This window comes from Bradyrhizobium sp. RDM12 (assembly GCF_051917485.1).
Classification (GTDB): domain Bacteria; phylum Pseudomonadota; class Alphaproteobacteria; order Rhizobiales; family Xanthobacteraceae; genus Bradyrhizobium.
In genome coordinates, this window is record NZ_CM133064.1 from 6,761,676 (window position 1) to 6,818,532 (window position 56,857).

44 protein-coding genes and 9 pseudogenes (2 of these 53 only partly in view) are annotated in these 56,857 nt (G+C 63.7%); 27 read left to right on the forward strand and 26 right to left on the reverse strand.

Annotated elements, in window-relative coordinates; genetic code table 11:
* Positions 1-564, forward strand: the 3' portion of a protein-coding gene (locus tag ACTGJ9_RS33000; protein WP_456674453.1) for a glycosyltransferase family 4 protein. 507 nt of this gene lie to the left of the window's left edge; 564 of the gene's 1,071 nt are visible here — the last part of the coding sequence; the start codon falls outside the window, past its left edge; its stop codon occupies positions 562-564.
* Between the two features lie 176 nt (positions 565-740).
* Here the strand turns inward: ACTGJ9_RS33000 and ACTGJ9_RS33005 are convergent, their stop codons facing one another.
* The 4 genes and pseudogenes from ACTGJ9_RS33005 to ACTGJ9_RS33020 all read right to left on the reverse strand — a co-directional run bounded on the left by ACTGJ9_RS33005 (position 741) and on the right by ACTGJ9_RS33020 (position 7,043).
* A complete protein-coding gene (locus ACTGJ9_RS33005; protein WP_456674454.1) occupies positions 741-2,672 on the reverse strand; it encodes an alkyl/aryl-sulfatase in 1,932 nt (643 codons plus the stop codon).
* Positions 2,673-2,855: 183 nt separating this feature from the next.
* Positions 2,856-4,967, reverse strand: coding sequence for a TRAP transporter large permease (locus tag ACTGJ9_RS33010; RefSeq protein WP_456678705.1), 2,112 nt, complete (start codon positions 4,965-4,967; stop codon positions 2,856-2,858).
* 89 nt (positions 4,968-5,056) lie between these two features.
* Positions 5,057-6,074 (reverse strand): annotated as a pseudogene (locus ACTGJ9_RS33015) (DctP family TRAP transporter solute-binding subunit).
* Between the two features lie 198 nt (positions 6,075-6,272).
* On the reverse strand, positions 6,273-7,043 hold the full coding sequence (locus ACTGJ9_RS33020) for a methyltransferase domain-containing protein (protein WP_456674455.1): 771 nt from the start codon (positions 7,041-7,043) through the stop codon (positions 6,273-6,275).
* A gap of 145 nt (positions 7,044-7,188) precedes the next feature.
* Between ACTGJ9_RS33020 and ACTGJ9_RS33025 the strand changes: the two genes are divergently transcribed.
* Entirely contained in the window at positions 7,189-7,932 is a 744-nt protein-coding gene (locus ACTGJ9_RS33025; RefSeq protein WP_456674456.1) for an SDR family NAD(P)-dependent oxidoreductase, read from the forward strand.
* Positions 7,933-8,087: 155 nt separating this feature from the next.
* The gene (gene arr / locus ACTGJ9_RS33030) at positions 8,088-8,501 is read left to right on the forward strand and encodes an NAD(+)--rifampin ADP-ribosyltransferase (protein WP_456674457.1); all 414 of its coding nucleotides are present in this window, start codon (positions 8,088-8,090) and stop codon (positions 8,499-8,501) included.
* Here the strand turns inward: arr and ACTGJ9_RS33035 are convergent.
* Positions 8,498-8,650 (reverse strand): annotated as a pseudogene (locus ACTGJ9_RS33035) (helix-turn-helix domain-containing protein); the annotation flags it as partial. The gene arr and the pseudogene ACTGJ9_RS33035 overlap by 4 nt on opposite strands.
* A 228-nt stretch (positions 8,651-8,878) precedes the next feature.
* A complete protein-coding gene (locus ACTGJ9_RS33040) occupies positions 8,879-9,043 on the reverse strand; it encodes a hypothetical protein (RefSeq protein WP_456674458.1) in 165 nt (54 codons plus the stop codon).
* A gap of 393 nt (positions 9,044-9,436) precedes the next feature.
* Here ACTGJ9_RS33040 and ACTGJ9_RS33045 point away from each other — a divergent pair, with 393 nt between their 5' ends.
* Positions 9,437-10,825, forward strand: a complete 1,389-nt coding sequence (locus ACTGJ9_RS33045; RefSeq protein WP_456674459.1) for an MFS transporter — start codon at positions 9,437-9,439, stop codon at positions 10,823-10,825.
* A gap of 7 nt (positions 10,826-10,832) precedes the next feature.
* On the opposite strand, the gene ACTGJ9_RS33050 is transcribed toward ACTGJ9_RS33045, so the two are convergent.
* The 3 genes from ACTGJ9_RS33050 to ACTGJ9_RS33060 form a co-directional block, all read right to left on the reverse strand.
* A complete protein-coding gene (locus tag ACTGJ9_RS33050) occupies positions 10,833-12,167 on the reverse strand; it encodes a hypothetical protein (protein WP_456674460.1) in 1,335 nt (444 codons plus the stop codon).
* Complete coding sequence (locus tag ACTGJ9_RS33055; protein WP_456674461.1) at positions 12,134-13,027, reverse strand: hypothetical protein; 894 nt, start codon at positions 13,025-13,027, stop codon at positions 12,134-12,136. Before ACTGJ9_RS33055 ends, ACTGJ9_RS33050 begins: the two co-directional genes overlap by 34 nt.
* 171 nt (positions 13,028-13,198) lie before the next feature.
* Positions 13,199-14,818: a B12-binding domain-containing radical SAM protein gene (locus ACTGJ9_RS33060; RefSeq protein ID WP_456674462.1), complete on the reverse strand. Its 1,620-nt coding sequence runs from the start codon at positions 14,816-14,818 to the stop codon at positions 13,199-13,201.
* Between the two features lie 258 nt (positions 14,819-15,076).
* Here ACTGJ9_RS33060 and ACTGJ9_RS33065 point away from each other — a divergent pair, with 258 nt between their 5' ends.
* The 10 genes and pseudogenes from ACTGJ9_RS33065 (at position 15,077) to ACTGJ9_RS33110 (ending at position 24,222) form a co-directional block, all read left to right on the forward strand.
* Positions 15,077-15,526, forward strand: coding sequence for a (2Fe-2S)-binding protein (locus ACTGJ9_RS33065; RefSeq protein WP_456674463.1), 450 nt, complete (start codon positions 15,077-15,079; stop codon positions 15,524-15,526).
* Positions 15,527-15,537: 11 nt separating this feature from the next.
* A complete protein-coding gene (locus tag ACTGJ9_RS33070) occupies positions 15,538-17,724 on the forward strand; it encodes a molybdopterin cofactor-binding domain-containing protein (RefSeq protein ID WP_456674464.1) in 2,187 nt (728 codons plus the stop codon).
* Between the two features lie 42 nt (positions 17,725-17,766).
* Positions 17,767-19,050 carry an FCSD flavin-binding domain-containing protein gene (locus tag ACTGJ9_RS33075; RefSeq protein WP_456678706.1) on the forward strand — a complete coding sequence of 428 codons (1,284 nt, stop codon included), beginning with the start codon at positions 17,767-17,769 and terminating at the stop codon, positions 19,048-19,050.
* Positions 19,043-19,492, forward strand: a complete 450-nt coding sequence (gene soxX / locus ACTGJ9_RS33080; RefSeq protein ID WP_456674465.1) for a sulfur oxidation c-type cytochrome SoxX — start codon at positions 19,043-19,045, stop codon at positions 19,490-19,492. The genes ACTGJ9_RS33075 and soxX overlap by 8 nt, the downstream gene beginning before the upstream one ends.
* Positions 19,493-19,500: 8 nt before the next feature.
* Complete coding sequence (locus ACTGJ9_RS33085) at positions 19,501-19,959, forward strand: SoxY-related AACIE arm protein (protein WP_456674466.1); 459 nt, start codon at positions 19,501-19,503, stop codon at positions 19,957-19,959.
* The gene (gene soxZ, locus ACTGJ9_RS33090; protein ID WP_456674467.1) at positions 19,959-20,276 is read left to right on the forward strand and encodes a thiosulfate oxidation carrier complex protein SoxZ; all 318 of its coding nucleotides are present in this window, start codon (positions 19,959-19,961) and stop codon (positions 20,274-20,276) included. The genes ACTGJ9_RS33085 and soxZ overlap by 1 nt, the downstream gene beginning before the upstream one ends.
* 151 nt (positions 20,277-20,427) lie before the next feature.
* Positions 20,428-21,050, forward strand: a pseudogene (gene soxA / locus ACTGJ9_RS33095) (sulfur oxidation c-type cytochrome SoxA).
* 75 nt (positions 21,051-21,125) lie between these two features.
* Positions 21,126-22,451: an ABC transporter substrate-binding protein gene (locus ACTGJ9_RS33100; protein ID WP_456674468.1), complete on the forward strand. Its 1,326-nt coding sequence runs from the start codon at positions 21,126-21,128 to the stop codon at positions 22,449-22,451.
* The gene (locus tag ACTGJ9_RS33105) at positions 22,448-23,386 is read left to right on the forward strand and encodes a carbohydrate ABC transporter permease (protein ID WP_456674469.1); all 939 of its coding nucleotides are present in this window, start codon (positions 22,448-22,450) and stop codon (positions 23,384-23,386) included. The genes ACTGJ9_RS33100 and ACTGJ9_RS33105 overlap by 4 nt, the downstream gene beginning before the upstream one ends.
* The gene (locus ACTGJ9_RS33110) at positions 23,383-24,222 is read left to right on the forward strand and encodes a carbohydrate ABC transporter permease (protein WP_456674470.1); all 840 of its coding nucleotides are present in this window, start codon (positions 23,383-23,385) and stop codon (positions 24,220-24,222) included. The genes ACTGJ9_RS33105 and ACTGJ9_RS33110 overlap by 4 nt, the downstream gene beginning before the upstream one ends.
* A 25-nt stretch (positions 24,223-24,247) precedes the next feature.
* Here ACTGJ9_RS33110 and ACTGJ9_RS33115 read toward each other — a convergent pair whose 3' ends face one another.
* Positions 24,248-25,252, reverse strand: a complete 1,005-nt coding sequence (locus tag ACTGJ9_RS33115; RefSeq protein WP_456674471.1) for an NADP-dependent oxidoreductase — start codon at positions 25,250-25,252, stop codon at positions 24,248-24,250.
* A gap of 63 nt (positions 25,253-25,315) precedes the next feature.
* Positions 25,316-26,170 (reverse strand): annotated as a pseudogene (locus ACTGJ9_RS33120) (oxidoreductase).
* A gap of 115 nt (positions 26,171-26,285) precedes the next feature.
* On the opposite strand from ACTGJ9_RS33120, the gene ACTGJ9_RS33125 reads away from it, so the two are divergent.
* Positions 26,286-26,837 carry a TetR/AcrR family transcriptional regulator gene (locus ACTGJ9_RS33125; protein ID WP_456674472.1) on the forward strand — a complete coding sequence of 184 codons (552 nt, stop codon included), beginning with the start codon at positions 26,286-26,288 and terminating at the stop codon, positions 26,835-26,837.
* Between the two features lie 217 nt (positions 26,838-27,054).
* Here the strand turns inward: ACTGJ9_RS33125 and ACTGJ9_RS33130 are convergent.
* Both ACTGJ9_RS33130 and ACTGJ9_RS33135 read right to left on the reverse strand, forming a co-directional pair.
* Positions 27,055-27,840: pseudogene (locus ACTGJ9_RS33130) on the reverse strand (hypothetical protein); the annotation flags it as partial.
* A gap of 4 nt (positions 27,841-27,844) precedes the next feature.
* Positions 27,845-28,549, reverse strand: coding sequence for a cysteine hydrolase family protein (locus tag ACTGJ9_RS33135; RefSeq protein WP_456674473.1), 705 nt, complete (start codon positions 28,547-28,549; stop codon positions 27,845-27,847).
* Between the two features lie 623 nt (positions 28,550-29,172).
* Here ACTGJ9_RS33135 and ACTGJ9_RS33140 point away from each other — a divergent pair.
* The gene (locus ACTGJ9_RS33140; RefSeq protein WP_456674474.1) at positions 29,173-32,655 is read left to right on the forward strand and encodes an indolepyruvate ferredoxin oxidoreductase family protein; all 3,483 of its coding nucleotides are present in this window, start codon (positions 29,173-29,175) and stop codon (positions 32,653-32,655) included.
* 130 nt (positions 32,656-32,785) lie between these two features.
* Here ACTGJ9_RS33140 and ACTGJ9_RS33145 read toward each other — a convergent pair whose 3' ends face one another.
* The 4 genes from ACTGJ9_RS33145 to ACTGJ9_RS33160 all read right to left on the reverse strand — a co-directional run bounded on the left by ACTGJ9_RS33145 (position 32,786) and on the right by ACTGJ9_RS33160 (position 37,741).
* Positions 32,786-34,516 (reverse strand): FAD-dependent oxidoreductase, encoded by a 1,731-nt coding sequence (locus ACTGJ9_RS33145; protein WP_456674475.1) that lies wholly within the window; start codon positions 34,514-34,516, stop codon positions 32,786-32,788.
* 58 nt (positions 34,517-34,574) lie between these two features.
* On the reverse strand, positions 34,575-35,594 hold the full coding sequence (locus ACTGJ9_RS33150) for a S1C family serine protease (RefSeq protein WP_456674476.1): 1,020 nt from the start codon (positions 35,592-35,594) through the stop codon (positions 34,575-34,577).
* A 91-nt stretch (positions 35,595-35,685) separates the two neighbouring features.
* On the reverse strand, positions 35,686-36,135 hold the full coding sequence (locus ACTGJ9_RS33155) for a hypothetical protein (protein ID WP_456674477.1): 450 nt from the start codon (positions 36,133-36,135) through the stop codon (positions 35,686-35,688).
* A gap of 7 nt (positions 36,136-36,142) precedes the next feature.
* Entirely contained in the window at positions 36,143-37,741 is a 1,599-nt protein-coding gene (locus ACTGJ9_RS33160; protein WP_456674478.1) for a GMC family oxidoreductase, read from the reverse strand.
* A 202-nt stretch (positions 37,742-37,943) separates the two neighbouring features.
* Between ACTGJ9_RS33160 and ACTGJ9_RS33165 the strand changes: the two are divergent.
* Positions 37,944-38,733 (forward strand): annotated as a pseudogene (locus ACTGJ9_RS33165) (thermonuclease family protein).
* Positions 38,734-38,948: 215 nt separating this feature from the next.
* On the opposite strand, the gene cyoD reads toward ACTGJ9_RS33165, so the two are convergent.
* The 4 genes and pseudogenes from cyoD to ACTGJ9_RS33185 form a co-directional block, all read right to left on the reverse strand.
* Entirely contained in the window at positions 38,949-39,338 is a 390-nt protein-coding gene (gene cyoD, locus ACTGJ9_RS33170) for a cytochrome o ubiquinol oxidase subunit IV (RefSeq protein WP_456674479.1), read from the reverse strand.
* A complete protein-coding gene (locus ACTGJ9_RS33175; RefSeq protein ID WP_456674480.1) occupies positions 39,335-39,976 on the reverse strand; it encodes a cytochrome (ubi)quinol oxidase subunit III in 642 nt (213 codons plus the stop codon). Before ACTGJ9_RS33175 ends, cyoD begins: the two co-directional genes overlap by 4 nt.
* Positions 39,976-41,974, reverse strand: a pseudogene (gene cyoB / locus ACTGJ9_RS33180) (cytochrome o ubiquinol oxidase subunit I). The gene ACTGJ9_RS33175 and the pseudogene cyoB overlap by 1 nt, the downstream one beginning before the upstream one ends.
* A complete protein-coding gene (locus tag ACTGJ9_RS33185) occupies positions 41,964-42,797 on the reverse strand; it encodes a cytochrome ubiquinol oxidase subunit II (RefSeq protein ID WP_456674481.1) in 834 nt (277 codons plus the stop codon). Before ACTGJ9_RS33185 ends, cyoB begins: the two are co-directional and overlap by 11 nt.
* Before the next feature lie 230 nt (positions 42,798-43,027).
* Here ACTGJ9_RS33185 and ACTGJ9_RS33190 point away from each other — a divergent pair, with 230 nt between their 5' ends.
* From ACTGJ9_RS33190 to ACTGJ9_RS33200, 3 genes and pseudogenes are all read left to right on the forward strand, one after another.
* Positions 43,028-43,840: an SDR family NAD(P)-dependent oxidoreductase gene (locus ACTGJ9_RS33190; RefSeq protein WP_456674482.1), complete on the forward strand. Its 813-nt coding sequence runs from the start codon at positions 43,028-43,030 to the stop codon at positions 43,838-43,840.
* Positions 43,841-43,856: 16 nt separating this feature from the next.
* On the forward strand, positions 43,857-44,411 hold the full coding sequence (locus tag ACTGJ9_RS33195) for a carboxymuconolactone decarboxylase family protein (RefSeq protein ID WP_456674483.1): 555 nt from the start codon (positions 43,857-43,859) through the stop codon (positions 44,409-44,411).
* 1 nt (position 44,412) lies between these two features.
* Positions 44,413-45,212: pseudogene (locus ACTGJ9_RS33200) on the forward strand (SDR family NAD(P)-dependent oxidoreductase).
* Between the two features lie 172 nt (positions 45,213-45,384).
* On the opposite strand, the gene ACTGJ9_RS33205 reads toward ACTGJ9_RS33200, so the two are convergent.
* Positions 45,385-46,689, reverse strand: coding sequence for a PQQ-dependent sugar dehydrogenase (locus tag ACTGJ9_RS33205; RefSeq protein ID WP_456678707.1), 1,305 nt, complete (start codon positions 46,687-46,689; stop codon positions 45,385-45,387).
* Between the two features lie 206 nt (positions 46,690-46,895).
* Between ACTGJ9_RS33205 and ACTGJ9_RS33210 the strand changes: the two are divergent.
* A pseudogene (locus ACTGJ9_RS33210) lies at positions 46,896-48,088 on the forward strand (urate hydroxylase PuuD).
* Here the strand turns inward: ACTGJ9_RS33210 and ACTGJ9_RS33215 are convergent.
* A complete protein-coding gene (locus ACTGJ9_RS33215; RefSeq protein ID WP_456674484.1) occupies positions 48,069-48,272 on the reverse strand; it encodes a hypothetical protein in 204 nt (67 codons plus the stop codon). The pseudogene ACTGJ9_RS33210 and the gene ACTGJ9_RS33215 overlap by 20 nt on opposite strands.
* On the opposite strand from ACTGJ9_RS33215, the gene ACTGJ9_RS33220 reads away from it, so the two are divergent.
* From ACTGJ9_RS33220 to ACTGJ9_RS33230, 3 genes are all read left to right on the forward strand, one after another.
* Positions 48,240-49,097, forward strand: a complete 858-nt coding sequence (locus tag ACTGJ9_RS33220; RefSeq protein WP_456674485.1) for a VOC family protein — start codon at positions 48,240-48,242, stop codon at positions 49,095-49,097. The two genes, ACTGJ9_RS33215 and ACTGJ9_RS33220, sit on opposite strands and share 33 nt — an antisense overlap.
* 78 nt (positions 49,098-49,175) lie before the next feature.
* Entirely contained in the window at positions 49,176-49,451 is a 276-nt protein-coding gene (locus ACTGJ9_RS33225; RefSeq protein ID WP_456674486.1) for a hypothetical protein, read from the forward strand.
* Between the two features lie 215 nt (positions 49,452-49,666).
* Complete coding sequence (locus tag ACTGJ9_RS33230) at positions 49,667-50,623, forward strand: lytic transglycosylase domain-containing protein (RefSeq protein ID WP_456674487.1); 957 nt, start codon at positions 49,667-49,669, stop codon at positions 50,621-50,623.
* A 1-nt stretch (position 50,624) separates the two neighbouring features.
* Here the strand turns inward: ACTGJ9_RS33230 and ACTGJ9_RS33235 are convergent, their stop codons facing one another.
* Genes ACTGJ9_RS33235 through ACTGJ9_RS33245 form a run of 3 tightly spaced genes read right to left on the reverse strand, consistent with a single transcriptional unit; the run spans position 50,625 to position 53,567 of the window.
* Positions 50,625-51,008 (reverse strand): cupin domain-containing protein, encoded by a 384-nt coding sequence (locus ACTGJ9_RS33235; RefSeq protein ID WP_092185744.1) that lies wholly within the window; start codon positions 51,006-51,008, stop codon positions 50,625-50,627.
* Between the two features lie 10 nt (positions 51,009-51,018).
* Positions 51,019-51,723, reverse strand: coding sequence for an SDR family oxidoreductase (locus ACTGJ9_RS33240; RefSeq protein WP_456674488.1), 705 nt, complete (start codon positions 51,721-51,723; stop codon positions 51,019-51,021).
* A 44-nt stretch (positions 51,724-51,767) separates the two neighbouring features.
* On the reverse strand, positions 51,768-53,567 hold the full coding sequence (locus ACTGJ9_RS33245; protein ID WP_456674489.1) for a thiamine pyrophosphate-binding protein: 1,800 nt from the start codon (positions 53,565-53,567) through the stop codon (positions 51,768-51,770).
* Between the two features lie 227 nt (positions 53,568-53,794).
* On the opposite strand from ACTGJ9_RS33245, the gene ACTGJ9_RS33250 reads away from it, so the two are divergent.
* From ACTGJ9_RS33250 to ACTGJ9_RS33260, 3 genes are all read left to right on the forward strand, one after another.
* Positions 53,795-54,706, forward strand: a complete 912-nt coding sequence (locus tag ACTGJ9_RS33250) for an IclR family transcriptional regulator (RefSeq protein ID WP_456674490.1) — start codon at positions 53,795-53,797, stop codon at positions 54,704-54,706.
* A gap of 142 nt (positions 54,707-54,848) precedes the next feature.
* Positions 54,849-56,093 (forward strand): ABC transporter substrate-binding protein, encoded by a 1,245-nt coding sequence (locus ACTGJ9_RS33255; protein WP_456674491.1) that lies wholly within the window; start codon positions 54,849-54,851, stop codon positions 56,091-56,093.
* Between the two features lie 82 nt (positions 56,094-56,175).
* Positions 56,176-56,857, forward strand: the 5' portion of a protein-coding gene (locus tag ACTGJ9_RS33260) for a branched-chain amino acid ABC transporter permease (RefSeq protein ID WP_456674492.1). 194 nt of this gene lie beyond the right edge of the window; only the first 682 of its 876 coding nucleotides appear in the window; the start codon lies at positions 56,176-56,178; its stop codon lies beyond the right edge, outside the window.

Genomic DNA, 56,857 nt, shown 5'->3' on the forward strand with positions numbered 1-56,857 from the left:
CCGGCGAAGCAGGAATATCTCGCCGTGCTCGGCCGCATCGCGCCGGAGAAAGGCGTCGACCGCGCCATCAAGATCGCGATGCACTGCGGCATTCCGCTGAAGATCGCAGCCAAGGTCGATCGCGCCGACCAGGACTATTACGACGAGCTGATCAAGCCGATGATCGTGAACAACCCGCTGGTGGATTTCATCGGCGAGATCAGCGATCACGAAAAGTCGGACTTCTTGAGCGGCGCGCTCGGCCTGCTGCTGCCGATCGACTGGCCGGAACCGTTCGGCCTGGTGATGATCGAGGCCATGGCCTGCGGCACGCCGGTGGTCGCCTTCAACCGCGGTTCGGTCGCGGAGATCATTGATGAAGGCCTCACCGGCTTCATCGTCGAGGACGTCCTCAGCGCCGCCGGCGTTGTCAACCGCCTCGCGCAACTCGACCGCAACGCCATCCGCAAGCAGTTCGAAAAGCGTTTTACCGCGCGGCGGATGGCGCTGGACTATCTCGCGGCGTATCGCAGCCTGACCGAAGCAGAAGCGCCGCGGATCAAGCTGGTGAGCAGCGCCGAGTAGCAGGCACGCTGTCGCCTCAACACGAACTGTCATGCCCCGGCCTGACCGGGGCATCCAGTACGCCGCGGCGATAGTTGATTCATACTACTCCTGCTGCGGAGTACTGGATCGCCCGGTCAAGCCGGACGATGACGATGCGTGTGCGGCAACGACAGCAAGAACCTGTCAGCACCGCCCTACACCACCACCGTCCGCTTCGGTTCGACAATCTCGAACATCCGCGGGAATTCGTCCATCAGGCCCATCAGTTCGGCGAGCCGCATCGGGTTGCCTGACAGCTTGACCTTGCCGGCGGCGATGGCCTCCGGAAAACTCGTCAGCTTCGCGATCACCTCATCCAGCGTCGCGCGCGCCAGCGTGAAGCTGGCATCGGCATTGTCGGCCTGCACGCCTTCCGTATAAGTCAGCGCGCAGTTCTCCAGATTGAGCGCAAACGTCTCGCCGGTATCGGAAAAGCTCCAGTTCAGCACGATGTGCTTGCCGTCCGCCTTCGGGCCATTGAGGCGGACGCCGAGCACGTCCCAGAGCTGCCCGGTGCGCAGCGCTGCCAGCGTCTCGCGCGGCATCGGTGGACGTGGCGCCGTCTTCGGCATGCCGTGACGCAATTCCTGGGCGCCGAACAGATAGGCGTTGCGCCAGGTCGAACTCTCGGCGGCGTAGCCGAGTTGCTCCAGCGTGTCGGCCAGCAATGCGCGCGCGGCCTGATTGTCCGGCTCCGCGAAGACGAGATGGCCGAGCGTCTGCGCCACGAAGCGGAATTCGCCCTTGTCAAAATCCGCGCGCGCCCGCGTCAGGATCGCGTCGGCGCCGCCCATGTACTCGACGTATTTCTTCCCCGATTCCACCGGCGGCAGCGGATCGAGATTGACCGGGTTGGCGTCGTACCAGCCCAGATATTTCTGGTAGATCGCTTTCACATTGTGCCTGATGTGACCGTAATAGCCGCGGCCGTGCCAGGCGCCCTCCAGGCTCTTCGGCAGCTGGATCGTCTCGGCGATCTCGGCCGCGTTCAGCCCGTGGTTCATCAGGCGGATGGTCTGGTCATGTGCGAATTTGTAGAGGTCGCGCTGCTCGCGCATCATGGTGTCGATGCGCTCACGGCCCCACACCGGCCAGTGATGCTGTCCGCACATCGCCTCGGCCTTGCCGCCCCACAGATGCAGCGCCTCGTTGAGGTATTTCGACCAGGCCAGCGCATCGCGCACGTCGGCGCCGCGGAACGGCAGCAGATTGTGAAAATTATGCGTGCAGTTCTCGGCCAGGTTCAGAAGCTTGTAGCGCGGGATGAAGAAATGCATCTCGGCCGGCGCTTCGCTGTTCGGCGCCATCTGGAATTCGAACTCGACGCCATCGATGACGCGCCTGTCACCGGTCGCCATGATCAGATCGGTCGGACGCAGCAGCGCCACCGCGCCCGCCGCCATGGTCTTGCCGAGGCCGCAGTCGACCTGCCCTCGTACCCCCTTGGCCAGGAACGGACCGAACTGGTATTGCGCCCGGCGCAGCATCGCCGGTCCCGCAATGATGTTCTCGGAGACGGCGTGCTCCATGAACAAATTCGGCGCGATGATGAGCACGCGCCCCGTCGCCAGCGCATCCTCCTCCAGCACGCCGCGCGCGCCACCCCAATGGTCGGTATGCGTGTGGGTGAAGATCACGGCCGCGACCGGCCGCTTGCCACGATGCCTGAAGTAGAGATCGAGCGCGGCGCGCGCGCCCTCGATCGACGTCAGGGTGTCCACCACGATGACACCGCTGTCGCCCTCGATCAGCGTCATGTTGGCGATGTCGAGGCCACGCACCTGGTAGATTCCGGGCACGACCTCGAACAGGCCGTGCTGCATGTTGAGCCGCGACTGCCGCCACAGGCTGGGATTGACCGTCGGTGGCGCCTCATCGGTGGACAGAAAGCCGTAGGGTTCGAGGCTCCAGACCGTCCGCCCCTGCGGATTTGTGACCTTCGCGTGCTCGATCGTGCCGAGGAAGCCGCGCGCAGCGTCGTCGAAATCCCGCGTGTCGGAAAACGGCAGCGCATTCAGCATCGCCGTTTGCTGCGCAATCACGGATGGCGTCGCGTCCTTCGGCTCGTTGCTGGAAATCTCGGTCATCTGCATCCTCCCGGCCTGCCGCGCGGCATCTAACCGCATTTTGCGGTCGATTGCCATCTTGGGGAGGGCGATGTCACGAGCGCAGGCGCCTCTTCCCTTCTCCCCTTGTGGGAGAAGGTGGCGCGAAGCGCCGGATGAGGGGTTCTTGCTGCTCGCAAAACTGTTCGTAAGGATAGATACCCCTCACCCGGCTTCGCTTGCGCGAAGCCACCCTCTCCCACAGGGGAGAGGGTGCACCGTCTGCGCGGCTTGCGCCTCAGTGCATCCGAGCACCCGCGGCAGCCACAGCGTCAGATCGGGCCAATAGGTCACGATGACGAGGAAGCCGAGCATGGTCAGCAGCCACGGCATCACCGCGCCCGCCAGATCGGTGATGCGCATTCGCGCGATCATCGATGCGACGTAGAGGTTCAAGCCGACAGGCGGATGGCAGAGGCCGACCTCCATGTTGACGTCCATGACGATGCCGAAATGGACGAGGTCGATGCCGAGCTTCTTGGCGGCCGGCGCCAGGATCGGCGCCATGATCAGGATGATCGAGTTCGGCTCCATGAAATTGCCGGCGAGAAGCAACAGCACGTTGACGACCAGCAGGAAACCGACCCAGCCGAGGTTCTGCGCGGCAATCCAGTCGGCCAGGGTCGCCGGCAGGTTCTCGTTGGAGAGCACGAAGGAGAACAGCACCGCGTTGGTGACGATATAGAGCAGCATCGCGCTGGTGTTGGCGGCGCGCAGCAGCACCCGCGGCACGTCGGCCATCTTGATGGCTTTGTAGACGAATACGGCGATGATGAAGGAATAAACCGCCGCCATGGCGGCCGCTTCGGTGGCGGTGAACAGGCCGCTATAGATGCCGCCGATGATGATGACGACGAGCATCAGGCCCCAGATGCTCTCGCGGAAGGCGTGGAGGGTCTCGCCCCAGGTCGCCTTCTTCATCCGGGGATAGTCGCGCTTGCGTGCGAGCCACCAGGTGACGATGCAGAGCATCGTCGTCAGCAACATGCCGGGCAGCAGACCGGCGACGAACAGCGCGCCGATCGAGGTGTTGGTCGAGACCGCATAGACGATCTTCGGGATCGAGGGCAGCATCAATATGCCGAGCGAGCCGGCGACGGTGATGATGCCGGCGCCGAAGCGCATGGGATAGCCATGGCGGACCATCTCGGGCAGCACGATGGCGCCGATCGCGGCGACGGTCGCCACGCTCGAGCCGCACACCAGCGCGAACATCGCGCAGGCGACGATGCCGGCGAGCCCCAGTCCGCCATGCCAATGGCCGATCAACGAGGTCGCGAAATTGATCATGCGGCGCGCGACGCCGCCATGGGTCAGGAAATTTCCGGCGAGGATGAAGAACGGGATCGCCATGATCTCGAAGCCTTCGATGCCCGTGAAGAGCTTCATCGAGACGGCTTCGATCGGCACTGTCGTCAGCGTGAACAGGAACGTCATCACGGTGAGGCCGAGCGCGATCGAGACCGGAATGCCTGTCAGCATCAGCGCGATCAGCAACGCGAACACAGTCGCCGCGCGCAACCAGTGCGGCAGCACGATGAAGCCGGTCTTCTCGCCAAGGCAGAGCGCGAAGATCAGGATCGGCGCCATGATCAGGATCACGCCGAGCGGCGAGACTTTTCGGGAAGCCGCCCTCGTTGCGGCGCCGGCGGGCTGCGGATGCAGCGCCGGCGAGATGTCGGTTTCCACGCCCTCGACACGGGTCTCGTCATGATGCGGCAACTCGCCGGTCCAGCAATAGAACCAGGAGACCTGGAGGAAGCGGAAGCACATCAACCCGGAGCCGAGCGGGATCGCCAGGTAGACGAACCACATCGGCGCTTCCAGATCGTTGGATTGCTGGCCGGTCTTGAACATCTCGGTGACGAACGAGGCGCCGAAGGCGGCGATCATGCCGGTGAACAGTGCGCCGCAGAGCAGCGAGAACAGGATCACGTGCTTGCGCGAATGCTCGGGCAGGCGGTTGACGAGCAGATCGACGCCGACATGGATGCCGGTGCGCACGCCATAGGCCGCGCCGAACTTCGCCATCCAGATGAACATGTAGATGCAGAGTTCCTGCGCCCAGGACAGATCGAGCTCGGACAGGAAGGTGAACACCGCCATCGACAGCGACGCGAGCCAGGTCATCCCGTGCGCGGCCGCCCATCGCGAGAACACGATCGATTCGCCCGCGCCATAACGGTGCACGACGGCGATGAAGATCAGGCCGGTTGCAGCCGCAATGAGCGTCGCGATCAACCATTCTTCGAGATGATTGAGCCCCTGGTTCAGCACGCGAAGCAAATCAAAGTCCCCCTATCGATGCGAAACGGTCGGGAGTGCATACACTCCCGACCGTTGGTCTTACTTTCCCGGAAAACGCGTCAGTTCATCTTGACGTCGAGTTCCTTGGCGAGGAGATCGAGCACGTCCTGCCCGACCCGGCCTTTAGCCCATTTGTAAGTCGGCTGCATCGCCTCCTGCCAGGACTTGCGATCGGCGTCTGTGAGATAGTGCAGCGTGGTCTTGCCCGTCTTCTTGATCTCGGCCAGCGCGTCCTCGTTCTCCTGGCGCGCGATCGAGTTGGTGTAGTCGGTCGCCTCCGCCATCGCCTTGTCGAGCTGAGCGCGGATATCGGGCGGCAGGCCGGACCAGAATTTTGAATTCACGATCACGGCGTATTGCAGATGGGCGTGATAGGACACGGTGATGTCCTTCTGCACCTCGTAGAATTTCTGCGTCAGATAGTTCGATGCCGTATTCTCGCAGCCGTCGACCACGCCGGTCTGCAAGGCCTGATAGACTTCCGAGAATGCCATGATCTGTGGGATCGAACCCATCAGGCGGAAATACTGGTCCGCGATCTTCGATCCGGAGATGCGGAATTTCAGCCCCTTGAAATCTTCCGGCTTCGTCAGCGGACGATTCGACGACACCATGTGGAAGCCGTTGTCCCAATAGGCGAGACCGGTGATGCCCTTGGCCTCCAGCTTCTGGAACAGCCATTTGCCGACCGTGCCCTTCATCGCGTTGGAATAGGTCTCGTCGTCCTTGAACAGCCAGGGCAGGTCGAGCGCCTCGAATTCCTTGATGCCGAGCGGCGCGAATTTCGCGGTCGATGGTGCGAGCATCTGCACCGAGCCGAGCTGCAGCGCCTCGATCTCCTCCTTGTCCTTGTAGAGCGAGGAGTTCGGATAGACTTCGATCTTGACCTTGCCGTCGGTGTACTTCTCGGCGAGCTCCTTGAACTTGAGCGCGCCCTTCCCCTTCGGGGTGTCGTTGGCGACGACGTGGCTGAACTTGATGATGATCGGGCTCTGGGCCTGGGCAAGCCGAGTCCGAAGACAAGACAGGGGCCAAAGCGAACGCGGCCGCAGCGACCGCAAAGAGCAGTTTGCGCATGAAGAACCTCCCCAACAACCTCGGAAACCGGGTGTTTTTTGTTTTACGGTTTCAGTAGTGGCAGCAATCCGTACCCCGAACAACTAGACCTAAGCCCAATTTGCCGCAGCGAAGCTATCTTGACGGCGGCCGCATGCGCAACCCGGCGCCCGCTCCGGTCCCCGGCGGCGAGCGCTTATGTCGCATCGCCGAAGGGCATTAACCCTTGCGCTGGGCGACCATGAACAGCCGCCGGAACGGGAATAGCGTCTGCCCCGCTTCGTTCTTGGGATAGGCCTTCGCCACTCGCATCCCATAGGCCGCTTCGAACGCGGCCTTCTCGTCGCCCTCGAGCACATCGAGATAGCGCGTCAGCCAGGTGCCCTTGGTCCATTCCTTCACGGGATTGTCGCCTTCGAGAACCTGGAGATATTCGGTCTCCCAGATGTCGATGTTTTGCGACAGCGGCGCGAGCACATCGTGATAGAAGGCCGCCGCCTCCACCGGCGGCGGCGTCACGAGGTGCTCGACCGTTGACCGCCAGGGCCCATTCAGGGCGGTCTCGCCGATCAGCACGTGCGACGGCGCCAGGAAGTTGCGCGGCATTTGCACTGCAAGCATGCCGCCGGGCGCAACCTTCTCCATGACCGACGGGAAGAGAGCCGCATGATTGGGCAGCCAGTGCAGTGCGGCATTGGAATAGACGACGTCATATTGCCTGGCGGGGCGCCAATGACCGAGGTCCTCATGTGACCATTCCACGTCGGGCGCGGCTTTGCGCCCCGCAGCGACCATCTCGGCCGAGCCCTCGACGCCGGTCACCGCCGCGGACGGCCAGCGCTCCCTGATCAGCTTGGTGACATTGCCGGCGCCGGCACCGAGGTCAGCGACCTCGCGCGGACCGAAATCCGGAATCCGCATCAACAGGTCCACCGCGGGCCGAAGCCGGTGGCCGGAAAATTTCAGATATTGCTGCGGATCCCAAACCATAACCTGCGCCTTTTCTTTTTCGTATTTCCTTCGTGGTCGCCCTTGGTTACCACTGCTCGTCCCGGTCGGGCAAATCGCCGCAGCCGGGACGGGGCAGGACACGAACGGCAAACGAACGACAAAAGCAAACAAGAGAGCTGTGACCATGGACCTCGGGTTGAAATCGAAAACCGCTGTCGTCACCGGAGCGAGCATCGGCATCGGCCGCGCCATCGCCAAGGGCCTGGCGGCCGAAGGCGTGCGCGTCGTCGGCGTCGCGCGCCGGACCGACCTGCTCGCCGAGCTCGTGAAGGAAGTCGGCGGAAGCCTGATCACGCCATTCGAGCAGGACGTGATGGCCAAGGACGCGGCGGAGAAGATCGCAGCCTTCGCGCTGAAGGAGCTCGGCCATGTCGACATCCTCATCAACAATGCCGGCGGCAGCCGCCCCCTGCCGGTCGATGCGCCCGACAGTCAATGGGACGAGGCGATCGCGCTGAATTTCACCAGCTACCGCCGCATCGCGCATGCGTTGCTGCCGCAGATGATCGAGCGCAAATGGGGCCGCATCGTCAACATCACCGGCAAGTCCGAGCCCGAAGGGCTCAACGCCGCCTTCGCGGCGAAGGCTGCCGTGCACGCCTGGGCCAAGGGCCTGTCGCGCGAGATCGGCGAGCACGGCATCACCATCAACTGCATCCCGCCCGGCCGCATCATGAGCGAGCAGATCCGCCGCAACTATCCGCCGGATTACCGCGAGCGTTTTGCCGAGGAAGAGATTCCGGTCGGCTACTGGGGCGAGCCGGAAGACCTCGCGGCGCTCGCGGTGTTCTTGGCCTCGCCGGTCGCGCGCTACATCACGGGGACGGTGATCCCGGTGGATGGCGGCTTGAGACGGTATCAGTTCTAAGCCTTGCCATCGCGGCATCCGCATCGTCATTGCGAGCGCAGCGAAGCAATCCAGAGTCTTTCCGCAGGTCGCAGTCTGGATTGCTTCGCTGCGCTCGCAACGACGGAATGCATGTCCCGCATCCCTGCCGCTGTACCGAATTCCAGGATCGCCTGATGTCATCTGCCGCAACCATGTTCGCGCAATCGTTCTTCCACGGCACGCGCGCCGAATTGAAGCCCGGCGATCTCATTGTCGTCGGCCATCAATCCAACTTCACCGACGTCAGACCGCTGTCCTGGGTCTATTTCGCGGCCACGCTGGATGCAGCGATCTGGGGCGCCGAGCTCGCCGCAGGCACGGCACCAGGACGCATTTATGTCGTGGAGCCGACCGGACCGATCATGGACGATCCGAACGTGACGGATAAGAAATTTCCGGGCAATCCGACGCTATCCTATCGCTCCCGCGATCCGCTGCGGGTGATTGCCGAAGTGACGCGGTGGCAAGGCCATGCGCCCGAACGGCTGCAGCAGATGAAAGACAATGTCGCCCGCCTGAAGGGGGACGGCGGCAACATCATCGACTAGAGCGGCGAACTCGAACGCAGATCAGCTGTCCCGGCCTGCGTTCCCAGCGCATCGCGCCGCCATGCACCCGGGCTCACGCCTGTCATCGCGGAGAAAACCCGCGTGAAATGACTCTGGTTGGCAAAGCCGGCCGAAATCGCAACGTCGGCGCGACCGGCAAGACAATTTTTCCAGAACGCACCCGGTGTGTCGTTACGGTCGCTTGGCCCTCCGGTCGAACGCACTCAGCATGGCAAGCGTCACGGCGGTGATGCCGGTCTAGATGGTCGGCTTCGGGCACCGGTGCAAACAGCGGGAATGGTTGCCGGGAAGCGGCGTTCCGCTCTTGTTGGCCGCCGCCCATGCATCCGGCTCATACACGTCGATATTGAGCATCATCAACGGCACGCCGGACCGCCGAATTCGGAGATGGTCGGACCGTCGCCGTTCTTGTAGAGCGCGACCAGCCCGGTCCTGCCGACCTTATCGAGCTCCGCTCGCGCCGGTGGCGCGACCATGCCGACCAACGTAAGAGCGGCGAGCAAGGACTTTGCAAACTGCATGGTCTGACCTCCCTGCGTTTTTTCGCTCACCCAGCCGGGCCGTCGCCATGATGACATCGTGCCGGTGTTTTGCCCGACGTGTCAACTTCGGCGGAGCGCCGAAGGTCGGTCCGGAGCAGAATGAAAAATCCGTTGTCCGGGCCTTCTACTGTGCATGGGGTTGTTTTCGACTTTCTGGTTCGAGCCCCGACAGAAAAAACAAGAAGGCGCGTGCCGCTCCAGCCGCAGATCAAACTGGAAGCGCTCGGAGGCCGTGCCCAACACGGCGCGCAGGCTCATCGCCTGACCTTCGCGCATACAATGCATGCAAGCATATGTCTGTGGAAGCAGCCTCGCGCGTAGTACATGCCACAACGACCATTCGAGCCCCGCTGTCGGAGAACGCGCAAGGCAATGACAATCACGTTACCTGCCGCTGCGCGCGCGCCCGATCGTCCCGTTGCCGATGGCCTGCCGGCCGCGCAGCGCCGCTGGGCGATTGCCGCGATCTTCACCGCGCTGGCGATGGCCTCGCTCGACACCGCGATCGCCAACATCGCGCTGCCCGCCATCGCCACCGATCTGCATGTCAGCCCGGAGCAGTCGGTCTGGGTGGTCAACGTCTACCAGATCGCGCTGGTGGCGACACTGCTGCCACTCGGCGCGCTGGGCGAGATCGTCGGGCACCAGCGCATCTATCTCGGCGGCCTCGTGCTGTTCACCATCGCCTCGCTGTTCTGCGCCGTCGCCTGGTCGCTGGATAGCCTGCTGGTCGCGCGCACGCTGCAAGGCCTGGGTGCGAGCGGCATCATGAGCGTCAACACCGCGCTGGTCCGCTTCGTCTATCCCGGCCGGATGCAGGGCCGCGGCTTCGGCCACAACGCGCTGGTGGTCGCCACCGCCTTCACGTTCGGGCCCTCGATTGCATCTGCGATCCTTGCGGTCGGTCCGTGGCCGTGGCTGTTCGCCGTCAACATCCCGTTCGGCCTCGTCGCAATCGGCATCGGCTTTGCGATGCTGCCGAAGACGCCGCGCGCCGATCATGGCTTTGATTTCATCGGCGCGCTTCTCGCCGCCATCTGCCTCGGCCTGTTCATCACCGGCATCGGCAGCGCCGCGCATAATCTGTCACCGGTCATCGTCGCCATCGAGCTGGTCACGGCGCTCGCGCTGGGATTCATCCTGACGCGCCGCCACGCCGACCATCCCGCGCCGATGCTGCCGATCGACCTGTTCAGCCGGCCGATGTTCGCGCTGTCGGCGGCGACCGCTGTCTGCTCCTTCGCGGTGCAGGGCCTCGCCTTCGTCTCGCTGCCGTTCTATTTCGAGGACGTGCTCGGCCGCTCGCAGGTCGAGACAGGCTTCTTCATGACGCCGTGGCCGCTGGTGGTCGGCATCATGGCGCCGATCGCGGGACGCCTCTCCGATCGCCACCCGGTCGGCCTGTTGGGCGGCATCGGCCTGATCCTGCTCGGCCTCGGCATGGCGCTGCTCGCGCTGCTTCCGGCGAACCCAGGCATTCCCGACATCGTCTGGCGGATCATGATCTGCGGCATGGGCTTCGGCTTCTTCCAGGCGCCGAACATGAAGGCGATCATGGGAAGTGCGCCACCACACCGCGGCGGTAGCGCCTCAGGCATCGTCGCCACCGCGCGTTTGACGGGACAGACGACCGGCGCGGCGCTCGCCGCGGCCTGCTTTGCGCTCGCCGGTCACAACGGCGCCACCGTCGCACTGGCGTTAGGTGCAGGCTTTGCCGCACTCGGCAGCGTGATGAGCTTCTTGCGGCTGGCGGTGAAGTAGGCCGGCCCTATTGCGCCTTCTGGGCGATCGGCCGACTCACGATCGCTGCCGTGTCGAGCGGCTCGCATGTAGTCGTCCGCCTCAGCTTCGGCGGACCGTCCCAGCCCGCGGTGTCGCTCAGGGGCTTATACGAACCGTCCTGCGGCGCCAGAATGATCGGCTCCGATTTCAGGCAGGCATCGGGAAACGCGATGCCGTGTTCGGCGCCCTTCGAGAAATGCCCGACCAGCATCTGCGATCCCTGCATCCGCGCCGCCGGCGAGGCCCGCATCGAACGATCGGGATCGAACGCGCGATAGCACGGCCAGTCGGTATGACCCGGTGCGAACTCATAGGTGATCCTGCAAGCCACGCCGGCCGATCTCTCGAACGGCGCATCCGAAGGCGCCGCGGCATCGCGCTCGAACACCAGGGTCTGCAACGTCAGTGATTCCGTCGTCGCGTCCGGCGAGACGGGCTTGCCGGGATCGATCGCGATTTCACCGCGCGAAAATACCAGCATGGTTCTGGGCTGGGCGTCCCTGGTCTCCAGCACCATCAGGGGTCTTGCGGCCCAGGAGCGATCCAGCTCCACGTCATCGCCGTCCATCGTCAATCGCACGTTGCCGAGAGCCGGATCGTCCTTGGCGAAGTCGATCACGCGGAGACGCACGGTCGCTTTCGATGCCTCCAGGCTGAGGAAGCGCAGATCGTCGACCTTGCGCGTGATCGGCATCATCGGATCGAAGCGATCGTCGATATTGAACCGGACGATCTTCTTCAGCTTGGCCGCGGCGGGTCCCTTGGGCGTGGCCGGCGGCGCGACATCGATCACGAGCAGCGCGCCACCCGGTGAATAGGTATCGCCGAACGCGCGCTGCCAGATCGCCGTCAGCGGCGAACTCGTTCGCTGGTCGACGTCCCGCGCGAATACGATCTGCTGTCCGGGACGAATGACCGGAAAGTTCTGGAATGCGCCGAGCGCTGCGCCGTCGCCGACAGCTTCTCCGGTGAAGTTGATGCATCTGGAGCGGTCGTCATTGCCGGATCGTTCAACCGGCCTGGATGCCGAACGCGAACAGAAGCTGAGATCGTTGTCGACCGTCTTTTGCGGACTGATGGCCGTCGCGTAGATGGGCTCCGGCGCGCCTGGAATTTCCATCGGCAGCGGGGAGGTCGCGAACATGTCGACCTCCACCATGGTCAGCAACGACTGGGCGTCCTTTGAGCACAGATCCCGCTGCGGCAGCGTGTTGGTGAGAAGCCGCGCGGCGTCGGCGCCGACGATGCATGACATGGTGTCCTGCGGATTGTTCCGGCTCATCCAGATCAGATGATCCTTGCCCTTGCTGTCGACCAGCAAATGCGGTGCCGCATCTGGCGGCGCGGCGGCAGCCAGATCGGGACGGTTTCCGACAGCATCGGCTCGCGCTTGAGCAGCGCCTCCGGCAATTTCGCCACGCCCACCGAACGCAGCTCGGCGTCGACGTTGTTCGGATCCTGCGTGGATGCGAATACAGGCAACTTTCCGCAAGTCATGCAGGTGACGGCGACGTCTGATCGCACGTTGTCGAAGGACAGAATGACCTGATCCGGGTCGTTGCGATATTTGGCGGGATCGACAGCCTTGAACGGGTGATCCACGACGCGGCTGGCCTGGAAGCCATGTGAGCGGAACGGATCGGATTCGAACTCGAAATAGGTCGATCGATCCCAGCCGCGAAAGGCGTCATATCCGCCCATGCTGACGCCTGCCAGCACCATCTTCGAATCGGTCTGGCAGCGCGTCGCGTTGCCGGTCCCGCTGCCGTTGCGGATATAGGTACAGAGCCGGAACGCCGCATTTTGCAGGATGCGATCGCAATCGTTCTGGTTATAGCCGTAGGTCGCGAGGCCATGGCGATAGCAGAGATCGTGAAAGACGCAGGCCTGCCGGAAGCGCTGCAGGACGAGGTGACGCCTGCCCTTGTCGTCCCTGCTTCCGTCGAACAAGATGTTGGCCACCGCGGGAAGGCTGCAGTTCAGTCCCTCGCCGCTGCCGCCGATCGTGCTGACGACCTCCGGCCCCGATTCAAACGAGGCGACGGTGGCGGGCATCTCCCCATCGGTGATATCGTCGACATTCTTGTAGAGGGAGTCTGCGACGAACGCCGGCAGATAATTCAAGATCAGAAAGACCGCGACGATCGCCGCGATCGACCAGCCGACCACCTTCCTGGACATGCCGCACTCCGCTAGAGCAATTCTCGTCGCAATATGGTCGATAGGCCCGGAAATTGGCGGGCGTCGCCGCGATCGATGGCGCGCCGGTGTTAGCCTGAGGACGATCGCCTCCAGGTTGTCTCGCTGTCAAGCGAGGGGCTCACAATCGCAGCCCTGAATTTTGGGAGGATGTCAGGCCAGATTTCGCGCGACGGTCTCGCCGTCAGCAACGACCGGAACCGGCATTTGCTCATCCAGCGCGGCGAGGCGCCCGTCGATGGCATCGATGACCTTGCGCGAGAACGGTCCCAGATGCGCATAGGCCGCGATCATCTGTACCGCGATGCGCGCCGAGGAGGTGTCGCGCTTGGCGCAATTCATGAAGGTCTGCCACAGCGGTCCCCGCGCCTCGGGAAGGGCTGTGACCACCTTGTGCACCGTCTCCATCGCCCCGATCCTGGCGCGAATGTCACCCACGGCCAGCTCGGAGCGCTGCCTTGACCGGTCGAGCAGCGTCATCAGGCGATCAACACGCCTTGCATAGGCCGCCGGGCTGTAGATGTGCTCCAGCACCCGCTTGTAATCCGTCAGAATGTCGCGCAACGGGCGCACCGGATCGAAGTTGATCCCCGCGGTGCACTGATCGGCGCCAATGGTCGGCGCGATATCGTGGCCGGCGTGCAGCCGGCCTTCGCGCTCGAGGCGCCGCGTCAGCTGCGTGTTCGGCAACGCATAGAGCAGGCCCACCATGGCGACGGGAATCGCGGCCTCCTCGATGAAATCGATCATCGCGTCCGCCATCGAGACCTTCTCGTTATCGAAGCCGACGATGAAGCCCGCGGTGACCAGCATGCCGGCCGCGTAGATCTTGTGGATGCTCTCGGCGATGTTGCGCCGCGTGTTCTGCTTCTTCCGCATCGCGACCAGGGTCGCAGGATCCGGACTTTCGATGCCGACGAAGATGCCGAAGAAATTGGCCGCCCCCATGAGGTCGAGCAACTCCTGATCGTCGGCGAGGTTGACCGAGGCTTCCGTGGAGAGTTCGAACGGGTAGCCGTGCGCGCGCTGCCATTCGGCGAGCCGGGGCAGGAACTGGCGCAGCGACTTCTTGTTGCCGATGAAGTTGTCATCGACGAAATCGAGATGGCCGCGGTAGCCCATCTGATAGAGTCGCTCGAGCTCGACGAACATCTGATCGGTCGTCTTGGTCCGCGGCACGCGGCCGTAGAGCTCGATAATGTCGCAGAACTCGCAGGTGAACGGACAGCCGCGCGAATACTGCACACCGAGATAGAGGTAGTCCTCGAATTTGAGCAGGTCGAAGCGCGGCACCGGCGTCTTGGTGACGTCGGCCTGGAATTTCGGCGCCGTGAAAGTGCCGGAACGCGCGCCACCCTCCCAGGCCGCGATGAACTCGTCGATCACACTCTCGGCCTCGCCGAGCACCCGAAAATCTGCGCTCGCATACACATGAGGGCTCGACGTCGGATCGGGCCCGCCGACCACCACCGGTTTGCCCGCCGCGCGACATTTGTCGATCAACAGCAGCGTATCGGCCTGCTGCGGCAACATGCCGCCGGTGAAGACCACGTCGGCCCAGGCAAGATCGTCGTCCCCGAAGGCTTGCGTGTTGCAGTCGATGAGCCGCACCGTCCAGCTCTCCGGCAACATCGCCGCAACGGTGATCAGGCCCAGAGGCGCAGCCGGCCGCCGGACACCCATCAGCTTACAGGACTCGCCAAAACTCCAGAACGACTCCGCCGTGAACTGCGGATAGAGCATGAGCACGTTGCAAGGACGCGATACGTTCATGGAACCCCTTTTGCTTCGCCCGAGTGTAGCATGGCGTCGACGCCTTGCACCCCAACAAAACGAACAAACTGTCGCTTGTACAGACGTCGCCCCAGACCACCTCCACTGGCGCACGGGTAACACCGACCGGTCCATAATCTTCCCGCGACGGCCAGAATCTTCATAGGCCCCTCAGACTATTGATTTGAACAGTTCCAGTTTGCCGGACACATTGCGCCCCTGAGTCCATCGGTGGATGGACCAATCAGGGGACTTGCGATGGCAGACCTAACAATAAACGGAAAAACCCTCACGCTCGACGTCGAGCCGGACACTCCGCTGCTCTGGGCGATCCGCGAAAATGCCGGGTTGACCGGCACCAAATATGGCTGTGGCATTGCACAATGCGGCGCCTGCACCGTGCACATGGACGGTGTCGCCACCCGCTCTTGCGGGATCTCGGTCGCCGAGGCCGAGGGCAAAAAGATCACCACGATTGAGGGGCTCGCCTCGGGCGGCACGCTGCACAAGGTGCAGCAGGCCTGGATCGCCAAGGACGTTCCGCAATGCGGCTATTGCCAGAGCGGCATGATCATGGCCGTGGCGGCGCTCCTGAGCGAGAAGCCGAAGCCGACCGACGCCGACATCGACGAGGCCATCACCAATATCTGCCGCTGCGGCACCTTCCAGCAGGTGCGCGAGGCGATCCACACGATCGCAAGCGCCTGAGGAGCCGGCACATGAACAAGCACGTCTCTCCCAAGATGAACCGCCGCGCCTTCGTCATCGGCACCGCCGCCGTCGGCACGGGCCTCGCTATCGGCCTTGACATCCCCTTCGGCGGCCCCGCCGTGGTCCGCGCCGCCGACGGCTCGCCCGAGGTCAACGCCTGGGTCGTGATCAGACCCGATGACACCGTGGTGATCCGCATCGCCCGCTCCGAGATGGGCCAGGGCTCGCTCACCGGCCTCGCCCAGCTCGTCGCCGAGGAGCTCGAATGCGACTGGTCGAAGGTCACGACCGAATATCCGACGCCCGGCCAGAGCGTCGCCCGAAAGCGCGTCTGGGGCGATTTCTCGACCGGTGGCAGCCGCGGCATCCGGAGCTCGCAGGACTATGTCCGCAAGGGCGGCGCCACTGCGCGCATGATGCTGATCCAGGCCGCCGCCGACGAGTGGAAGGTGCCGGTCTCCGAATGCACCGTCGCCAAGGGCGTCATCACGCATATTGCATCGGGCAAGACGACGACCTACGGCAAGGTCGCCGAAGCCGCGGCGAAGCTGAGGCCGCCCGCGGAGGTCAAGCTCAAGGACCCAAAGGACTGGACCATCGCAGGCAAGGGCCTGCTGCGGCTTGACACGGCAGACAAGACCACCGGCACGATGGTCTACGGCATCGACATCAAGCTGCCGGGCATGCTGAACGCCGCGATCAAGGATTGCCCCGTGTTCGGCGGCAAGGTGAAGAGCTTCGACGAAGCCAAGGTCGCCGGCATGAAAGGCGTCAAGAAGGTCGTCAAGGTCGGCGATTCCGCGGTTGCGGTCGTTGCCGACACCTGGTGGCACGCCAAGACCGCGCTGGAAGCGCTGCCGATCGTCTGGGACGAGGGCGACAACGCAAAGGTCTCGAGCGAGACGATTGCGAAGTGGCTGGCCGAGGGTCTCGACGACGCACAGCCGGCCTATGTCGGCAACAAGAATGGTGACGTGAAGGCGGCAATTGCCGGCGCCGCGAAGAAGGTCGAGGCCGTCTACAACTATCCCTACCAGAACCACGCGACGATGGAGCCGATGAACGCCACCGCGCTCTACACCGCGGACAAATGCGAGGTCTGGTGCGGCACGCAAAACGGTGAGGCGGCCTTCGCCGCAGTGCTGGAAGCCTCGGGCCTGCCGGCGGAGAAGTGCGACGTGCACAAGGTGATGCTCGGCGGCGGCTTCGGCCGGCGCGGCATGACGGACTATGTCCGCCAGGCCGTCGCGATCGCCAAGCAGATGCCGGGCACGCCGATCAAGCTGTTGTGGTCGCGCGAAGAGGACATGACGCACGGCAGGTATCATCCGGTCACCCAGTGCAAGATGACCGGCGCGTTCGATGCCGACAACAATCTGGTCGCGCTGCACTACCGCCTCTCCGGGCAGTCGATCCTGTTCTCGCTGCGGCCTGAAGCGCTGCAGAACGGCATGGATCCGGCCGCCTTCCAGGGCGTCGCGCAATCCGGCGAAGCCGCGATCGGCTACTCGGTGCCAAACCTCCTGATCGAGCATTCAATGCGCAACCCGCATGTTCCGCCCGGCTTCTGGCGCGGCGTGAATGTCAATCACAATGCGATCTACATGGAATGCTTCATGGACGAGCTCGCCCATGCCGCAGGCCAGGACCCGCTCGAGTTCCGCCGCAAGCTGATGGGCAAGAATCCCAAGCATCTGGCGGTGCTCAATGCCGTGGCCGAGAAGATCGGCTGGACCACGCCGGCACCGCAGGGCGTCTATCGCGGCATCGCGCAGGTGATGGGCTATGGCAGCTATGTCGCCGGCGCCGCCGAAATCTCGGTGACCGATGGCAGCAAGATCAAGGTGCATCGCATCGTCGCCTCCACCGATCCCGGCTATGTCGTCAATCCGGCGCAGGTGGAGCGGCAGATCGCGGGCTCCTTCGTTTTTGGCCTCTCGGCGCTGTTCTACGGCGGTTGCACCGTCAAGGACGGCCGCATCGAGCAAACCAACTTCGACACCTTCAACTCGATGCGCATCAACGAGATGCCGAAGGTGGAATCGGTGATGGTGCCGAGCGGCGGATTCTGGGGCGGTGTCGGCGAGCCGACCATCGGTGTTGCGGCGCCTGCGGTTCTCAACGCCTACTTCGCGGCGACCGGCAAGCGCATCCGCTCGGTGCCGCTGCGCGACCAGAACATCAGCTTCGCGTAAGAGGCCGCGGCGGTCATAGTGACCGTCGCGGCACTTGCCTGGATGATCCGCATGACCACGCGACCGATGACACGGCGAACTGCCGTGCTCGGCATCACCGCTGCAACCGCGACATTGGCGCGGCCGTCGGTCTTGCGGGCGCAATCGACCAGCCGCGTCGTCGTGGTCGGTGGCGGCTTCGCCGGCGCTGCCTGCGCCCGTGCGCTCAAGCGCGCGCAAGGGGACTTGCAAGTCATCCTAATCGAACCCAATGCGGTCTTCACCTCCTGCCCCTTCAGCAACGAAGTGATCGCGGGCCTGCGCGACATCGAAGCGCAGCAGTTCGACTACGACAATCTGGCTGCTGAGGGCATCACCGTGATCGGCCAGACCGTGGCAACCATCGAGCCGCAGCTGCGCAGCGTCGTGACGGCCGATGGCGTCGCCCTGCCCTATGACCGCCTTGTGCTCTCGCCCGGCATCGACTTCCACTTCGAAGCCCTGCCCGGCTACGACGAGGCCGCATCGGAAAAGATGCCGCACGCCTGGAAAGCCGGCGCGCAGACGCTTTTACTGCGCAGGCAGTTGGAGGCAATGGACGATGGTGGCACGGTCGCCATCGCGATTCCCGCCAATCCCTCGCGCTGTCCGCCGGCTCCTTACGAGCGCGCCAGCTTGATCGCGCATTATTTGAAGACGCGGAAGCCGCGCTCGAAAGTGCTGATCCTCGATGCCAAGGACAATTTCTCGCAGCAGCGGCTGTTCGAGAAGGCATGGAAAGAGCTCTACGGCGACATGATCGAACGTATCGGCCTGTCGCAAGGCGGCCGCGTGACCTCGGTCGATCCCGCGACCAAAACCATCATCACCGAGTTCGGCAACTACGCGCCCGACGTCGCCAACGTCATCCCGCCGCAGCGCGCCGGGCACATTGCCGAGTTCGCGGGCGCAACTGACGCCACCGGCTGGTGCCCGATCGATCCTGTCAGCTTCGAGTCAAAGCTCGTCAAAAACCTCCATGTCATTGGCGACGCCTGCCTCGGCGGCGGCATTCCCAAATCGGCATCGGCCGCGAACGCACAGGGCAAGGCCTGCGCTGCAGCCATCATCAATTTGCTCGCCGGCCGCGCGCCGGAGGCGCCACGGCTGACTGGCGTCTGCTACAACACCGTCGCCCCCGGCTACGGCTTCTCGCTCGCCGGGAATTACCAACCGAACGGCGACATCTTCGCTGAGGTCGAAGGGGGCGCGACGAGTCCGGTCGATGCGCCGCGCGAACTGCGCGCCCGCGAGGCGGCCGAGGCCGAGCGCTGGTTTCAAACCATCATGGCGGATACTTTTGGCTAGATCGACGGTCCACATCGTTGCGCTGATCGCCAGCCTCGCGCTCGTCTCCAACACGAGCGCCGAGAGCCTCGCGCCCTACAAAATTGTCGGCGATGGCATCGCGGAATCGCTCACAGGTCTCCCTGGCGATCCCGCGCGCGGACGCGCGCTGATGCTGGCACGCACGACGGCCTGCATCCTCTGCCATTCCGGCCCGTTCCCGGAAACGCGGTTCCAGGGCGACCTCGCGCCTGATCTCAGCGGCACCGGGAACCGCTGGACAGTGAGCCAGTTGCGGCTTCGGATCGTTGACGCCTCGCGCTTCAACCCGGACACCATCATGCCGTCCTACTATCGTGCAGACGGCCTCGTCCGCGTCGGACGCAATTTCACCGGCAAGCCGATATTGTCGGCTGCGGAGATCGAGGACATCGTGGCCTATCTTGCAACACTTCGGAACTAGGACTGGTCATGCCAACGACGCGACGGCAATTTCTGGGCTTGGCTGGCAGTGTCACGGTCATTCCGATCGTGACACCACGGCCGGTCGAAGCAACGCCGGCGATGCTCAACATTGCCATCCGGAACATCGTCGGCGAAGCGCCAATTCGCACCGGCAAGGTCAAGCTCGACATTCCGCCTCTGGTCGAGAACGGCAACACGGTGCCGATGACGGTCAGCGTCGCGAGCCCGATGACGGCGGACGACTATGTCAAGAGCATCCACGTCTTCAACGAGAAGAACCCGCAGCCGAACATCGGCAACTTTTATCTGAACGCTTCTTCCGGCCGCGCCCAAATCTCGACGCGGATCCGGCTCGCCGATACCCAGAAGGTGGTCGCGATCGCACGTCTCTCCGACGATAGCTTTTGGCAGGTCACCGCCGATGTGGTCGTGACGCTGGCCGCCTGCACCGAGGAGCTGAACTGATGGCCGCCCTCATCAACGTTCCCGCGAAGGCCAAACGCGGCGACATCATCGAGATCCGCACGCTGACCTCGCACATCATGGAAACCGGCTTTCGCCACACCATGGACGGTGCGCTGGTGCCGCGCGACATCATCACGAGCTTCACCTGCCGCTACAATGGCGCCGAGATTTTCCGCGCCGATCTGTTTCCGGCCATCGCCGCCAATCCCTATTTGTCCTTCTGCACGGTCGCCAGGGAGAGCGGCAAGTTCGAGTTCGAATGGATCGGCGACAACGGCTATTCGTCCACCGCATCAGCATCGATCACGGTCGAATGAATTTTTGGCGCGCGATAGTGCTGGCGGCGCTTGTCGTCACGGCCCCCGCCCTGCTCGCCGGCGAAATCCGCCCGATGCGCGCCGCTCCGGCTATTCCTTCATGGGCCCCGATACCCGCGCCATGCAGGATGACGACAGCTCCAATCCGGGCATGCTGTTCGTGCTCGACGGCGAGGCGCTATGGACGAAGAAGGCGGGCAGCGCGGACAAGGCGTGCGCGGACTGCCATGGCGATGCGCGAAGCAGCATGAAGGGCGTCGCGGCCCGCTATCCGCTTTCGACAAGGCGCTCGCGCGCCCGGTCACGCTCGACCAGCGCATCAATCTCTGCCGCACCAATCATCAGCAGGCAACACCACTACCCTACGAGAGCCGCGATATCCTGGCGCTGTCCGCCTTCGTTGCCCACCAATCGCGCGGTGTCGCAATCAGCGCAAGCGATGATCCACAACTCAAACCTTTCGTCGAACGCGGCCGCAATCTCTTTATGCAGCGCGAAGGTCAGCTCAACCTGGCCTGCACGAACTGCCATGACGACAACTTTGAGAAGCGCCTCGCGGGCTCGCCGATCACGCAAGCGCAGCCGACCGGCTATCCTCTCTATCGGCTGGAATGGCAGACTCTTGGATCGCTGGAGCGGCGCCTGCGCAGCTGCATGACCGGCGTCCGCGCTCAGGCCTATGATTACGGCGCGCCCGAGCTGGTCGCCCTCGAGCTCTATCTGATGGCGCGAGCACACGGAATGCCGATGGAAACGCCAGCGGTGCGACCGTAACGCCCAGATTAGGGCTAGGCAGGCGTGGAACGGTCGCTACTATCCCCCCAAATTGAGTCACAGGGAGGAATTAAAGTGGTTGACCACAAAATCTCGCGCCGTACGCTTTTGACCGGCACTGCCGCAGCTGGCGCGCTCAGCCTGACGGGATTGCCAGCGCGCGCCGAGGTGAACTGGAAGAAATATGCCGGGACCAAGCTCGAGGTCATCCTCGCCAAGGGACCGCGCGGCGATAACCTGCAAAAGTACGTCAAGGAATTCACCGAGCTCACCGGTATCCAGGTCGAATCCGAGCAGATTCCCGAGCAGCAGCAGCGCCAGAAGGTCGTGATCGAGCTGACCTCGGGACGACCGAGCTTCGATGTCGTGCATCTCAGCTATCACGTCCAGAAGCGCCAATTCGAGAAGGCGGGCTGGCTCGCCGACATGACGCCCTATTTGAAGGACCCGACGCTGACGGCGCCGGACCTCGTCGAGAGCGATTTCTCGGCGGCTGGCTTGCAATACGCCAGGAACGACAAGGGCCAGATGCTGTCGTTGCCCTGGTCGGTCGACTATTTCATCCTCTATTACAACAAGGAGCTGTTCGAGAAGAAGGGCGTCGCCGTCCCCAAGACCCTCGACGAGATGGCGGCGGCCGCAGAGAAGCTCACTGATGCCAAGGAAGGGATCTTTGGCTTTGTCGGGCGCGGCCTGCGCAATGCCAACATGGCGATGTGGAGCAACTTCTTCCTCAATTATGGCGGCGAATTCCTCGATGCCAAAGGCAACATCCTGACCGATGGTCCGGAAGCCATTGCCGCGACCAAGCTGTACCAGAGGCTGCTGACCAAATCGGCACCTCCCGGCGTCGCCGGCTTCAACTGGATGGAGTCGATGGCGTCCTTCACGCAAGGCCGGTCCGCGATGTGGATCGATGGCGTCGGCTGGGCGCCGCCGCTGGAGGATCCGGCCGCCTCGCGCGTCGTCGGCAAGGTCGGCTACACCGTCGTGCCCGCCGGTCCCAAGGGACAATATTCCTCGACGTATGGCGACGGCATCGGCATTGCCGCGGCGAGCAAGAACAAGGAAGCTGCCTATCTGCTCTGCCAATGGGTGGTCTCGAAGACGCAAGGCGCGCGGCTGCTGCAGGCTGGTGGCGGCGTCCCGTTCCGCAACTCGATCCTTGGCGACGCCGAGGTCCAGAAGGGCGTGAAGATGCCCAAGGAGTGGCTGCAGTCGGTGATTGATTCCGGCAAGATCAGCAAGCTGGGTCTTCCCGTCGTGATCCCCGTCGCCGAATTCCGCGACATCGTCGGCGCGGCGGTCACTGCGACCCTGTCCGGCGCCGATCCCGCAGCCGAACTGAAGAAGGCCAACGATCAGTACCGGCCGATCCTGGAGCGTAGCGAAAAGGCGTGAGTGCGTTGACACAATCGACTCCGGGCGCGGCACGGTCTGATGCCGCGCCGGAGAAGGAATTGCGGCCGCCGTCCTATTGGCCGTTCGTGCTGCCGGCCCTGGTGATCGTGCTCGCCATCATCATTTTCCCGTGGGTCTTCACCATCTGGATGAGCCTGAACGAGTGGAAGGTCGGGTCGTCGACCACCTTCGTCGGGTTCTCCAACTATCTGCGCCTGACCAGCGATCCTCGCTTCATCGAGGCGATCGGACATACGCTGGTCTACACCGTCCTGTCAGTGGTGCTGCCGCTCGTGTTCGGCACATTCGCGGCCGTGGTGTTTCACCAGAAATTCGCCGGCCGCGGCTTCCTGCGCGGCGTCTTCATCATGCCGATGATGGCAACGCCGGTGGCGATTGCGCTGGTCTGGACCATGATGTTCCACCCGCAGCTCGGCGTGCTGAACTATCTGCTGTCCCTGGTCGGGATCCCACCGCAGCTCTGGGTGTTTCACCCGGCAACGGTGATCCCCTCGCTCGTGCTGGTCGAGACCTGGCAATGGACACCGCTGGTGATGCTGATCGTGCTCGGCGGCCTCGCTGCGATCCCGACCGAGCCTTACGAGAGTGCGCAGATCGACGGCGCGAACCTGTGGCAGATGTTCCGCTTCATCACCCTGCCGCTGATCATGCCATTCCTGTTCATCGCCGGCATGATCCGCATGATCGACGCCGTGAAGAGCTTTGACATCATCTTCGCGATCACGCAGGGCGGACCCGGCTCGGCGTCGGAGACGATCAACATCTATCTCTACAGCGTCGCCTTCTCTTATTACGACCTCGGCTACGGCTCGGCGATCGCGGTCGTGTTCTTCCTGCTGATTGTCCTGCTTGCAGCGGTGATGCTCTACGCCCGCCAGCGCATGCTGTGGACCGAGATCGCGAGCGACGCATGACTTCAAGTCAATTCAACATGCGTCAAATCATCGGCAAGATCAGCCTGTGGTTCGCGGTGCTCGTCATCGTGTCGCCGGCGATCCTGTTCTTCCTCTGGATGGTGTCACTCTCGCTGAAATTCGAGGTCGACAACGCCGCCTACCCGCCGGTCTTCATCCCCGAGCATTTCGCCTGGAAGAACTATGCCGACGTGGTCGCCTCCAACCGCTTCGTGACCTATTTTTTCAACAGCCTGATCGTGACCGGGAGCGCGACGGCGCTCGCGCTGATCGTCGGCGTCCCTGCCGGTTACGGCATCGCGCGCATGGCCGCGCATAAATCCGCGATCGTGATCCTGATCGCCCGCATCACGCCCGGCCTGTCCTACCTCATCCCGCTGTTCCTGCTGTTCCAGTGGCTGGGACTGCTCGGCACGCTGGTGCCCCAGATCATCATTCATCTCGTGGTGACGGTACCGATCGTGATCTGGATCATGATCGGCTATTTCGAAACCACGCCGCTGGAGCTGGAGGAAGCCGCGCTGATCGATGGCGCGACGCGCTGGCAGGTGTTCCGCCACGTCGCGCTGCCGATCGCCAAGCCCGGCATCGCGGTCGCCTTCATCCTCGCTGTGATCTTCTCCTGGAACAATTTTGTGTTCGGCATCGTGCTGGCGGGACGCGAGACCCGCACCCTGCCCGTCGCCGTCTACAACATGATCTCGTTCGACCAGCTGAGCTGGGGACCGCTCGCCGCAGCTGCGCTGATCGTCACCCTCCCGGTGTTGCTGCTCACGGTATTCGCCCAGCGACAGATCGTGGCCGGGCTCACAGCGGGTGCCGTGAAGGGCGGATGATCCCTGCTCGTCCCTGTCGAGACGCTTAACTGATCTGGACGACGACCTTTCCCGTCGCTCGCCCCGTCTCGAGATACGCAAGCGCCTCTTTTGCCTGTTCAAACGGAAAGACCTTGTCGATCACCGGCCGGAGATGCCCCGAAGCGAGAAGCTCGCCGAGTTCAGCAAGTTGACTGCCATCGGGATGTACGAACAGGAACGAATACGCCGCGCCTCTTGCCTTGGCACGCCGAAGTATCTTGCGGCTGAGCAACCCGAACAGGAGCACCATGAAGAAATTCATGCCGCGCGCGCGAGCGAACGCAGCATCAGGTGGCCCGACGAGCGAGACGACGGCGCTCCCGGGCTTCAATATCTGAAGGGACTTCTCGATTACGTCGCCCCTGATTGTGCCCAGCACGGCATCGTAGCCGCGCAGCACATCCTCAAATTGCTGCTTCTTGTAGTCGATCACCTCGTCGGCTCCGAGGCCCCGTACCAGATCCAGATTTCCCGTACTCGTCGTCGTCCCCACCTTCGCGCCGAGATATTTCGCGAGCTGGATCGCGAAAGTACCAATGCCGCCCGCACCTGCCGGGATGAACACTTTTTGGCCCGGTTGGAGCCGAGCTCGGACCTTGAGCGCTTGCCATGATGTCAGTCCAACCATCGGGATCGAGGCCGCCTGTACGAAATCCAGATTTTCCGGTTTGAACGCGGCGGCATCCTCGGGGACCGTTGCGAATTCAGCGAGAGCACCCGTGCCGCTCTTGTCGAAGATGCTGGCAAAGACGGCATCGCCCGGCTTGAAGCGGGTGACGCGACTTCCGGCCTCCACAACCACACCGGCGAGATCGCTGCCCAGCGTGGCCGGAAGCTCAAACCGAAGGATGGGCTTGAAGGCGCCTTTCGGAATCATGTTGTCGATGGGGTTCAAACCGGCCGCGTGGACCTGAACGAGGATCTCGTTCGGCTTCGGCACCGGCCGAGGCCTGTCCGAGAACGCGACCTGATCTGGCCTGCCATAACGCTTGAACACCAGTGCTTTCATATTTGCCATGTCCGGTTTTCGGCCCATGTGTGAGCAGGCGGTGCTCGTTCCGGCCGCATGCCGTCAAAAGGCTCGCGCCGTGCGGGGAGACTGTGATGCGGTTGCTGCATCGAGCCGCAGATCCTTTCGAATCCCGGCGTCTACCAGACCGGCTGGCGCAAACCTGCGGAGCAGCCGCAGGCGGTTTGCGAGCTTGCCTGCCGCGTAACGAACTTTCGGGTGCGCCGCGCTCGCCGCTTTCAGAACGGTGTCGGCCACGACGCCAGGGGACTCGGCCGTTGTCATCACCTCGTTCACCCGCTTGCTGACGCCCGCGCGAGCCTCGCGATACTCGTCGAGCTTGGCATCCGGCTCCATGAAGTTCGCATCGAATGGCGTCTTCGTATACGCAGGCTCGATGACCGAGACCCGGATGCCCCGCGTGCGCAGCTCATGGTCGAGCGATTCGAATAGCCTTCCACCGCGTGCTTGGTGGCGGCATAGAGCGCGCCATAAGGCATCGGCAGAAAGCCAAGCACGGAGCCGATGTTGATGATACGACCATTCCCTTGTCGTCGCATGTGAGGCACGACCGCCCGCGTCATCCGCACCAGTCCGAAAAATTCGTGTCGAAAATCGATCGAGCCTGATCCATCGAGCTCTCTTCCGCTCCAGCGGGGCAACACCGAAGCCGGCGTTGTTCACGAGCAGATCGATGCGACCGTCGCGCCGCACCACTTCGCCGACGGCGGCTTGAACGGATTGATCGCTGGTCACATCGAGCGCCAGCATCTCGAACGACCACCTTCCGGCCTGTGCGCCTCGTCTGCTGGTGCCGTAGACCTTGTAGCCGGCTTTCGCGAGCCGCTCCGCTGTGGCCTCGCCGATGCCTGACGAGGCGCCGGTAACAAGCGCGATCCTTGTGTTGGTCGTACTCACGAGCTTCTCCTTGTGACGGTGCCGGCCCCGAACTCATTTAGATTACGATCGTAACTATTGCTGTAGATGACGATCGTCATTATAATTGTCAAGACCGGGACCAAGGATCTGCGAGATGCGCGTTTCGAAGGAACAAGCGGCCAGAAATCGCGAGCGCATTCTCGATGCCGCCTCCCGCCTCATCCGAGAGCGTGGCATCTCCGGCATGGGTGTCGACGCGCTGGCCGACGCTGCCGGGATGACCCATGGCAGCATGTACAGTCAGTTCGGCTCCAAGGAACGGCTTGTCGAAGAAGCGGTGGCTCACGCCATCTTCGCCAAAGGGCAAGAAATACCCGACGGGTTTGCGCTCGGGGACTATTTTTCCGAATACCTCTCAGCGGGACATCGCGACAAACCGGGAAGCGGTTGCCCTTTCGCAGCCCTATCTTGTGAGATGTCGCGCCAAAGCGGCGGCGTGAGAGAACGCTTCACAGCTGGAGTGCGGCGCATGATCGGGTTGCTGAGTGCTCGCATGCCCTCAACGCTAAAGCCGCGGCAACGCGAAGAGAAGGCGCTCGCGACGGCCGCCTCCCTGATCGGGGCGCTCGTGCTCGCCCGGGCCGTGAACGATCCCAAGCTGTCGGACGACATTCTTCGCGCGACCAGAAACCAGTTAGGCGATTGATCGCATTCGGTGGCGCCGCCGATGTTTCTACGTGGAGTTGACGGACGGCCGGCCCGTCAGCAAGGACTCCAAAGGATGTGCCTGAAAAAGCGGCCGGGCGACGTGGCGTCACCCGGCCGCGATAAATGCGGGCTACAGGCTAGGCCGGGGCGGCGTGCAGCTCCGGATGCGCGGCATAATGCTCGGTGGTGCCGAGCTTGCCCGCCGCGAACAGGCCGGCCGCCATCCCGCCAACTGTTGCCGCTGCCGTCATGGTCGAGCCCAGCATGGTGTCGATCTGGAGCTTGGCCCCAGGCGGCGAGATGCGGCGTTAACGCCAGCACGATCGCCGGCGCGTGCTTGACCGGCGTGGTCTGGAACGCCTGCGCGCCAATCAGCATGCCGATATAGAGCAGGATCGGCGAGATCGCGACGACCGGCACCAGCGCGAGCAGCACCGAGATGATGCCGAACCAGGCCAGCACCACCACCATGATGCCGGTCGCAGCCGAATAGCAGATGCGGCCGCCCATCGCCTTCCAGTCGGGATGGCCGATATAGACGGCGTTGATGAAAGGATTGCCGATCAGGCTGACGATGCCGTCGGCGGTCAGCACGCGCGTGGTGGGATATTCGTCGCGGGCCGCTTCCGCGCTCTCCACGTTGTCCATGGGCCTCGACGAGGTCATAGATGCCGAACGGAATGGCGGTGACGAGGATGACGCCGAGATATTCGAAGCCGGAGAAAAGGTAGCCCACCGCAGGGATCGGCACCGAGAAGCCGAAATTGGAGAAGGCAGCTCCCACACATCATCAGCCCGAGCGCGGGCAGGATGCGGCCGAATACGAGACTGTCCGGCATCTTCAATACGAAGCGCAACAGGCCCGTGAGCACCAGCATGTTGACGAGAATATTGGTGCCGAAGCCGAAAAACGCGTTCCAGTCACCCGATGTCCATAGCGTCGGCTTGAACTCGGACTTGTTTAGTTCGGACCTGCCGGCCGTCCCCGTCAATGTGCTCATAATATTACCCCCGTGTGGCCGAAATCTTCATCGCCTCCAGTACTGCGGCTGAGTCAGCTACCCAGCCGAAGATGCCGCCCTGGGCCTTGATCATCTTCAGGCCCATCTCGTGAAACTCGGGGAAGTAGGATGCGCAGCCATCCGAGATGACGACGCAGCGATAGCCGCGGTCATTGGCCTCGCGCACGGTGGTATTGACGCACACTTCGGTGGTGACGCCGCACACCAGAAGATTCTCGATGCCATATTGCTCCAGCACATTGGTGAGTTCGGTGGCGTAGAACGCGCCCTTGCCGGGCTTGTCGATGACGACCTCGCCGTCGAGCGGATAAAGCGCCGGGATGATGTCGTGGCCGGCTTCACCGCGAATGAGAATGCGGCCCATCGGACCGGGATCGCCGATGCGCAAGGACGGTGCGCCGCGCTCGACTTTCGCCGGCGGCGCGTCGGAGAGATCGGGCAGATGGCCCTCTCGGGTGTGGACCACCAGCATGCCGGTGTCGCGCGCAGCCTTGAGCACTGCGCCGATCGGCTTCACAGCGCGCGCGAGCTGACTGACGTCATTGCCGAGCGTTTCACCGAAGCCTCCGGGCTCCATGAAATCGCGCTGCATGTCGATGATGACGAGTGCGGTGCTCGCCCAGTCGAGCTTGATCGGCTCGGGTTCGGCGCTGATGACGCCCAGTGTCGGCTTGGTTGAGTTCAACATGACGCAAGGCCCCCGCGAGAACTCGGTTTGGCGAGAGTTCTGCAAGCACCGTGCCATTGTGTACAATTGCGGTTGAACGCACCGCGTAGAGAAATTCGCTGCGCTATCGGAATGTTATCGAAAGAGATCGTCCCTGCTTATTCGCTGTGCGACGGCTTTGCGACGTGCAATTTGCTCAAAGGGTGAGCGGTCTCTGTCGTCATTCCGGGGCGACGCGTAAGCGTCGAACCCGGAATCCATCGGGCTGCAATATACGAGGCGAAATGGATTCCTGGCTCACGACTTCGTCGCGCCCCGGAATGACGAGCAGAGAGTGTGGCGCTGCCATCGACCCCAAACAGCTGCCGATGTTTTTCCTCATACACGCCTGCGATCCTTCAGCGTCGCCATGTTGCGCAACATGTCGCGAGAAACGCACTTGCCTTTGTCGAACGCGCGTCTTCACCTCCGGGGCTTCTGTACGGCACCTGCCACAAGCCATGACGAGCGGGAGCGCCACGGATGCGGCCAGCGATGTTGACTTCACCGGTCCATGCTCTTGACTGCGACCAGCTGCTTCGCAACCGAAATTCCCTCCCGCAGCGCACACCCTCGCCGAACCAAGAAAAACAAGGACTTTCGAAATGACGCTGATGCAGGTCGAGCTCAACGACAAATACCGGCTCGAATCGAAGCGGATCTTCCTGTCCGGCACCCAGGCCCTGGTCCGCTTGCCCATGCTGCAGCGCGAACGCGACCGGCTCCAGGGGCTCAACACCGGCGGCTTCATCTCCGGCTATCGCGGTTCCCCGCTCGGCATGTACGACCACGCTCTGTGGCGCGCGAAGGCGCACCTCCAGCAGCACGACATTGCCTTCGTCCCCGGCCTGAACGAAGATCTGGCGGCGACCGCCGTCTGGGGCAGCCAGCAGGTCGGCCTGTTTCCCGGCGCCAAGGTCGATGGCGTATTCGGCATCTGGTACGGCAAGGGACCCGGCGTCGACCGCTCCGTCGACGCGCTCAAGCACGCCAATGCCGCCGGCACCTCGCTCAATGGCGGCGTGCTCGCGCTCGCCGGCGACGACCATGGCTGCCAGTCCTCGACCCTGGCGCATCAAAGCGAGCAGGTCTTCGCAGCAGCCCTGATCCCCGTGATCAATCCGGCGACGCTGCAGGACTATCTCGATCTCGGCCTCTACGGTTTTGCGCTGTCACGCTTCTCCGGCTGCTGGGTCGGCTTCAAGGCGATCAGCGAGACGGTGGAAAGTTCGGCCTCCATCTACAGCGATCCTGAACGCGTCCAGATCAAGCTCCCCGATGATTTCGAGGTGCCGCCCGGCGGCCTCAACATCCGCTGGCCCGATCCGCCGCTGGACGCCGAGCGGCGGCTGTTCGGCCCGAAGATGGCCGCCGTGCAGGCCTTTGCCCGCGCCAACCAGCTCGACCGAATCGTGCTCGATTCAAAGCCCGCGCGGCTCGGCATTGTCGCGACCGGAAAGGCCTATCTCGATCTGCGTCAGGCGCTCGCCGACCTGGGGATCACCGACAAGGACGCGCAGGATCTCGGCCTTCGCATCTACAAGGTCGCACTGACCTGGCCGCTGGAGGAAAGCGGCGCCAGGCGTTTCGCCGAAGGCCTTCGGGACGTGCTGGTGGTCGAGGAAAAGCGCGGCTTCATCGAAGACCAGCTGATGCGCATCCTCTACAACATCGATGCGTCCAGGCGACCGACCGTCACGGGCAAGCGCGACGAGAGCGGCGCGCCGCTGCTGCCGAGCGAGGGCGAGCTGACACCGACCATCGTTGCGGGCGCGCTGGTGGCGCGCTTGCGCAAGCTCGGCCATCACAGCCCGGTGCTGGAGCAGCGCCTCGCCCGGCTCGAGGCCTTCGACAATCCCGTCACCGCTACAACGCAGATCAAGCTCGCCCGCACGCCGTTCTTCTGCTCGGGCTGCCCGCACAATTCTTCGACGCGCGTGCCGGAGGGAAGCCGTGCCATGGCCGGCATCGGCTGCCATGGCATGGCCCTGAGCATGCCGACGCGCCGCACCGACCTGATCTCGCATATGGGCGCCGAGGGCGTGAACTGGATCGGTCAGTCGCCCTTCACCACCGAGAAGCACATTTTCCAGAATCTCGGCGATGGCACCTATACACATTCCGGGCTCCTCGCCCTTCGCGCGGCATCGGCCGCCGGCATCAACATTACCTACAAGATTCTCTACAACGACGCCGTCGCCATGACCGGCGGCCAGCCGGCCGAGGGCGCCTTTAACGTCGCGCAGATCGCGCACCAGGTCTGGGCCGAGGGCGTCAAGCGCCTGGCGATCGTCTCGGACGATCCGAGCAAATATCCTGACGGCAACTACTTTCCGCAGGGCGCGACCATCCATCACCGCCGCGAGCTCGATGCCGTGCAGCGCGAGCTGCGTGACATCGCGGGTCTCACGGTCCTGATCTACGACCAGACCTGCGCCGCGGAAAAGCGCCGCCGCCGCAAGCGCGGTCTCTATCCCGATCCCGCCAAGCGCGCCTTCATCAACGAGCTCGTCTGTGAAGGCTGCGGCGATTGCTCGCAGGCCTCCAACTGCGTCTCGGTGCAGCCGCTGGAAACCGAGTTCGGCCGCAAGCGCCAGATCGACCAGTCGAACTGCAACAAGGACTTTTCCTGCGTCGAGGGCTTTTGCCCGAGCTTTGTCACCGTACATGGCGGTTCACTGAAGCGCATGAAGACCTCGTCGGTGGATTCAGGCCAGCTGTTCGCCGATTTGCCGCTGCCGCCAACGCGTGAACTCGAAGGCCCCTACAACATCCTCGTCACCGGCATCGGCGGCACCGGCGTCATCACCATCGGCGCCCTGCTCGGCATGGCCGCCCATGTCGACGGCCGCGGCTGCTCGGCGCTGGACTTCACCGGCCTGTCGCAGAAAAACGGCGCGGTGATGAGCCATGTCCGCATCGCACAGAGGCCGGAGGATATTTCGGCCGTCCGCATCACGACCGGCGGCGCCGACGTCATCCTCGGCTGCGACATGATCGTCTCGGCCGGCCCCACTGCGCTGAGCCGCGCCGAGCGCGGGGTGACCAAGGCCTATATCAATGTGGACCTGCAGCCGACCGCCAGCTTCGTGCAAAACCCCGACATCGATTTCGAGATGGGCACGATGCAGACCGTGCTGCGCGATGCCGTCGGCGACAACAACCTCGACATCATCGACGCGACAGGCGTCGCCGCCGCGCTGATGGGCGACAGCATCGCAACCAACCCCTTCATGCTCGGCTTCGCCTTCCAGAAGGGCGCGATCCCGCTGTCGCTGGAGGCCCTGCTCCGCGCCATCGAGATCAACGGCGCCGCGATCGAGATGAACAAGCTCGCCTTCACCTGGGGCCGCCTCGCGGCTCATGACATGTCGCGGGTGCGCAGCGTGCTTCAGTTCAAGAGCCGGGCATCTGCCCCGACAAAGTCGCTCGACGACATCATCGCGACCCGCGCGGAGTTTCTGACCGGCTATCAGGACAAGGCCTATGCGGGTCGCTATCTCGCGGCCGTCGCCAAGGTGCGCAAGGCGGAGAGCACGGCGACGCCTGCATCCACGGAGCTGACCGAAGCGGTGGCGAAAAACCTGTTCAAGTTGATGTCCTACAAAGACGAGTACGAGGTCGCGCGGCTTTATACCGACGGCAGCTTCGCCAGGAAGGTGTCGGAGATATTCGACGGCGACTTCACGCTAAAATACTACCTCGCCCCGCCGATCTTCGCTCAGCGCGACAAGACGACCGGGCATCTCCAGAAGAAGGAGTTTGGCAGCTGGATGATCCACGCCTTCCGTTTGCTGGCGAAGCTGAAATTCCTGCGCGGAGGCGCGCTCGATCCATTCGGCCGCACCGCGGAGCGGCGGACCGAGCGGAAGCTGATCGAGGATTATCTGGCGATGATTGATCAGCGGACGGCCGGACTGAAGGCGGAGCAAATTCCGCTGCTGGCGAAGCTCGCCCGTATGCCGGAGACGATCCGCGGCTTCGGCCACGTCAAGGAAGCGAACGTCAAGCTGGCTGCGGCCGAGACGGCGCGGTTGAGGCTGAACTGGAGAACAGCCGCTTTGCGGCGGCTGCGGAGTAGCCGTTAGGCGCAAGCCCTCTCCCCGTCATTGCGAGGAGCGAAGCGACGAAGCAATCGAGAGTCCCTCCACGGACACAGTCTGGATTGCTTCGCTGCGCTCGCAATGACGGAGATTGTGTGTCCCGCGGAGACGACAACTACCAAACGAAGGCCTTCGCGGCGCTCGGCGTCGCTGCCGCGCTCCCCTCCGCCAGATGTCTCCCCGCGATATACCCGAACGTCAGCGCCGGCCCGAGCGTGATGCCCGGCCCGGGATAATTGCCATTCATGATTGAGCCCATGTCGTTGCCGCCGGCGTAGAGACCCGCGATTGGCGTACCATCCTCGCGCAGCACGCGCGCCTGGGCGTCCACCTTCATGCCGATGGCGGTGCCGAGATCGGCCGGGTAGATGCGCATCGCGAAAAACGGTGTGCGGAGGATCGGCGCGACGCAAGGGTTGGGCTTGTGGCTGATATTGCCGAGGTGCCGCTGGTAGATGGTGCTGCCACGGCCGAATTCGGGATCGCGCCCCTCCTTCGCATCGGAATTGTAGCTCGCGATCGTCGCTGTGAGCACAGTCGGCTTGATACCGATCTTCGCCGCGAGTTGCGCGATGTCAGGCGCCTCGATCAACTCGCTGCTCGCCACATAGCGTCGGACACTCCGCGTGAACGGCTTGATGCGGCCGAGACCATAGCTCCATAGGAACTGACGATCGCAGATCAGGTAGAACGGCCGATCCGGGTCGCCATTGCCATCGCGCAGCATGGCGAGCACGAACTCGTGGTAGGACAGCGCCTCATTGACGAAACGCCGGCCCGCCGCATTCACTGCGATCACGCCGGGCTTGGCGCGGTCGGTCACCGTATGCGGGAAGACCCCGCGGCTGCCGTCGTCACGGCGGAACAGCGAGGCAGGTACCCAATAGGCCGGGTTCGTCGCCTCCGTGTTGAGCACAGCACTGGCCGTCATCGCGAGCCGAAGCCCGTCGCCTGTACCTGCTGGGCTGGTCGCCGAGACAAATCCGGCGGCAGGCGGGAAAAAACGTTTGCGCAAATTCGCGTCGTGCGAAAAGCCGCCGGTCGCGAGCACCACGCCCCGGCGCGCGGCAATCGAGCGGTCGCGTGAGCCATGGCGAATCACCACGCCGCCGACGCGATCGCCCTGCATCGACAAATTCTCGACATCGGCGCTGAAGAGGATCTCGACCTGCCGCGACAGCAGCGACGCATAGAGCCGCGCAGCAAGCGCATTGCCGAGATGCAATGTCGTGCCGCGGGGCCAGCGCAGCCGCTGCAACGCATACTCCGAGACCAGGCGCGCCGCGCGCAAGGTCGAGCGCAGCGATTTTCCGATCCGGCGCAGATGCGGGACGTCGAGGCGATTGACCATCATCCCGCCGAACAGAGTGAACTCCGGCAATGGCGCGCGCAGCCGCGCGAAATGCGCGCCCAGCCGGGTGCCGTCGAACGCAACTGGCTCCAGCACGCGCCCGCCCGGCGCCGCACCGAGCCGCTCCGGGTAATAGTCCGGATAGGCTTTCACCGGCTGCAGGCGAACTTCCGTGTTGGCTTCGAGCCAGGCGACGGCCTCCGGCCCACGCGCAAGGAACGCTGCGCGCAGGCCCGCATTGGCGGGCTCCGGCACCGCGCTCGACAGATACCGGACGGCATCCGTGATGCTGTCGGAGAGCCCCGCCTCGCTCATCTTGGCATTGGCAGGGATCCAGACCATGCCGCCGGACCACGCGGTCGTGCCACCCACAAAGGCGGTCTTCTCGATCACCAGCACGCGCAGCCCTTCGGCCGCGGCAACCGCAGCAGCCGTCATGCCGCCGGCACCGGCGCCGATGACAATGACGTCGTAGGTCTCGTGCACCGGCATCATGCGGCTGGGGTCCAGAGGCGAGGCATGACACCGTATTACCCCGCCCGTGGCCTCACAGCTAGCGCTGCGGCTTCCGCTCGATCGGATCGATGTCGATCGCCCGCAAGCGCCCGAGCCGCAGCACGTCCATGGCGAGCCGCCGGCCAATCCGGTCGCGATCGAGCACCCGGATCAAATCATCGACGCCGTGGATGTCGACACCGTCCAGCCTGATCACGACGTCGCCGGGCAACAGGCCCGCCTTCGCCGCGGGGCCGTCCTGCTCGATCTGCATCAGGAGCGCGCCCATCTTGTTCTCGACGCCGGCCAGCACTGCGTGCCGCCGCGGGACCGGCGCGGTCTGTCCGGCAACGCCGATGAAGGCGCGGCGGACGTAGCCATGGCGGATGATCTCCGAGAGCACGAACTGCGCGGTGTTGCTGGCGACCGCGAAGCAGATGCCTTGCGCGCCATTGATGATCGCGGTGTTGATGCCGATCACCTCCGCATTCGATGATACCAGCGGTCCGCCGGAATTGCCGGGATTGAGCGCGGCATCGGTCTGGATCACGTCCTCGATGGTACGGCCGCTGACGGAGCGGATCGAGCGTCCGAGCGCCGAGATGACGCCGGCGGTAACGGTCGACTCGAAGCCGAGCGGATTGCCGATCGCGATTACGAGCTGGCCACGCCGCAAGGTCTTGGAGTTGCCGAGTGCGGCATAGGGCAAGTCGCGCACGCCGTTGGCGCGCAACAGCGCCAGATCGGTGTCGGGGTCAACGCCGAGCACCCGGGCATCGCCGACGTGGCCTTCCACATCGCGCAGCCGGATCTCCTTGGAGGCGCCGACCACATGGCTGTTGGTGAGGACGAGCCCGTCCGGCGAGATCGCGATGCCGGAGCCGAGCCCACCGCGCTCGCGGCCATTCGGCACCTTTGGCCCGGTCTCGACCCGGACGACGGCGGGACCGACGCGGTCGGTCACATCGATCACGGCATTGGAATAGGCATCCAGCAAGGCCCGGTCGTCGACCAAGGCAGACGCTGTCGATCGCGATGACGCGGCGTCATCGACGATATCTGAAGTGAAATCCAGCATGGCAAAAGTCCTTGAGGCTCACACAAATGGTGGCCTGTTCCCCGCCGCGCAAGGGACCCGCCTGGGGCGCAAGGCCGGGCTACCCAGCTGGCTAGGGCGCGCGCCGCAGTGTGCCGGACCTCGCCTTGACCGGATCGAGCAGCGACCAGTCGCCGTCCGGGAGCACATACCCGTTGGGGAAAGGCGCGCGCAGCTCGAGCCCGAGCGAGCGCAGCACGCGATCATCACGGTAGTAGCATTGCAGCACGACGCGAACGAGCGTCGCGGCCGCCGCGCCGCCCTGCTTGCGAAACTCCTGCGCCACGGCATCGCGCCTGGCGGCATCGAGCTCTGCGAGCGGCTGGCCGGCAAGTCGCGCCAGATGGTCCAGCGCCGCCGTCACAAATTTGGCGTCGCGGCCGAGCGTCGCAAGGATGTCGGCCTGGACCGCAGGGTCGTCAGCGCCGGGGACCTTGTACTCGTCGCTGGCGGGCACAATCATGCCGGCGACGGTACGGAGGTCGTCGCGTTGGGCACGCGTGAGTTGATTGTCTGCGGACATGGCGGCCTCAATCGAACAGATTGGCGAGACGCTGCTTCATCTGGTCGGCGATGTAGAGCGCGAGGGCCTGGATGGTGGAGGTGGGGTTCACGCCGCCCGAGGTGACGAAGATGCTGCCGTCGACAATGAACAGGTTCTTCACGTCATGCGTGCGGCCCCATTCGTTGACGACGGAGCGTTTCGGGTCGGTGCCCATCCGCGCGGTGCCGAGCAGATGCCAGCCGCCCCAGGGGATCGGCGAATTGATGCAGATGTCGGTTGCACCGGCGGTCTCGAGAACCTCTCGGCCGCGCGCCAGCGCATAGTCCATCATCTTCCGGCTGTTCTCGCTGATCGTGTAGTCGATCCTCGGTGCGGGAATGCCGTGACTGTCCTTCAGCACCGGATCGAGCGTGACCCGGTTGTGCTCCTCCGGCAGGTCCTCGCAGATCGCCGAGAAACCCAGCCGGTGGCCGTTGAGTTTGCGGAAGACGCGGTGATGATCCGCGCCCCAGGGCAGAATGCCCTTCTGCTCGCTGACGACAGCCTCGAACACCGGCCCTGCCCCGCGCACGAACTGAACGCCATACCCGCGCACGAAGCCGCGCGACAGGTCCGTGTCATACCACTCCTTGCTCCACAGGCAGGTCGGCGGCGCGCGGTTGCTGTCGGTCGGCTCCTTCACATAGCCGTAGATCTGCGCATAGGGGTGGAACATCAAATTCTTGCCCACGAGCCCCGACGAATTGGCAAGTCCGTCTGGGAAGCGGTCAGATTTCGAGTTTAGCAGCAGCCGCGGCGTGCCGACGCCGTTGCAGGCGATGATGACGACATGCGCCGGCTGGAACTGCTCGACGCCGTCCTTGTCGTAATAGACCACGCCCGTGGCCATCCCGTTCTCGCCGGTCGTGATCTCGCGCACCCGGCAATGGGTGCGCAGCTCGAGGCCGGCGCGGACCGCCTGCGGCCAATAGGTGATGTCGGTCGAGGATTTTGCACCTTGCGCACAGGCCGGCGTGCAATGGCCGAGATTGATGCAGCGGGCACGGCCCTCATAATCCATCGTTGCGACCGTCGTATCCGACGGCCACCAGTGCCAGCCGAGCTTGTTCATGGCCTTGCCGATGATGGCGCCAGACAATCCAAGCGGCTGTTGCGGCATCGGCGGATGCGTCAGCGGCGACAGGGGATCGCCCGATAGACCGGAGGTGCCCATCATCCGGTCGTTTTCTTCGAAGAACGGGGTCAGCGCGTCGTAATCGATCGGCCAGTCATCGGCGACGCCGTCCAGCGTCTTCACCTTGAAATCGGAGGGATGCAGCCGCGGCCAATGCGCGGTGTACATCACCGTCGAGCCACCGACCGCATTATAGTTGACGACCTTGATCGGCGAATTGTCGTCGTTGATCGGATAGTCCTCGGGCCGGCCGCGGATATTGGGGCTCGACGACCACTCGCCGTAGAACTTGGCCTCCCAGTCGCGGCCCGTGCTGGGATATTCCGCCGGGTTCATCCAGCCGCCCTGCTCCAGGCAGAGAATGTGCATCTTGGTCTCGGCGAGCGACCACGCGGCCGCCGCGCCTGAAGCGCCGGCGCCGATAATCAGGACGTCCACGGGGTCTTTCATCGAAGCACTTTCCTCCCGCCCTCGCCGCTTCAAGGGCGATTCGGCCACGCAATCTTTGTCTACAGCGCCGGACGATATCGGCAGAGTCCCCGGCGAGTAAAGGCTGGCGGGCGAATGTCGGGCTTCGCAGGGCGCAGACCATTGGTATCGCCACGCCCGAATGCTAGGAACGAGATGTCAGAGCCATCGATAGCGAGATTGCATGTCCTTCAGGAATTCATTTGCTGCCGACCGCGCTTTAGCGCTCGTTTTGTTTCTCGCTTTGTCCGGCGTCCTGGGCACCTCCAGCCCGGCCACTGCGCTGACCGCCACTGCGACCGTCCGGGATGCCAACTTCATCCAGCTCGGCGACGTCACCTACCGACTCGACGGCGTCGACGCGCCCGAACTGGACCAGGTCTGCATCGACGACCACGCCGATCCCTGGACCTGCGGAATCGAGGCCCGCGACCAGCTCATCAAGCTGATCGGTGGAAAGCCCGTGCGTTGCGACGATGTCGGTCCCGAGAAGAATTTTGGCAAGCGCCACCGCGCCATCTGCACGGTCGAGGGCGACAAGGTCTCGTTGAACGAGCAGCTGCTCAAACTGGGCTTTGCCATCGCGCGCGAGCCCATCAAGGCCAACGTCAAGGCGGCGGCCGCCGAGGCCAAGACGGCCTCAGCCGGCATCTGGAAGGGCTGCTTTGTTGCACCGCAAGAATTCCGCACCGGCAAGAGGGACGGTGCCCTGCTCGGCGCCGCCTGCCGCGCCGACCGCGACAAGGAGATCTCGCGCGGTGCTGTTTCCGGAGCAGCTGACGGCGCCGCCGGGCTGCGCCATCAAGGGCAAGCTCGCGGTGCGCGCGCGCGTCACCGGCAACATCGGCATCTATCATCTGCGGGGCTGCCCGAGCTACGCGGCGACCACCCGGCCGGACCGCTGGTTCTGCTCGGAGGACGACGCGCAGGCCTCGGGCTTCCGCAAGGCCTACAATTGCCGCCGGCCTAGGTGAACAAAGCGGTTCACGCAGCCGTGAGTGGTAAACCGGGACAGTATTGATCCGGAATTGAACTCCATCGCGAGTTGCGGCACTTATAAACGTGCGCACGCGCCTTGCGCGAGTGCATCCTAGGCAGACGATCCTCACCGGATTGTCTTTGCTCGGGCGTTTCCTCCCTAGACTTGGGCCGCTTGTCACAACAAGCGGCTCTTCCTTTTTGTGCAGCATTAGCTGTGCATCTGCATGATCTGGTCCATCGGCGGCATGTTCGCGTTCAGATGCGACATGATCCAGACGGTTCCGCCTACCACCAGGAATACGACCAGCAGGCCAAAGGCCAGCGCCAGCACGTTGTTGGTATTGTCGGGGCCCGTGGTGATGTGCAGGAAGAACACCAGATGCACGCCCATCTGCGCAATCGCAAGCACGATCAGCGCGACGGGGATGGAAGGCTGCCAGACCAGATCGGTACCGGCGATGAAGAACGAGGTCGCGGTGAGCAGCAGCGCGAGACCCAGGCCGACGACATAGCCGACGATGCGCTCGCCTACGCTGTGTTGTTCTTCTTCGCCCGGGGCGAGATCATGTTCGGCCCGCGCGTGCGTCTGATCGCTCATACGCCACTCCCCAGCAGATAGACAACCGAAAAGACCCCGACCCAGATGATGTCGAGCGCATGCCAGAACAACGCGAAACACATCATCCGGCGCAAGACGTCGGCGCGAAAGCCTTTGGCGAAAACCTGAGCCATCATGGTGAGCAGCCAGAGCACACCAGCCGACACATGCAGGCCGTGACACCCGACCAGCGAGAAGAACGCAGTCAGGAAGGCACTGCGCGACGGGCCATAGCCGCGGGAGACGAGATCGGCGAATTCGTTGAACTCGATGGCCAGGAAGATGAGGCCGAGCACGCAGGTCACGGCCATGCCGAGATAGAACCAGAACCGGTTGCGCACGTCGGCCGCGATGCTGGCCATGCCGCAGGTGAAGCTCGACAGCAGCAGGCAGACGGTCTCGATCGCCACGTTCCGCTGATCAAAGATCTCCGATCCCTTCGGGCCACCGGCAGTCTGGTCGGCCAGCACCGCATAGGCCGCGAAGAAGCAGGAGAACATCACGATGTCGGAGAGCAGGAACACCCAGAAGCCGTACGCCGTGACGATGCGCTTTGGCGCCGGCCCTTCGTGCTCGGCGGCGCGGCCGATATGGTGGGGATCGGCGTGGGCGTTGCCGACGGTTGCCGTCATCGACATCAGATCGCCCCCGCCATGCTAACGAGGTGGCGTCGTTCCTCGCGATTGATGCGGTCGACGCGGGCGACTTCCGCGGCCGGAATGACGTATTCGTCGTGATCGCGCCAGGCGAACACGACAAAGGTTGCGAATGCGCCGATGCCGCCCACAATTACCAACCACCAGATATGCCAGATCAGCGAAAAGCCCATGATGGTGGCGAAGAACGCGCACACAAATCCGGTGGGCGAGTTCCGGGGCATCTCGATGTCCTGATATTCCGGCTCTTCGCTCTCGAGCAATTGCTGCTTGGCATGGGCCTTCAAATCCCAATAGGCATCCTCGCCGCGCACATCCGGGTTGAAAGCGAAATTGAAAACCGGCGGCGGCGACGAGGTCGCCCATTCCAGCGAGCGGCCGTCCCAGGGATCGCCGGTACGGTCGCGCAGCGCCTCACGGTTGCGAATGCTGACCACGAGCTGCATGACCTGGCTGAGGACACCGATCGACAGCAGCGCCATGCCAAACGCCGCGACGATCATCCACGGGCGCCAGGCCGCGACATCATAGTGCTGCAATCGCCGAGTCATGCCGAGCATGCCCACGATGTAGAGCGGCATGAAAGTGACATAGAACCCGAGAAAGGTGAACCAGAACGCGATCTTGCCCCAGCGCTCGTCGAGGCGAAAGCCAAACGCCTTCGGAAACCAGTATTCGAAACCGGCGAAGGCCCCGAACAGCACGCCGCCGATGATGACGTTGTGGAAATGCGCCACCAGGAACATGCTGTTGTGAAGCATAAAGTCGGCCGGCGGAACCGCGACCAGCACGCCGGTCAAACCACCGATGATGAAGGTCACCATGAAGCCGACGGACCACAGCATCGGTGTCGCGAAGCGGATCCGGCCGCCGTACATGGTGAACAGCCAATTGTAGATCTTCACGCCCGTCGGCACCGCGATGACCATGCTGGCGATGCCGAAGATGGCGTTGACATCGGGGCCTGCCCCCATCGTAAAGAAATGATGCAGCCAGACCATGAAGGAGATGATGCAGATCGCCATGGTCGCGAGCACCATCGAGCGGTAGCCGAATAGCGCCTTGCCGGAAAAGGTCGATACCACCTCGGAGTAGATGCCGAACGCGGGCAGCACGAGGATATAGACCTCCGGATGGCCCCAGGCCCAGATCAGATTCATGAACATCATGACGTTGCCGCCCGCTTCGTTGGTAAAGAAGTGGAAGCCGAGATAGCGGTCGAGCAGCAGCATCGCGAGCGTCGCCGTAGAATCGGGAACGCCGCGACGATCAGCAGATTCGAGGCCAGCGTGGTCCAGCAGAACATCGGCATGCGTAGATAGTTCATGCCTTTGGTGCGCAGCTTCAGCACCGTGGTGACGAGGTTGATGCCCGCCACCAGCGTGCCGACGCCGGAGATCTGAAGCGACCAGGCGTAATAGTCGACGCCGACTCCGGGTGAATAGGACAGCTCGGACAGGGGCGGAAACGCGAGCCAGCCGGTGCGCGCAAACTCGCCGATCACGAGCGACAAATTGACCAGCAGCGCGCCTGTCGCGGTCAGCCAGAAGCCGACCGAATTCAGCGTCGGGAAAGCGACGTCGCGCACGCCGAGCTGCAGCGGCACGACGAGGTTCATCAGCCCGATCACGAACGGCATCGCCACGAAGAAGATCATGATGGTGCCGTGCGCTGAAAAATCTGGTTGTAGTGTTCCGGCGGGAGATAGCCCTGCGACTGATAGGCGATCGCCTGCTGAATCCGCATCATGATGGCGTCGCTACCGCCACGCAGCAGCATCACGGACGCCAGCAGGATGTACATGACGCCGATGCGCTTGTGGTCGACGCTGGTGATCCATTCGTCCCAGAGATAGGGCAGATGGCCCTTCACGATGACCCAGATCAGCACGGCAAGGATTCCGACCAGCACGACAGCGCCAGCAATGAGCGGAATCGGTTGGCCGAACGGGATCGCTGACCAGTCGAGCTTACCGAGCATCGTGGCCTCCACTGTGCGGACGGCCGGCGTCGGAGATGAGCTCCGGCCCCGGCCCCGGCGGAATGTGCTGGGTCGAGATCAGATCGAACAGCCGGGGATCGTCGAGGCGGTAGGTCGGCCTGCCCCTCTCAATGCCCTGCTGCATTAGCTTCTTGTAGCTGTCCTCGTTCAGCACAGCACCGGACTTCGCGGTGGTCGCGACCCAATCGGGAAAGGCGAGCGGCGAGATCACATTGACGTCGAACATCATGTCCGGAAAGCCGTCGCCGGAGAAATGCGCCGACAGACCCTGGAGCTTGCCCTCGTTATCGGCGCGCAGGTTCAGCCGCGTCACCATCCCGTTCATGGTGTAGATCATGCTGCCGAGTTGCGGGATGAAGAACACGTTCATCACGCTCGACGATGTCAGCTGGAAGTTCAGTTCGGCACCAGCCGGCACCGTCAGCGTGTTGACCGTGGCGATGCGCTGGTCGGGATAGATGAAGAGCCACTTCCAGTCGAGTGAGACGGCCTGGATCCGCACAGGGCTTCCGGTCCCCGGCACCGGTGCTGCGGGATCGAGCTTATGCGAGCCGATCCAGGCAACGCCCCCGAGCAGGATCACCGTCAGTGCGGGGATCGCCCACACCACCATCTCGACGCGACCGGAATAAACGAACTCGGGTTGGAAGCGCGCCTTCGGATTGGACGCGCGAAACCAAAACGCGAACGCCAGGATCGCGACGATGGTCGGGACCACAATCGCAAGCATGATGAAGACGGAATCGACCAGAATGGTGCTGTTGGCGGCAGCCACCGGCCCTTGTGGATCGAGCAGATTCATCGGCAAGCCACTGGCGATTGGGAAACCCCGAGGGAAGCGTAGCGCGAAAAACCCCCAGCAACAAACGCAGTTGTGTGAAAACGGTTCCACACCACACCTGCACGAGCCCGAGCCGTCCCGCGCCGCGGCATGCAATTCCGTGCGATGTCAATGACATCGGCACGTGTGGCCGGCCTTCTCACCTCTGCACTCCGTTGCTAATTTGAACGAAAATATCGGGATGGAAAGACATGCAGGGCCCTGAGGACGACGCCGGTCTCGCCGGCAAGGTGGCGCTGATCAGCGGCGGCGGGGCCGCTGGTGACGGCATCGGCAACGGCCGCGCCGCAGCAATTCTGTTAGCCCGCGCCGGCGCAAAAGTGCTGGTCGCCGACCGTGATCTGAAGCTCGCCCAACGCACCGTCGAGATGATCACCGCCGAAGGCGGCACCGCCGCGGCACAGGGCGGCGACGTCACCAGCGAAGGCGATTGCAAGGCACTGGTCGAAGCCACGCTCGATCGCTGGGGCCGGCTCGACTTCCTCGACAACAATGTCGGCATCGGCAGCCGCGGCAGCGTGGTCGACGGGGCGCCCGAGCAATATCGCCGCGTCATGCAAGTCAATGTCGAGACCATGTTCCTGCTCTCGAAGCACGCGATCCCTGCCATGATCAAGACCGCCAAGGGCGGTGCCATCGTCAACATTTCCTCGATCTCTGCGCTGCGGCCGCGCGGGCTCACGACCTACACGACCTCGAAGGCCGCGATCATCGGGCTCACGCGGGCGATGGCGGTCGACCACGGCCACGACAATATTCGTGTCAACTGCATCTGCCCCGGGCCGATGTACACGCCAATGGTCTATGCCCGCGGCATGAGCGAGCAAGCGCGCGCCAACCGCGCCGGAGCCTCGCTGCTCGAGACCGAAGGTACCGGCTGGGACGTCGGCCATGCCGTCAAATTTCTGCTCAGCAATTTTGCGCGCTACATCACCGGCCAGGTGCTGGTGGTCGACGGCGGCGTGACGCTGCAAGCTCCTGAACGCGAATCGCAAGAACACTAACGGGAGGAAACAAGGGATGGCCCGCCTGCCCTATCTCGAGGCCGACCAGGTCGCGCCCGAATATCGCGACATGCTCAAGCGCAACACCAATCTGCACAAGCTGCTGGTCAACTCGCCGGAGATGGCGCGCGCCTTCAACGGCATCGGCGGCCATATCCGCTTCAAGAGCAAGCTCGACCCGCGCCTGCGGGAGCTCGCCATCCTTCAGGTCGGCTGGATGGAGAAGTCGGAATACGAGTTCACCCATCATGTGAAGATCGGCAAGGAGTTCGGCGTCACCGACGCGGACATCGCCGGCCTGATGGCCGAGACCGAGGGCAAGCCCTCGAAACTCGAACCGCTCGCCAGGGCGATCCTCAAAGGCGCCCGCGAGATGGTGCGCCATCTCGCCATGTCGGACGCGACCTTCGCCGAGATCAAGGCGCATCTCTCCGACGAGCACATGGTCGATCTCGTGCTCACCATCGCGTTTTATTGCGGCGTCGTGCGCGTGCTCGCGACCATGAAGATTGACAACGAACCCTATTACAAAGAGGTACTCCAGCAGTACCCGATCCCGGGAGTGAACTGACATGCGCTTGAAGGACAAAGTCGCGATCGTCGTCGGCGCCGGCCAGAGCCCCGGCGAAGGAATGGGCAACGGCCGCGCCACCGCGCTGACCTTCGCGCGTGAGGGCGCGAAGGTGCTGTGCGTCGACCATCATCTGGAATCGGCGCAGGAGACCGTCGATCTGGTCGCCGCGAAGCAAGGCATCGCTGCAGCGTTCAAGGCCGACGTAACCAGGTCCGCCGACATCAAGGCGATGGTCGCCGACGCCACATCGCGCTGGGGCCGGATCGACGTGCTGCACAACAATGTCGGCGTCAGCCTGTCCGGCGGCGATGCCGAGCTGCTAGAGATCACCGAGGAGGCGTTCGACCGCGTCGTCGCCATCAATCTGAAGAGCTGCATTCTTGCGGCGAAAGAGGTGATCCCGATCATGCGCGCGCAGAAGAGCGGCGCTATCATCAACATCTCCTCGATGGCCGCGATCACCACATATCCTTACGTCGCCTACAAGGCGACGAAATCGGGATGATCGCTTTTACCGAACAGCTCGCCTACCAGAACGCCGAATATGGCATCCGCGCCAACGTCATCCTGCCCGGCCTGATGAACACGCCGATGGCCGTCGACACCCGCGCCCGCGAATGGCACAAGACCCGCGCCGAGGTGGAAGCCGAACGCGACAACAAGGTGCCGCTGCGCAAGAAGATGGGCACCGGATGGGACGTCGCCAACGCTGCGCTGTTCCTGGCGTCGGATGAGGCAAATTTCATTACGGGCGTGACACTGCCGGTGGATGGCGGGGCGAGTGTGAGACGGGGCTGAGGCGCTCTCTCTCTCCATTCTTACGGGGAGAGGGTTGGGATGAGGGCTGCTTCCGCAGATATGGGACAATTGGACTCGCGGGTCCCCTCACCCGGATCGCATCTGCGATGCGATCCGACCTCGCCGCGCAAGCGGGGAGAGGCGCAGAGAGTTCGCTCACCGCCGCACGAATCTAATGCGTCACCCGCCAGATCGTGCCGCCCGTGTCCTCCGATACAAGCAGCGCGCCATCCTTCGCCACCGCGATGCCGACCGGCCGTCCCCACACCTGTGCGTCGTTCACGACAAAACCCGTGACGAAATCCTCGTACTCCCCGGTCGGCTTGCCGTCTTTCATCCTGATGCGGACCACCTTGTAGCCGGTGCGCTTCGAGCGATTCCAGGAACCGTGCTCGGCGGCGAAGGCGTCGCCCTGGTATTCGGACGGAAACTGCCTGCCCTGATAAAAGGTCATGCCGAGCGAGGCCGAATGCGCCTGCACCAGCACATCAGGGATCGTCACCTTGTCCTTGAGGTCCGGCCGCGCGCCGACGTGACGCGGATCTTCGTTGTCGCCGATATAGAACCACGGCCAGCCGTAGAAGCCGCCCTCCTTCACACTGGTCACATAGTCGGGCACGAGATCGTCGCCGAGGCCATCGCGCTCGTTCGTCGAACACCAGGGCAGCCCGGTCTGCGGCTGGATCGCGAGACCGACACAGTTGCGGATGCCGGTGGCATAAAGCTTGCGGTCCTTGCCTTCAGGGTCGAACAAGAGCACCGCCGCGCGTCCGGCCTCATAGCCCCAGGACGCGCCGACGGCTTGCGTGCGCGACCAGGCCTCGAGCCCGCCGGGCGGGCTCCCCATGCCTTCGGCGACATTGCTGGCGGAGCCGATCGACACCAGCATGCGCTTGCCATCGGGCGTGAACACGATGTCGCGGGTGGAATGTCCCGACCCATGCACCACGTCCGCGATCACGATTTCGGCCTTGCCCGATGCCTTCAGGTCGCCAGCGTGATAGGGAAAGCGGACGACGTTGGCCGCATTGGCGACATAGACCCATTGCGGATTATCGCCGTTCGGGAAGAACGCGATGCCGAAAGGACGGTTGAGCCCGCTGGCAAACACCCCGTTGGTCGCAACCTTGCTGCCGCCCTCCCCAAGGCGCAGCACGCGAATGCGTCCGGGCCCAGTCTCGGCGACGAAAATGTCGCCGTTCGGCGCGACACGCAGCACCCGTGCATCGGACAGACCGTCAGCCAACAGCTCGATCTTGAATCCCTGGGGCACCAACGGCGTGGCGCTGCCGCGCGCCGTCACGCGCGGGGGATTGGAGACCGACCGCGAGGCCCCGGGCTTCGGCAGGTCATCGGGGCGGATCAGCCTGACGGTGCCGGGCCTGTCGGCCCGCCAGCTGCCATAGGCATCCTTGCCCTGCAGCACGGGCTCGGCTTGCGCGCCGGCGCACGCAACCAACAGCCAAGCCGCCACCATCAGGTGCGAAGCACGAATTGTCACGTCGCCTTCCTCCCGCACTTCTTCTGCCAAATCCCACGTCAGCTCATGCCCTTACGATGTGCATTTGGTATGACCTATCGTGCTGGAAAATGGCGCGGATCGGTGCAACAGATTGTAAGGGCACGGCCGCCGGATGCGGTCATCAAAGCTGCGGCATCGACGCCGCAGTTGATGGGGTGATCATGTGGGGATCGATCGTATCGGAATGGGCCAGCCTGCTGCTGCGCTGGCTGCACGTGGTGGCCGCGATCGCATGGATCGGCAGCTCGTTCTATTTCATCGCCCTCGACCTCAGTCTAAAGCCAAAGAGCGACGTGCCGGATGGCGTGCAAGGCGAGGCGTGGCAGGTCCATGGCGGCGGCTTCTACCGGATCATGAAATATCTGGTGGCGCCGACCCAGATGCCGGACGAGCTCACCTGGTTCAAATGGGAGGCCTACACCACCTGGCTGTCCGGCTTCGCGCTGATGGTGGTGGTGTACTATCTCGACGCCGATTTGTTCCTGGTCGACAAGTCGATCCTCGACCTCACGCCGGTCCAGGCCGGGTTGTTCAGCTTCTGTAGCCTCGCGCTGGCCTGGCTGCTTTACGAGGCCGCCTGTCGCACCGGGCTCGCACGGCGCGAGCTCCCCTTGCCATCGGCGGCTATCTGTTCCTGGTCGCACTGACCTACGCCTTCACCCATGTCCTGAGCGGGCGCGGCGCCTTCAACCAGATCGCGGCAATCATCGGCACCATCATGGTCGCCAACGTATTTGCGGTGATCATCCCGAACCAGAAGAAGATCGTCACCAGCCTGATCGCGGGCCAGGCGCCCGACCCGAAACTCGGCAAAACCAGCAAGGAGCGCTCGGTCCACAACAACTATCTGACGCTGCCGGTGGTCGTCCTGATGATCAGCAACCACTATCCCCTGCTCTACGCCACGCGCTTCAACTGGATCATCGTTGCCATCGTGCTGGCGCTCGGGCCGGTAATCCGTCATTTCTTCAACGAGGGTCACGCCGGGCGCAAATCGCCGTGGTGGGTGTGGGCCGTCGCCGCAGCGGGCGTGATCGCGATCCTGTTCCTGTCTGCGGCGGGCCCGCGGGAGGTAAAGACGGGCGCGCTGGCGGCGCAGCCGACACTCGCCAACGTCGAAGAAATCGTGATGTCCCGCTGCAGCATGTGCCATGCGGCCGAACCGGTCTGGGCCGGCATCGCGACCGCGCCGAAGGGCATCATGCTCGACGCCCCCGAGCACATCCATCGCAATATCCGCCTGATCGGGCGCGTGGCGGCATGGTCCAATGCGATGCCGCCAGGTAACATCACCGAAATGACCAGCGAGGAGCGCGCCATCCTCGCCGCTTATATCAGCGAGCAGGATCGCTGACGCCATCGCCTTTCGCGTCGATCAAGGATTTCGCGGAATGAAATTCCGCTTCGCCGCCGATTTGAAAATGACTTGATCGCCCATCCGGCGTAGACAGGACCAGCGGCCGCGGGCCGTCCAAAGTCAGTTTGCAATTGCCGAGGAAATCACAGTGGCCATCAAGAACATCGTCGGTATCGACCACGCCGTGGTCATGGTGCAGGACCTCGACAGGGCCGCCGAGAACTACAGGCAACTCGGTTTCACGCTATCGCCGCGGGGCACCCACAGCGCGCACATGGGCACCGGCAACTACACCATCATGTTCGACCCGGACTATATGGAGCTGCTCGGCGTTCTCGCCGCGACCGAACATAACGCACCAGCGCGGGCCTTCCTCGACAAGCACGGTGAAGGCATCGAGCGCGTCGCTTTCACCGCGATCGATTCCGCGGCCGGCGCGGAAGAGATCCGTGCACGTGGCCTCACGCCGATCGGTCCGACCGATTTCGAGCGACCGGTCACGCTGCCTGATGGCACCATCTCGGCCGCCAAATTCCGCACCTTCATGTGGCCGACGGCAGAAGCCCCCGGCGGCGTGCGCGTCTTCGCCTGCCAGCACAAGACCCGCGAGACCGTGTGGATCCCCGAACTGATGACGCACACCAATGCGGCGAAGCGGATCAGCGAGGTGTTGATCGCGACGCCCGAGCCCGCGAAGGAAGCAGCCCATCTGGCGCGGCTGACCGATCGCGAGCCGAAGGCAGAGGTCGACGGCGCAGTGACGGTGACATCGGGCGGCGACCGCGCCGATTTCATCTATCTGACACTGGACCAGCTCGGCAAACGCTATCCCGGCGTGCCACTCGCCGGCCTCTCCGAGCGTGGCGGCGCAGCGCTGGTGCTCGTCAGCGGCGATCTCGCCGCGACGGAGAAAGCCCTCGGCCCGGCGGGTATCCGCAGCGGAGTCGCGGTCGTCGTGCCCCCAGCGAAGGCCAACGGCACCCTGCTCGCCTTCATTCCTGGCTGATTTGAACCAATTCTTTAACGCGCATTTACCGGACGGCATTAGGATTCCCGGCAATCCACGCCGCCCGGGGTCGGACGCATGTTCAAAGAGGGATCGCCGATCGCCTATGATGCGCCGGCCGAGCTGAAGAAGTGGCCGTCGCTGAAAGGCGAGAGACAGAAGGACCGCGGTCCACCCTATCTCGTCTACGACGGCACGCTCGCCGACTGCGTCCGCCAGCTCATGGGCAAGCCGATCAAGGGCATCTCCCTCTATGACGTCATGACGAGGCCGCAGCCGGCCTTCGAGCAGACCGTGCTGTCACCCGGCGATGCCGCCGAGATCGCAATGCGCAAGGATTTTCCCAAGGCGTAAGCGCCGCGGGCGTTCCGCAATACTGTTTGCAGCGCCGAATTTCCCTGCGGGTCCAGTAGAACCGCGGGAGCAATCTCGCGTTCCTGCGAAGGGAACACCGTATTAACACCGGCCCTAGCGTGGAATCGCAGCTTCGCCGCAATTACGGTTAAAAAGCCCTTGTTACCGGGCGCGCGCCGCTGGTCGTTCCCCACAGTTCGAGGACTTTTACCGAGATGCGATTTCTCGTCGCGGCTTGCGCTGCGTTCCTGATTCTGATGTGCGACATCGGTACGCCGCCGACCAGGCAAGCATCCAGCTTCGACAGCGCAACGCTCAAGGCCGATCGCGCGCCCTCGCTGGTTCCACTTGTCGACCTGTTTCTTGCAAACGTGCAGGCCATTGAGCTCGCCAATGCGCGCGCATCATACGAGCAGACAATCGAACCGCCGCGCGCGGTCGAAACGGCCGTACAAGCTGCGGCGTCACCGGTCGAACAATTTTGCCGTGCTCTCAAGAAAGCGGCCGAAGACAGCGGCATTCCCGTGCCGTTCTTCGCTCGTCTGCTCTGGCAGGAGAGCCGCTTCAGTTCCACTGAGGTTAGCCACGCTGGCGCCCAGGGCGTCGCGCAATTCATGCCCGAGACCGCCGCCGAAGTCGGGCTCGATGATCCCTTTGATCCCATGAAGGCGTTGCCGGCATCTGCAAAATTCCTGCGCAAGCTCCGCGACGATTTCGGCAATCTCGGCCTTGCTGCAGCCGCCTACAATGCAGGCCCCGGCCGTATCCAGAAGTGGCTCGCCAGGGAAAGTGAGCTGCCGCGCGAGACGCGCGACTATGTCCGCATCATCACCGGCACCAAGCTCGAAGACTGGATCGAGCGCTCGGAAGCGCTGGCGATCCGGATCGACCTCCCACGCGAAGCGCCTTGCGAAGGCTTCGGCAGCCTGTCCAAGACGAGGGATGTCGCCTGGGTGCCCGTGAACCTCGCACCTTCGACCGCCACCATCATTCGCAAGGCCGAGCAATGGGCGGCGCAGCTTTCGGTTAACCGCGCCCGCAAACGCCTCGTTGCCCTGCTCCACAAGAACAGCGCAGCCCACGGGACGGCGCGCAGCATGATCGCGGCCCGCGCGAAAGGTGCGAAGGCCCGCGCCATTCGTGTCGCGGCGCGCGAGCGTTCCTCGGGCTAGCTCAGACCGGCTTCTCGTCGTCGGTGACCGGCGACGTCACCACCAGAAAGACGAGATCGGTTAGACCCGAGTTCGAGATCGCGTGCTCGACGCCGGGCGGCAGGAAGATCACGTCGTGCTTGCGCACGACATGATTCTTGCCGGCGATCTCCATCAATCCTTCACCGTCGAGCACGTGATAGACCTGCTCCTGCACCTTGTGGTGATGCCGCGCCACATAGGCCATCGGCTGGTACATCGAGATGCGGTAGTCGATGCGGCGCGAGCCCGCCGTCTCCGGCATCACCAGCGGCTTCGATAACGCACCACCAAAATGGTTAGGGAATTCGCGCCAAGGCACTTCCGCGATGTTGCGGATGAAGGCGCCGTTGCTTTCCTCGGCCATGCAGTGCTCCCTAATTCACCAGCGCGCCGCCGTCGACATAGACGATCGAGCCCGTGGCAAAGCCGTTGTTCATGAAGCTTGCGATCTGCTGGGCGATGTCCTCGGCCATGCCGACGCGGCCGACCGGCAACGCCGCTGCCGTCTTGGCCAGCATCTCCTGCCGTGCCGCTTCCGGCATCGCAGCCCGGATCGGCGTGTCGATCACGCCGGGCGAGATCGCATTGACACGCACCGGCGCAAGCTCGAGCGCGAGCGCGCGGGCCAGCGACTCCAGCGCGCCATTGGCCGCGCTGATAATCGCCGAGTTCGGCCGCGGCCGGACACTGAGGAAACCTGTGACCAGCGTCAGGGAACCGCCGGGCCGGATCCCGGCCTCACGTGCGACGCGCCAGGCGCCCCAGAATTTTGCCTCCATCGTGGCCCGCACGTCCTCCATGGCGACGGTCCTGAACGGCCCGGTGCGAAGCTGCGCGGCCGTCAGCACGACGTGATCGACAGCGCCGGTGCGCTTGAACAGTTCAGAGACACTCTGATCACTGGTGACGTCAGTCGGGATCGCCGTCACCTTCAGCCGCTCAGCGACCGGATCGAGCTTTGCGGCGCTGCGCGAGGCGATGACAACATCCGCGCCCTGTGATTTTGCAAGCTGCGCCGTGGCGAGGCCGATGCCTGAGGAGCCGCCGATTACGACGACCTTCTTGCCTGCGAGCGTCATTCCAATCTCCCGACATTGTTGTTGATTGCTTTTGCGAACCGCGATCAGCCAGGCTGGAAGCGCGTGCCGATGCCGGCCTTGCTCTGGCCGAGGCCCGGCAGCTCCCAGACGCCGGCGCCGGACGGATTGACGTCCGCGGCAATATCGACGTCGATCAGGTAAGGCTTGTTGGCGGCGATGCCCTTGCGGATCGCCTCGCCAAGATCGCCGGCGCGATCGACCCGCACGCCTTCGACGCCGCAGGAGCGGGCCATCGCGGCGAAATCCGGGTTATAGCGTTGCCCCGTCTCCGGGTGCTTGAAGTCGGTCGCAAGCTCGCGCCCGCCGAGATAGCCACGCTGAAGCCCGCGGATCGAGGCATAGGCGTAATTGTTCCAGACCACCCAGACCACGGGCAGATTGTACTCGACAGCCGTACCCAGCACGTTGGCATGCATGAAGAAGGCGCCGTCACCGCAGACCGACACGCAGGGACGATCGGGCGCGGCGAATTTCGCGCCCATCACGCCGGCAACGCCAAAGCCCATCGGGCCAAACCCCATCGAGCCGATCAGCAGATCCGGCCGCTTCGGCTTGCAGAAGCCGAGCAGCCAATTGTGATGCACGCCGATGTCGGAGACGAGGATCGCATCATCCGGCAGCGCCTTGTCGATCTCGGCGGCGGCGCGCTGCGGATTGATCGGCGTGGTGTCGTCGGAGAAGCCGGGCGCGACGAACTTGTCCCACTCCTTGCGATAGCCATCGATCTGCGCCAGCCACTTTTTGCGCGCATCCGATTTCCTGAACAGATTGTCGCGGCGATCGAGCTCGGCATGCACCTGTCGCAGGAAAGTCCGGACGTCGGCCATCAGCCCGAGCGCGACGGGATAGTTGCGGCCGATCTCCTCAGGGTCGATGTCGACATGGATCAGTCTCGTCGGCGGGATCGTGAAGGAATAGCCTGGAATCCAGGAGCTCGAGGTGCGGTCGTCGAAACGCACGCCGAGCGCAAGCAGCACGTCGGCCTGACGCGCCGCGTGATTGGCCTGGTAGTGCCCGGCACGCGCAACAAGCCCGAGTGCCAGCGGGTGATTGACGTCGAGTGCACCGAGGCCGCTTGCGGATGCCGCCACCGGAATCTGTAGCCGCTCGGCGAGCTTGCGCAGCTCCTCCGCCGCGCCGCCATAGCGCACGCCCTGCCCGACCAGCATCACCGGCCGTTCCGCCGAGAGCAGCATGTCAACGGCCTTCTCCACGCCATCAGGATCGGCGCCGCAGCGGCTCGAGATGTTAGCACTCCACTCGGCCGCCTTCGGCGCTTCTTCAGCCGCCGATTCCATGAATACGTCGAAGGGCACGTCGATCACGACCGGCCCCGGCCGTCCCGTGACCATGGTCTTCCAGGCCTGCCGCACCGCGAGCGGCACCATCTCGCCGCGCGTCGGCTGAAACACTTTCTTGCACATCGTGCGCACGGTCGAGGGAAAGTCGGCCTGGTAGTGCCGGTACATCTCCTGGAACGCACCGCGGTTGAACTGGCTGGTCGGCACGTTGCCCGTGATCGCCATGAACGGCACGGAATCGAGGAAGGCGTTCGCCAGCGAGATCGGCAAATTCGCCGAGCCCGGTCCGCAGGACGTGAAGGTCGCGGTCGGCCGGCCGGAAACGCGATAGTAAACGTCGGCCATGAAGCCGGCGACGCTCTCGTGATGCACGGAGATGGTCTTGATCTCTTGGGATCGCTCGTACAGCGCGTCGATGAACTGGATGTTGCCGTGGCCGCACAGCCCGAACACCTGCGGCACCTTCTCCTGGATCAGATAGTCGACAATGACCTGGGCGCCATTGAGCATGTTTTTCGACATCAACCGGTCTCCTCTCGGCCCGTCGCCTTCTTGTGTACCGATGCGGAGAACGCGGCCGGTCATCATGGGGCCGTGGGAGCCTATTTCTCATAATGCTGCACGTCAATTTATATTGTGATAGGCTTTCGCCGTGAGGAAACGCGAAGCTCCGCGCCGACGGCTGCGCTGGTTGCGTGCTAATGTCGCAAGAACGGAGCCATATCGATTCACCAGAGGGAGCCCAGTCCTTGAGATCGCGTACCAAGCCGACCACCGGCGACAAGCCTGCAAGCCCGCGCAAGGCCGCGATTGCCAAACTGGTCCCCGCACCCAAGGCGAATGGCGACGACGAGGCCGAGGAAAAGCAACGCGGCGGCGGTGTTCAATCGCTCGGACGCGCCTTCTCGATCCTCGAAGAGGTGGCGCGCCATCGCGAAGGAATCGGACTTGCGGAACTGAGCAAGCTGGTCGGCCTGCACAACTCCACGACGTTTCATCTGGCCAAGACGCTGGTCTCGCTCGGCTACCTTCGCCAGGAGAAGGATAGCAAACGCTACCGCATCGGCCGGCCGCTGTTCGCGCTCGCGGCATCAGCGCTCGACGAGATCGAGATGGTCAATGTCGCAACGCCCGTGCTGGAGGAACTGTCGCGCCAAACCGGTGAAAGCGGGCATTTTGCCGTGCGGATGGGCGATTCGGTGGTCGTGATCGCCCGCACCAGCGGTCCCGGCGCGTTCCAGCTCACCGATCGCGTCGGCGTGGTGCGGCCCGCCCATTGCACCGCGCTCGGCAAGATTATTCTGGCTTCGCTGCGCCCCGAGCAGCTCAAGCGCTTCATCGATCGCGTCGAACTGAAACCATCGACACCAAAATCCATCAGCGATGTCGGTGCACTGATGCGCGAGATTGCCGAGGTGCAGCGCACCGGCGTTGCTTTCGACGACGGCGAGTTCAATCCGGAAGTACGCTGTGTCGCGGTGCCCGTCACCGATTTCACCGGGCAGGTGATCGGCGCGCTCGGCATTTCCGGCCCGATCTGGCGCCTGTCCAACCAGGCGCTGCACGCCGGCGCGCAGGTCGTGCAGGCCGCCGCCGATCGCCTGTCGGTGGAGTTCGGCGCCAAGGACCGGGCGCACAAGTCGTTCACGCAGAAAGCCTGAGCCGCAACCCAAGCGACGATTTTGCCGGTTGACACCGGCAATGGCGTTCGGGATTATCCTCCAGCATTAGAAAAAGCTATCTCACAATACCGGATATCCGGTTTCGAAGAGAGGCACGCGATGCACCCGGGAGGAGACAGAGATGATCCGCTACCCACGACGGACGTTGCTACAGGCGGGCGCAGCCTTTGCTGGCGCAGCCGCGCTCGGGTTCCCCGCGATCGTCAGGGCGCAGGCCGAGAAGGTCCGGATCGGGCATCTGACCCCGCTCACCGGCTTTCTCGGCGTGATCGGCAGCTACGCTCAACTCGGCGCAAAACTCGCAGCCGAGGAGATCAATGCCTCCGGTGGCATTTTGGGCAAGCCGATCGACCTGCTTTCGGAAGACTCGATCAACCCGGCGACCGCCGCGACCAAGGCGCAGCGCATGCTGGAGCAGGACGGCGCGGTGGTGCTGCTCGGCGAAATCTCATCCGCCTCCTCGCTCACCATCATGCAGGTGGCCGAGCGCAACAAGAAGGTGTTCTTCTCGACCGGCGCGCGCTCGGACGCGCTGCGCGGCAAGAGCTGCAACAGATACTCGTTCCACTGCGACATCCCGAACACCGTCATGGTCAACGCGGTTGGCACCGCGCTATCGCAGAAGGGCATGGTAAAAGGCAAAAAATTCTTCACGCTCACAGCCGACTACATTTTTGGCCATGACCTGCTAAAGGCCGCAAAGACCTTCTTCGGCGCGCACGACGCCAATCTGATCGGCGATGAGCTGATCGCAACCGACGTCACCGACTTCAGCCCGTATCTCCTCAAGGTTCGGCAAGCCAAGCCCGACGTGGTCTGCTGCAACCTCGCCGGCAACCAGGTGACAAATCTCGTCAAGCAATATGCCGAGTTCGGCTTCCCCTACCCGCTGGTCGGATTCAATCTCAACACCGGCGACGCCTGGGCGGCGGGCGCCGGCAATCTCAGCGGCACCTGGCCGACGGTCTGGTATCACACGCTGGCCAATCCGACCTCGCAGGCCTTCGTTGCCGCGTTCAGCAAGAAATACGGCAAGCCGCCGGAGAACCACGCCTGGATCGACTACGTCACGCTGAAGCTGCTGGCGGAAGCGATCAACACCACCAAGTCGACCGACAGCGGCGAACTCATCGCCTATTTCGAGAAGCAGGCGCAGTTCGACATCGGCAAGGCGCGCAAGGCGTACTTCCGCACCTGGGATCACCAGCTGGTGCAGGAAGCCTATCCGTTCACCGTCAAGCCAAAGGACCAGATGAAGGACCAATGGGACATGCTGGTGCTGGGCGATGCGGTGCCGGCTGCGAACGATCCGCTGGAAACGATCTACCCGACCAAGGAGCAGAACCCCTGCGAGATGAAGGCCTGACGCCAGCACCCAGCAGAGCCGACAGGGGTTAGCGGCGCCGGCCTAACCGGCGCCGTTCTTCATCAAAGATGGCGCACGCAACATGCAGTTCGAGTTCTTGCTGGAACAGGTGGTGAATGGCCTCGTGCTCGGAGGCTACTACCTGCTCATCGCGCTCGGACTGTCGCTGATCTTCTCGGTCGGCGGCATCGTCAATCTCGCGCACGGTGCATTCTATGCGCTTGGCGCCTACATCTGCGTCGAGCTGACCAGCCGCCTCGGCTTCGGCCCGTCAGTGGTGATCTCGCCGCTCGCCGTAGCACTGCTCGGCATCCTGTTCGAGCGCTTCATTCTGCGCCGCTTCTATAGCGCCGATCCCATTCTGAGCCTGCTCGTGACATTCGGGCTCGCGATGGTTGCCGAGCAGGCGATCCGCATGATCTGGGGCGCGGCGCCCGTCTCGAGCGAGATCCCGCAGAGCTTTCGCGGCTCGGTCATTGTCGGCGACTTCCTGTTCTCGCGCTATCGCCTGCTGATCCTTGCCGCCGTCGCGGCGATATTGCTCGGCGTCTGGCTGCTGCTGCACAAGACGTCGTTCGGACGCGTGGTCCGCGCCGGCATCCAGCGGCCGGACATGGTCGCGTCGCTCGGCATTCGCCTGCAGCCCTACATGACCGCGATCGTCATGCTCGGCGTCGGTCTCGCCGCGCTCGGCGGCGCCTTCTTCGCCCCTATCACGACCGTGCATCCGGCGATGGGTGCCGAGATCATGACCATCGCTTTCG

What these genes read in the sequence shown, in the direction of transcription:
- ACTGJ9_RS33005 (WP_456674454.1), bottom strand. Translation starts at nt 2,672, where the DNA reads ATGACCGAGATTTCCAGCAACGAGCCGAAGGACGCGACGCCATCCGTG.
- ACTGJ9_RS33020 (WP_456674455.1), bottom strand. Translation starts at nt 7,043, where the DNA reads ATGGTTTGGGATCCGCAGCAATATCTGAAATTTTCCGGCCACCGGCTT.
- ACTGJ9_RS33025 (WP_456674456.1), top strand. Translation starts at nt 7,189, where the DNA reads ATGGACCTCGGGTTGAAATCGAAAACCGCTGTCGTCACCGGAGCGAGC.
- arr (WP_456674457.1), top strand. Translation starts at nt 8,088, where the DNA reads ATGTCATCTGCCGCAACCATGTTCGCGCAATCGTTCTTCCACGGCACG.
- ACTGJ9_RS33040 (WP_456674458.1), bottom strand. Translation starts at nt 9,043, where the DNA reads ATGCAGTTTGCAAAGTCCTTGCTCGCCGCTCTTACGTTGGTCGGCATG.
- ACTGJ9_RS33045 (WP_456674459.1), top strand. Translation starts at nt 9,437, where the DNA reads ATGACAATCACGTTACCTGCCGCTGCGCGCGCGCCCGATCGTCCCGTT.
- ACTGJ9_RS33055 (WP_456674461.1), bottom strand. Translation starts at nt 13,027, where the DNA reads ATGTCCAGGAAGGTGGTCGGCTGGTCGATCGCGGCGATCGTCGCGGTC.
- ACTGJ9_RS33060 (WP_456674462.1), bottom strand. Translation starts at nt 14,818, where the DNA reads ATGAACGTATCGCGTCCTTGCAACGTGCTCATGCTCTATCCGCAGTTC.
- ACTGJ9_RS33065 (WP_456674463.1), top strand. Translation starts at nt 15,077, where the DNA reads ATGGCAGACCTAACAATAAACGGAAAAACCCTCACGCTCGACGTCGAG.
- ACTGJ9_RS33070 (WP_456674464.1), top strand. Translation starts at nt 15,538, where the DNA reads ATGAACAAGCACGTCTCTCCCAAGATGAACCGCCGCGCCTTCGTCATC.
- ACTGJ9_RS33075 (WP_456678706.1), top strand. Translation starts at nt 17,767, where the DNA reads ATGATCCGCATGACCACGCGACCGATGACACGGCGAACTGCCGTGCTC.
- ACTGJ9_RS33085 (WP_456674466.1), top strand. Translation starts at nt 19,501, where the DNA reads ATGCCAACGACGCGACGGCAATTTCTGGGCTTGGCTGGCAGTGTCACG.
- soxZ (WP_456674467.1), top strand. Translation starts at nt 19,959, where the DNA reads ATGGCCGCCCTCATCAACGTTCCCGCGAAGGCCAAACGCGGCGACATC.
- ACTGJ9_RS33110 (WP_456674470.1), top strand. Translation starts at nt 23,383, where the DNA reads ATGACTTCAAGTCAATTCAACATGCGTCAAATCATCGGCAAGATCAGC.
- ACTGJ9_RS33115 (WP_456674471.1), bottom strand. Translation starts at nt 25,252, where the DNA reads ATGAAAGCACTGGTGTTCAAGCGTTATGGCAGGCCAGATCAGGTCGCG.
- ACTGJ9_RS33125 (WP_456674472.1), top strand. Translation starts at nt 26,286, where the DNA reads ATGCGCGTTTCGAAGGAACAAGCGGCCAGAAATCGCGAGCGCATTCTC.
- ACTGJ9_RS33135 (WP_456674473.1), bottom strand. Translation starts at nt 28,549, where the DNA reads ATGTTGAACTCAACCAAGCCGACACTGGGCGTCATCAGCGCCGAACCC.
- ACTGJ9_RS33140 (WP_456674474.1), top strand. Translation starts at nt 29,173, where the DNA reads ATGACGCTGATGCAGGTCGAGCTCAACGACAAATACCGGCTCGAATCG.
- ACTGJ9_RS33145 (WP_456674475.1), bottom strand. Translation starts at nt 34,516, where the DNA reads ATGATGCCGGTGCACGAGACCTACGACGTCATTGTCATCGGCGCCGGT.
- ACTGJ9_RS33150 (WP_456674476.1), bottom strand. Translation starts at nt 35,594, where the DNA reads ATGCTGGATTTCACTTCAGATATCGTCGATGACGCCGCGTCATCGCGA.
- ACTGJ9_RS33155 (WP_456674477.1), bottom strand. Translation starts at nt 36,135, where the DNA reads ATGTCCGCAGACAATCAACTCACGCGTGCCCAACGCGACGACCTCCGT.
- ACTGJ9_RS33160 (WP_456674478.1), bottom strand. Translation starts at nt 37,741, where the DNA reads ATGAAAGACCCCGTGGACGTCCTGATTATCGGCGCCGGCGCTTCAGGC.
- cyoD (WP_456674479.1), bottom strand. Translation starts at nt 39,338, where the DNA reads ATGAGCGATCAGACGCACGCGCGGGCCGAACATGATCTCGCCCCGGGC.
- ACTGJ9_RS33175 (WP_456674480.1), bottom strand. Translation starts at nt 39,976, where the DNA reads ATGTCGATGACGGCAACCGTCGGCAACGCCCACGCCGATCCCCACCAT.
- ACTGJ9_RS33185 (WP_456674481.1), bottom strand. Translation starts at nt 42,797, where the DNA reads ATGAATCTGCTCGATCCACAAGGGCCGGTGGCTGCCGCCAACAGCACC.
- ACTGJ9_RS33190 (WP_456674482.1), top strand. Translation starts at nt 43,028, where the DNA reads ATGCAGGGCCCTGAGGACGACGCCGGTCTCGCCGGCAAGGTGGCGCTG.
- ACTGJ9_RS33195 (WP_456674483.1), top strand. Translation starts at nt 43,857, where the DNA reads ATGGCCCGCCTGCCCTATCTCGAGGCCGACCAGGTCGCGCCCGAATAT.
- ACTGJ9_RS33205 (WP_456678707.1), bottom strand. Translation starts at nt 46,689, where the DNA reads ATGGTGGCGGCTTGGCTGTTGGTTGCGTGCGCCGGCGCGCAAGCCGAG.
- ACTGJ9_RS33225 (WP_456674486.1), top strand. Translation starts at nt 49,176, where the DNA reads ATGTTCAAAGAGGGATCGCCGATCGCCTATGATGCGCCGGCCGAGCTG.
- ACTGJ9_RS33230 (WP_456674487.1), top strand. Translation starts at nt 49,667, where the DNA reads ATGCGATTTCTCGTCGCGGCTTGCGCTGCGTTCCTGATTCTGATGTGC.
- ACTGJ9_RS33235 (WP_092185744.1), bottom strand. Translation starts at nt 51,008, where the DNA reads ATGGCCGAGGAAAGCAACGGCGCCTTCATCCGCAACATCGCGGAAGTG.
- ACTGJ9_RS33240 (WP_456674488.1), bottom strand. Translation starts at nt 51,723, where the DNA reads ATGACGCTCGCAGGCAAGAAGGTCGTCGTAATCGGCGGCTCCTCAGGC.
- ACTGJ9_RS33245 (WP_456674489.1), bottom strand. Translation starts at nt 53,567, where the DNA reads ATGTCGAAAAACATGCTCAATGGCGCCCAGGTCATTGTCGACTATCTG.
- ACTGJ9_RS33255 (WP_456674491.1), top strand. Translation starts at nt 54,849, where the DNA reads ATGATCCGCTACCCACGACGGACGTTGCTACAGGCGGGCGCAGCCTTT.